The following is a 56,491-nucleotide window of genomic DNA, read 5'->3' on the forward strand; positions in this document are numbered from 1 at the left end:
GTCCACAGGTTCGCGATGATCAGGAACACGGCGACGCCCACCGAGCCCATGAGCATGAGGACGTTGGCGAAGTCGGGTTCGCCGTAGCCGATCGCGCCGACACCGCCGAAGAAGAACATGGCCGCCTGCACGAGCAGGATGGTGCACGCGGTGATGACGAACGCGGGCCTGCCTCCACTGGCGAAGCGGGTCCAGTTGCCGATCTGGGTGCCGCCGCTGATGAAGGTGCCGATCATCAGGGTCAGCGCGACCCCCACGCTCGTGTCGCCGGTGCCGGCGTGGTCGAACAGCCCATCCCAGCCGCCCGCCTCACCGACGGCCGATACGGAGATCCACACGCACAGCGCCGTCATCAGCGGCACGGAGATCCAGGAGAGGAACTCGATACCCCGGAAGCCCTTGTAGGCGGTGACGGCCATCGCGACACCGCCCACCACGGCGATCGGCCAGGTGGTCTGCCAGCCGAACGCGCCGCCGAGGAGGGTCGCGAGCACGCCGATGGTGATGCCGTACCAACCGACCTGGGTGCCGCCCAGCAGGACCGACGCCCATTTGCCGCCCAGCTTGCCGAGCACGAGCCGCGAGAGCAGGACCGTGGTCAGCCCGGTGCGGGCGCTCGCGACGCCCATGGTCGCGATGTAGCAGGCCAGCACGAGCGCCGCGGCCACGGCGAGGCCGAGGAACTGGGCGAAGGCGAAGTCCACGGCGACCTGGCCGCCGGTGACCATCGTGGGCGTGAAGAAACCGAACCCGGCGATGACGACCGCCACGGAGGCGACGCCCTTGCGTTCGGCGATGGGGACGCGGTCGAGCGGGTAGTCCCTGTCGATGGGCGACGGCGGCGCGGACGCGGGACGGGCAGGGGGCACTGCTGTCACGGTGGTTCCTCGGCGGTGATGAGGGGGCTGGGGAGGGCCGGACCCGCGTCGGCGCGGATGGCGATCTTCGGATTAAAGGACCAGACCGGTGCCGGTGGGAAGCCCCGCGCCGGCGATGTGGCGGACCTGTACCGCCGGAAAGCCCTGCGGTGTCCGATCGCACACCACCGCGCAACATCGCCGACCACGGGCTTAACGTGCGAGTCACACGGCGCTCGTAGCCTCCCGGCGCATGACGGCGTCCCCCGACGACACCGAGGCACCGGCGATCCGGGTGCTCGACGTGCTCGGCTGGGCCGACGGGCTGCGGCTGGTCGGCAGCCCCGTGGGGCTGGAGCGCCGGGTGCGCTGGGCGCAGGCCTCCGATCTGCTCGACCCGTCGCCGTACCTGCGCGGCGGGGAGCTCGTGCTGGTCGCCGGGCTCTCCTTGCACGACGCACACGCCTGCACACAGTTCGTGACGGCACTCGCGCCGACCGGGCCCGCCGCGATCGGCTACGCCGTGCACGTTGTGCACGACGCCGCGCCCCCGGCACTGGTGTCGGAGGCCAACCGGCTCGGCATCCCGGTGTTCGAGATCCCGCCCACGGTGCCGTTCATCCTCTTCACCGAGCGGCTCGCCCGTGAACGGCTGCGCTACCGCGGGCGGCGGGAGAACGGGTACCTGGTGGACCTGGTCCGCACGGGCAGGGCACGGCCCGACGCGCTGTTCGCGCGCGCACCGTTCCTGGACGGCCCCGGCATCCAGGTGGCGGGCTTCCAGGCCGGTGATCTGGCCGGTGTGGACCTTCCCGAACGGACACTGGTCGCCGATCTCGGGGACCGGGCGCTCGTCCTGCACCGGGAGACGCTGCGCTACCCGGAGGGGCTGGTCTTCGCCGTGAGCGGGCGGGGCGGACCGCAGGAGGTGCCCGTACTGATCCAGCAGGCGCTCGACGCGCTGGAGCTGGCGCGCCGCAGGCGGCTCCCCGCGACCGCGGCGGACCTCGCGTCGCTCGACTCGCTGGGCGAGTGCCTGCCCGCGAGCTACCTGCGGCCGTTTCGCGAGTTCCTCTACGAGCCGCTGGCGCGCTACGACCGGCTGCACGAGGCGGATCTGGTGCCCACGCTGCAGGAACTGATCGGCTGCGGCGGCTCGGTCACCGCCTGCGCCAGGCGGATGTTCCTGCACGCCAACACCGTCCGGAAGCGCCTGCGCAGAATCCACTCCCTGACCGGCAAGAACCCGGCCGTCCCCCTCGAACTGGCCGCGCTGGCACTGGCGCTGAGCCGTACCCGCCCGGCAGCGGACCGGCCGCCACGGCACAGTCCATAGTGGCCGGTCAACGGCCTCGCCGGAACTTGCGATGACCTGGCTGACGAGTCAGTAGCCCTTGCGCAAATCGCAAGATGACACTACGGTCGTCCCACATGGCCGGGACCGAGGACTTGCGAACGCGGGTCCGGAGTCTCATTCCGGCGAAGCCCGGCGCCCAGCGCGAGTTCGCCAGAGCCATCGGGATCGACGAGACCAAACTGTCGAAGTCGCTCAAGGGCACGCGGCGGTTCTCGCCGCACGAACTCGTGCGGATCGCCGAGTACGCCGGCGTGACGGTGAACTGGCTGCTCAACGGCAGTGACGACGCCGCGACCGTCACCGCGGTCCCAGCACCGGCCGCCCGTTCGGCGAGCGCGCCCGACGGGGAGTCCCAGCCGGGGCGACGGCGGCACATCCTCGAGACCGCGTGGAAGCTGATCGCCACCCACGGCTACCACCACGTGCGCATCGCCGACATCGCCAAGGCCTGCGGCACCAGCACGGCCGCCATCCACTACTACTTCCCCACCAGGGAAGAAGTACTCAACGAAGCGTTGCGCCGCAACGTGAAGCTCGCGTTCGACCGGCAGGTCGCCGAGCTGCACGCGATCGACAACGCCCACGAGCGGCTGGTGCGGCTCGTGGAACTGCAGCTGCCGACGGACGGGCTGCTCAGGGACGAGTGGTCGGTGTGGTTGCAGGTGTGGAACGAAAGCGCGCTGAACCCGGCGATGCGCTCGCTCTACTGGGACTCCTACAACCGCTGGTTCGACACGATCGCCATGACCATCCGCATCGGACAGGAACAGGGGTTGTTCCGCGAGGGCGACGCCCGCGAGGTCGCCACACAGCTGAGCGCGCTCATCGACGGGCTCGGCATCCAGGTGCTCACCGGCAAGCCCGGCAGGACGGTGGATTCCATGCGCGAGCATCTGAGGGACTTCATCGACCGCAACATCGTCCACGGAGGACAGCAAGAACCATGAACAACGAGGTCATCATCACCTGCGCGCTCACCGGCGCCGGCGACACCGTCGGCAAGAGCGAGCACGTGCCGGTCACCCCCGAGCAGATCGCCGCCTCCGCCGTCGAGGCCGCGAACGCCGGGGCCGCCGTGGTGCACATCCACGTGCGGGACATCGAGACCGGTCAGGGCTCCCGCGACGTGGGTCTCTACCGCGAGGTGGTGCGCAGGGTCAGGGACAGCGGCGTGGACGTGGTGATCAACCTCACCGCGGGCATGGGCGGCGACCTGGTGATCGACGACGAGGACCCGCTCAAGCCCGTGGACGGCACCGACCTGGTCAACGCCCAGGACCGGCTGCCGCACGTCGAGGAACTGCTGCCCGACATCTGCACGCTCGACTGCGGCTCGCTCAACTTCGGCGAGGGCCACCAGCTCTATGTGTCCACTCCGGACATGCTGCGTGCGGGCGCGAAACGCGTCCAGGAACTCGGCGTCAAGCCGGAGCTGGAGATCTTCGACACCGGTCAGCTCTGGTTCGCCACCAAGCTGATCGAGGAGGGCCTCATCGACGCACCCCCGCTCTTCCAGCTGTGCATGGGAATCCCCTACGGCGCGCCCGCGAACCCGGAGCTGCTGCAGACGATGGTACACATGCTGCCCGAGGGCGCGCAGTGGGCCTCGTTCGCGATCGGCCGCAACCAGCTGCCGTGGGTCGCGCACTCGGCGCTGCTGGGCGGGCACGTCCGCGTAGGGCTGGAGGACAACCTCTACCTCAGCAAGGGCGTCAAGGCCACCAACGGTCAGCTCGTCGAGCGCGCCGTGAGCATCGTCGAGGACCTCGGCGCGACGGTCGCCTCCCCGGCCGACGCCCGCCGGATCCTCCAGCTCAAGGGGGCCGCCGGTGCCTGAGCCGCAGGACGTCACCACCGTCGCGTGCGTCGGCGCGGGCGTGATCGGCGGCGGCTGGGCCGCCCACTTCCTCGCCCGCGGCTACCGGGTCCGCGCCTGGGATCCCGCACCCGGCGCCGCCGAGCGCCTCGGCAGGCTCGTCGAGGCCGCGTGGCCCGCGCTCACCGAGCTCGGCCTCGCCGACGGCGCCTCGCGAGACAACCTCACCGTGCTGCCCACCCTGGCCGAGGCCGTGGAGGGAGCCGGTTTCGTGCAGGAGAGCGCGCCCGAGGACCTCGCCGTGAAGCGCTCACTGCTCGCCGGCATCGACGAGGTCACGCCCGCCGACGTCGTCATCGCGTCGTCGACGTCGGGCTACGGCATGAGCGAGATGCAGACCGAGGCCACGACCCCGGAACGGCTCGTGGTGGGCCACCCGTTCAACCCGCCGTACCTCATCCCGCTGGTCGAGGTGGCAGGCGGCACGCGCACCGAGCCGTGGGCCGTGGAGTGGGCGAGCGAGTTCTACCGCCGGGTCGGCAAGTCGGTGATCACGATGGACCACGAGCTGCCCGGGTTCATCGCCAACCGGCTGCAGGAGGCGCTGTGGCGCGAGGCGCTGCACATGGTCGCCAACGGCGAGGCCACCGTGGAGCAGATCGACACGGCGATCACCGACGGGCCCGGCCTGCGCTGGCCGGTGCACGGGCCGTGCCTGACGTTCCACCTCGCCGGCGGCGAGGGCGGGATGGCGCACATGCTGGACCACTTCGGACCGTCGCTCAGGGCGCCCTGGACGCGGCTGGACGCGCCCGAGCTCACCCAGCGGCTGCGCGACGACATGGTGGCGGGCTGCGAGAGCGAGGCCGGCGAGCGTTCCATCGCCGACCTCGTCGCCGAGCGGGACCGGGCGATCATCGCCGTGCAGCGCGCCGTCGAAGCCAGCCGAGGGAGGCGCGGTGAGTGAACCACTGGAGTACCACGACACCGTCCGCGACGAGTGGATCGACTACAACGGACACCTGAGCGAGCCGTTCTACGTGATGGTGTTCGGGTTCGCGACCACCAACCTGATGGGGCACACGGGACTCGACGAGCGCTACCGCGCCGAGACCGGCCGCTCGCTCTACACCGTCGAGGCCCACGTCCGCTACCTCCGCGAGGTCGGGCCGAAGGCCGCGTTGCACGTCACCACGTTCGTGCTGTCCGTGGGAGAGAAGAAGGTCCGGCTCTGCCACGAGTTGCGAGTGGACGGTGAGCTGGTGGCGACCGAGGAGCTGCTGGCGATCCACGTCGCGGGGGCCAGAGCGGCGCCCCTGCCCGAGGACATCGCACAGCGACTGCGAAGACACCTGCGTCCCGCCCCCGGCTACGCGGGGCGAGCCATCAGCTCCTGACCCTCAGGTCCCCTATCCGGAAGCCCGACTTCATGTCGTTTGACAAACGCATCTCCAGAAGGAATTTCCTCGTCGGCAGCGCCGTTCTCGCCGGAACGGCCCCGCTGCTGTCGGCCTGCGGCGGACGGTCCAGCGCCGTCGCCGCCCCCACCGGGGCGCCCCGCCGGGGCGGCACGCTGCGCGTCGGCGTCACCGGCGGCGGCGCGTCCGACACCCTCGACCCGCACATCCCCGCGACCAGCCCGGACATCGCCCGGGTGCGCAACCTCTACGAGCCGCTGCTCTACCGCGACCACGACTACCGGCTCGAGATGCTCGTCGCGGAGTCGCTCACGTCCTCACCCGACGCGAAGACGTGGACCGCGACCCTGCGCGAGGGCATCCGCTTCCACGACGGCAGGCCCGTGACGCCCGCCGACGTGATCGCGACGTTCCGCCGGATCATGGACCCGGACGACCCGAAGAGCGGCGCGGCGAGCCTGACGATGCTCGGCGAGGTGGTGGCCGCGGGCGAGCGGCGGGTCGAGTTCCGGCTCACCGAGCCGTCCACGGTGTTCGACGACTACCTCGCGCAGTACTCGCTGGGCATCGTGCCCGCGGACTTCTCCGTGGACCGTCCCATCGGCACCGGGCCGTTCCGCGCGAAGGACTTCACGGCCGGCCTGCAGAGCACGTTCGTGCGCAACGAGCACTACTGGCGGCCCGGCCAGCCCTATGTGGACGAACTGGTGCTGATCAACTTCGCCGAGGACGACGCCCGCATCAACGCGCTGCTGTCGTCGCAGGTGGACGTGATCGACCAGGTTCCGGTGGCGCTGGTGGAGGTACTGCGCAGCGACGAGCGGCTGCGGGTGCTGAGCTCGCAGACGGGCACGTGGCTGCCGTTCACCATGCGGGTGGACCGCCCGCCGTTCGACGACGTGCGCGTGCGGCAGGCGCTGCGGCTGGTCGTCGACCGCGAGCAGATGATCAACCAGGTGCTCAGCGGGCAGGGCCGCGTCGGCAACGACCTGTACGCGCCGTTCGACCCCGCCTACGCGAGCGAGCTCCCGCAGCGCGGGCAGAACCTCGCCGAGGCACGGCGCCTGCTCGCGGAGGCCGGGCATCCCAACCTCGACATCGAGCTGGTGACCGCGCCGATCCAGGCGGGCGCGGTCGAGGCCGCGCAGGTGTTCCAGCAGCAGGCGAAGGCCGCGGGCGTCACCGTGCGCCTGCGCAGGCTCGACACCACCACGTTCTTCGGCGAGAACTACCTGAGCTGGGACTTCGCGCAGTCGTTCTGGTACACCCGCAACTACCTGCCGCAGGTGGCGAACGGGTCGCTGCCGGACTCGCCGTACAACGAGACACACTGGAGTGACCCCGAGTTCCTCGACCTCGTGCGGCGCGCCGACCGGACGGTGGACCGCGCCGAGCGCGAGGACCTGCTCAAACGAGCGCAGCGCATCGAGTACGAGCGTGGCGGCAACATCATCTGGGGTTTCGTGAACCAGGTGGACGCCTACCAGGTGTACGTGGCGGGGCTCGTGCCCGACCGCACCGGCCTGCCCCTGTCCGGCTACTCGTTCCGCGAAGCGTGGCTCGGCTGAGGAGGTGGGTTCGTTGTCCCGTTTGATCGTCCGCAGGCTGCTCGTGAGCCTCGCGGTGCTGTGGCTGGTGACGCTGCTGGTCTTCGTCGCGACGCTCCTGCTGCCCGGCGACCCCGTTCGCGCGATCCTCGGCCAGCAGGCCACGCCTGAACGGATCGCCGCGCTGCGCGCCCAGCTCGACCTCGACGCGCCGGTGTGGGAGCGCTACCTGAACTGGCTCGGCGGCGTCGTCACCGGCGACCTCGGCACCTCGACGGCCACGCAGGGCCCGGTGAACGACCTGCTCGGCGACCGCATCGGCGCGTCGCTCGTGCTGCTCGTGGCCGCGGCGGTGCTCAGCACGCTGGTGGGTCTCGCGCTGGGCACGTGGTCGGCCCTGCGCAGGGGACGCGCGGCCGACCACACCGTGTCCGGTATCAGTCTCGTGATCGCGGCGCTGCCCGAGTTCGTGATCGGTGTCGCGCTGATCGTGCTGCTGTCCACGACGGTGTTCCCGCTGCTGCCGTCGGTGACGCTCGCGCCGCCGGGTGAGCCCGTGTGGTCGCAGCCGAGCCAGCTCGTGCTGCCGGTGCTGACGCTCGCGCTCGTCGTCACCCCCTACATCACCAGGATGATGCGGGCCACGATGAGCGAGGTGCTCGACAGCGGCTACGTCGAGATGGCACGGCTCAAGGGGATTCCGGAGAAGACGGTGCTGCTGCGGCACGCGCTGCCGCACGCGATCGGCCCGGTCGCACAGGTGATCGCGCTGCAGCTCGCGTGGCTCGCGGGCGGCGTCGTGGTGGTGGAGTTCCTGTTCCGCTACCCCGGTGTCGGCCAGGCACTGATCGACGCGGTGAACAACCGCGACGTCGAGGTGGTGCAGGCGATCACGCTGCTCATCGCCGCCGTCTACATCGTGGTGAACCTGCTCGCCGACATCGTCGGCATCCTCACCAACCCGAAGCTGCGGACCGAGGTGACGCGATGACTACCCAGTCCACTGTGTTCCGTCGCGCGCTGTCCCTGCCGCAGGCGAAGATCGGGCTCGCGCTCACCGCCGTGGTGGTGCTGCTCGCGGTGCTCGGCCCGTGGCTGGGCCCGTGGCTCACGGGCTACGACACCACCGGCTTCGCGGGCAAGCCGTTCCAGTCCGACGGCGTGGCCGGCACCGACGGGCTCGGCCGCGACGTGTTCACCCGCTTCCTCGCCGGCGGCGCGACGCTGCTGCTCTACGCCGTCCTGGCCACGGCGATCGGGGTCGTGCTGGGCACGGCGCTCGGCATGCTCGCCGGGTACACCGGAGGGCGGCTGGACAGCCTCATCATGCGCGGCAACGACGTGCTGCTGTCGTTCCCGCAGCTGGTGTTCGCCCTGCTGGCGATCGCGATGCTCGGGCCGCAGGGCTGGCTGCTGGTGCTCGTCATCGGCATCACGCACGCGCCCCGCGTGGCCCGCGTGGCGCGGCAGGCCACGGTCGCCGTGAAGGACAGCGACTACATCAAGGCCGCGCAGCTGTACGCGATGCCCAGACGGCGCATCCTGCTGCGGGAGGTGCTGCCGAACATCACGGGCCCGCTCATGGTGGAGCTGGGGCTGCGCCTGACGTACTCGATCGGCTACGTCGCCTCGCTGTCGTTCCTGGGGCTCGGCATCCAGCCGCCCTCGGCCGACTGGGGCCTGATGATCAACGAGAACCGCATCGCGCTCGTGGTGGAGCCGTGGGGCGTGCTGCTTCCGGTGCTGGCGATCGCGGTGCTGACGGTGGGCACGAACCTCATCACCGACTCGCTCGCGTCCGCGGCGGCAGGCCGTGAGAAGGAGGTCGCCGCATGACCACGCAGGTCGCCGTCACCAACGCGCTCGAGGTCAGCGAGCTGCGCGTGCACACGCTCGCCGGCTCCCCCGTGCTGAAAGGTGTCTCGTACGCGATCGCACCCGGTGAGGTGCTCGCGCTGGTCGGCGAGTCGGGCTCGGGCAAGACCACGGCGGGGCTGGCCGCGCTCGGTCACTTCCGGCGCGGGCTCGCCCCGGCGGGTGGCGCCGTCACCGCGAGCCCCCGCGACGGGGAGCCGGTGGACGTGCTGGGGCTCGGCGAGCGCGAGCGCAGGGCGCTGCGCGGCCACACGCTCGCCTACGTGCCGCAGGACCCCGCGCTCTCGCTCAACCCGGCGCTGCGCATCGGCCGCCAGATCGCCGAGGTGCTGGAGGCTCACGGCTACGGCGCGTCCGGCGAGGAGCGCGCGGCGCGCGTGGCCGAGGTGCTCGGCGAGGTGGGGCTCCCCGCCGACGAGAACTACCAGCGGCGCTACCCGCACCAGCTCTCCGGCGGCCAACAGCAGCGGGTTGGCATCGCGATGGCGTTCGCGTGCAGGCCCAGCGTGGTGGTGCTCGACGAGCCGACCACGGGGCTCGACGTGACCACGCAGACGCTCGTGCTGCGCACCGTCGCCGCGCTGACCGCCGAGCACGGTGTCGCGGCGCTCTACATCACGCACGACCTCGCGGTGGTCTCCGCGATCGCCGACCGGGTGGCCGTGATGCGCGGCGGCGAGATCGTGGAGTGCGGTGCGGCCGAGGAGGTGCTGCGCCGCCCGGCGCACGCCTACACCCGCGAGCTCGTCGACGCGGTGCCCGACCTCGACGGCGGAGGCGGCCTGCCCGAGCCCGACGGGGACACCGAAACGCTGCGGGTCACCGGGCTGTCGGTGTCCTACGGCGAGCACCGGGTGCTGCGCGACGTCTCGCTGACCGTCCACTCGGGAGAGTGCCTGCTTCTGCTCGGCGAGTCCGGCTCGGGCAAGACCACGCTCTCGCGGTGCGTGGCGGGGCTGAACGAGCACCACACCGGCACGGTGGAGCTGGCCGGAACCGCGCTGGCCCCGTCGACGCGGCGGCGCACGGCCGAGGAGTTGCGGGCCGTGCAGTACGTGTTCCAGAGCCCGTACTCGTCGCTGAACCCGCGGCGCACCATCGCGCAGTCGGTGGAGGTACCGCTGGAGATGCTCACCGAGCTGCCGAAGGCCGCGCGGCGCGAGCGCGTCGCCGAGACGCTGGACCGCGTGCGGTTGAGCCGCACGCTCGCCGGGCGGCTCCCCGACCAGCTCAGCGGCGGCGAGCGGCAGCGCGCCGCGATCGCGCGGGCGCTGGTCACCACACCGAAGGTCCTGCTGTGTGACGAGGTCACCTCCGCGCTCGACGTCTCGGTGCAGGCGACGATCATCGACCTGCTGTGCGAGCTGCGGGCCGAGCTGGGCACGGCGATGGTGTTCGTGACCCACAACATCGCGCTCGCCCGGCACGTCGCCGACCGCATCGCCGTGCTGCGGGGCGGCGAGATCGTCGAGACCGGCCCCGTCGGGGACGTGCTGAGCGCCCCCCGGCACGAGTACACGCGCGAGCTGCTGGCCAACACCCCGAGGATGTGAGCATGGAGATCACCGGCACCGTCCGGCCCGGGTTCGAGGGCGTTCGCGACGTCTTCGCCGACGTCCTCGCTGGCGGCCGGGCGGGCGCGGCGTTCACCGTGGTCCGCCACGGCGAGGTGCTGGTGGACCTGTGGGGTGGGCTCGCCGACCCGGAGCGGGGCGAGCCGTGGCGGGAGAACACGCTGTGCGTGCTGTTCTCCGGCACGAAGGGCGTGGTGGCCGCCGTGGTCGCCGCGCTCGGCGTGCTCGACGCGGACGCCGAGGTGCGCGCGTACTGGCCCGGGTTCACCGAGGGCGTGCGGGTGCACCACGTGCTCGCCCACACCGCCGGACTGCCGTATGTGGACGCCGACCACGACCTGCTGGACAGCCACGCGTGCGCGGTACTGCTGGCGACGCAGGCTCCACTGTGGACGCCGGGAACACGTGTGGCCTACCACGCACTCACCTACGGCTACCTCGTGGGCGAGCTGCTGCGCAGGACCACCGGCCGGACGCCGGGCGAGCTCGTCGCCGAGGTCCTCGCCCGGCCGCACGCTCTGGACGTGTACCTGGGCACCCCCGCCGGCCTCGACGAGCGCGTCGCGCGGCTGGTGCGGGCGCCCGGGTACCGGATCAGCACGTTCCTGGACGACCCTGAGCGGCGGCGGATCGTCGAGCGGATGTACGCGGGCCTGCTCGACTCGGACGAGCTGATGAACTCGGCCCGCTACCGCAGGGCCGGGCTCGCGGCGGGTGGCGCGACCGGCACGGCCAGGTCGATGGCGACGCTCTACGACCTACTCGCCGCGGGGCGGATCGCCTCGCCCCGCGCGCTCGCCCGGGCCACGCGCACCTGGTCGGAGGGCCTCGACGCGATCAACGACCGTCCCGTCCACTTCGGACTGGGCTTCGAGCTGCCCGACCCTCTCGGCACGTACGGGCCCGCCGCGGCGGCCTTCGGCCACTCGGGAGCGGGCGGCGGCAGGCACGGCGCGTGGCCCGGCGCCGGGCTCGGCTTCTCGTTCGTCACCAACGAGCTGCGCGCCGAGAACGCCGACGGCAGGGCCGATCGCCTGCTCGCCGCACTGCACGACGCGCTCTGACCCGCGCCGCCGGACCTCACCAGGGGGTGTTGTCCTCTTCCTCGGGGTCGCCCCCGCCCGCACGGCGGTCCGGTGTCGTTCCCCCTGCCGGTGGCTCGCCGGCGCCTCCCGACGGGGCCGGCGGCGGCGTGGGCTCCGGGGGCTCGGGCGGGCCGTCCTGCGGGTCCTCGGGGTCAGGGAACCGGTTGCGCAGCGAGTCCAGCAGCGTCGTGCGGGTCTGCGGGTCCTCGTCGCCCAGCTGCTCCCGCATCACGTCGGCGACCCGCTCGGATATGCCCGACTGGGCCTGCCGCATCGTGGCGAGCACCATGCGAGCCAGCTCCTCCGGCGGGATCGTGCGCGTCCTCGAGCCGAACTCGAGGTCCGACACCACGCCGTCGGCGCCGACGGTCACGCGCACCGTGCCGTCCGGGCTCGACGCCGTCAGCCGCAGCTGCTCCGTGCGCTCCTGCGCCGCCTTGTACCGCTCGGCCTTGCGCGCGAACCCGGCGGCCCAGTCGTCGATCCGCCGCTTCGCCTCTTCGGGGTCGCGCATCGTCTCGCCGAACGCACCGGCACCGGTCATCGCTTACCGCCCTTGCCGTCCTTGAACAGATCCGGATGTGAGTTCGCGTCCGCCCAGTCCGGGCGGTCCTTGCCGGCCTCGACACCGCCGATGCGGCTGCCCGGCCGGTTCTCCCAGTCGGACAGTGACCCGTGGCTGCCGCCCGGAGCGTCCATGTTGTTGAACCGGTCGATCATCGCGTCGACATCGGCGGACGTGTACGCGTCCGGGTTCCGGCCGAGGTCCACCCACTGCCTGCGGGCGTCCTTCCAGTCCTCGAGCTGCGCGGGTGTGCCTCCCGGCCAGTCGAAGTCCGCGTTGAACCGTACGTCGTCGAGGAACTCCTGCCGCCGCGCGGGGTCGGAGATCTTGTCCGCCGCCGCCATGATGTCGCCGGCGAACTCGTTGCGGATCCCGTGCAGGTAGCCGGAGGACTCGTAGAACGCCGTCCTCGGATCCTTCGGAGGCTCCGGAACGCCGTCCTTCCCGAGGTGCGTGCCGTCGATCTTGCTCTGGATGATGTCGAACTTGTCCACGGTGGCGCCGATGGAGGTGTTCGGTTTGCCGGGACCGAGCGGAAGGTTGTTGACGTTGCTGTTCGCGTCCTTCAGCTTCTCGACGTACTTCTCGGTCGCCGCCTTGTGCTCGGGCGTTCCCGGCGGGTACGTCTGGTCCACCCACGACCTGAGGTTGTCGCGCATCGTCTGGAACGACACGATGTGCCGCTTGTCGAACTGGCCGCCGCTCTGGTAGGCCGGGTTGTTCGGGTCGTTCTTCTGGTGCTTGATGTTCGTCTGCGTCGAGCTCTTGAACTCCGGCCGGTCCCACGGATCGTCGCTCTTGGTCTTGGACTTCTTGGCGGACGGCTGCGTGCCGCCGCCGTCGTTCTTGCGTTTCCGGCCCCCGCCGCCCGGGTTCGGGCTCGGCGCGCTGCCGCCGGAGTTCCGGGCGTTCTGCCTGATCGGCAGGTTGACCGGAGGCGTCTTGCCACCCGCCGACGGGGTCGTGCAGCTGTTCATCAGCCCGAGCGCGTCGAACTCGGCGAACGGGTCGGCGACGTAGGCCACCGGGTTCGGGCCGGGTTCGAGGCCCAGCGGGTCCTGGCTGACGTACCGCGCGGTCGCCGGGTCGTAGTAGCGGAACACGTTGTAGTGCAGGCCGGTCTCCGCGTCCGCGTACTGGCCGGGGAAGCGCAGCGGCGTGCCGGCGCGGGCCCCGGGCGAGGGCAGCTCGCGGCCCCACAGCGTGCGGCGCGAGCTCCACGCGAGGTCGCCGTGCTCGTCCACCAGATCCGTGGGCGTGCCGAGCGCGTCGGTGACCACCGAGTGGAACCGCTGCCCGGCGGGCCCGCGTTCGAGCTGGGTCACCGGCGTGTGCTCGCCCGGCACGCGTTCCCAGGTCGTCGCCCGGCGCGCGCCGTGGGCGTCGGCGTGCACCTGCTCGATCAGCTCGGTGCCGTCCCAGACGAACCGCACCGACTCGGCCACGGAGCCGTCCGGCAGCAGGCACTCCTTGGCGACGCGCCTGCCCAGCGGGTCGTAGTGGTAACGCCAGCTCAGCCCTTCCGGCGTGCGCACGCCGGTCAGCCGCTCGCCGCTCCAGGAGTACTCCCACACGCGCTCGCCGTCGGGGTGCGCCTCGCGGTGCCGGACCCGGCGGCCGAGTGCGTCGTGCTCCACGGCCACGCGCACGGCCGACGAGCTCACGAGGTTGCCGGCCGGGTCGTACCGCAGCTCCTCCCGCCCATCCACTGTGGACATCGCCACGACGCGGCCGGTGAGGTCCCTGCTGAGTGTCAGCTGCGGGCCCTCGTCGTCCCGGACGGCGGCGAGCCTGCCGTCGGGCTGGTACTCGAAGCCGCGGCCGCGCATGGGGCCCGACGCGGCCAGCAGCCGCTGTGCGGTGAGGCGGCCGCCCGGACCGAAGGCCTGCCGCAGCACGCTGGCCTCGTCGGCCTTGCGCGCGATGGCACGGCCGTGGTCGTCGCGCAGGAAGCGGACCGTGTGCCCGGCGGTGGCCAGCGCGATCGGCCGGCCCTGTTCGTCGAAGGACCATTCGCTCTCGGCTCCCGACGGGGTCCGCCGCCGGATCGTGTTGCGCCCGTCGTCGTAGGCGAAGGTCACCGCAAGGCCGTCGACCGTCTCGCGGACCACGCGGCCGTACTCGTCGCGGTCGAACTCCACCACCGAGGTCGCCGAGGCCACGCGCACGACCTCGCCGACCGGGTCGTAGGCGTAGGTCGTGACGCCCTCAGGTGCGTGGACCTCCACGAGGTTGCCGAGCAGGTCGTAGCGGTACCCGGTGACCCCGCCGTCCGGGCCCTGCGCGCGCACGAGCTGCCCGGCCGCGTCGTAGCCGTAGCTCCAGCTCCGGCCGTCGAAGTCGGTCTGCCCGGCCGGCCTGCCCGCGGCGTCGTAGCGGAACGTCCACGTGCGGCCGAGCGGGTCGGTCACCGACACCAGCCGCAGCTCGGTGTCGTAGGCGTAGACCGTGCGCGCCCCCGCGGGATCGGTCACGGCCGTCAGCAGGTCGAACGGACCGTACTCGCGCCGGGTGACCCGGCCGAGCTCGTCGACGTGCTCGATCTCGTTGCCCTCGCCGTCGTAACGCCACAGCGCGCGTTCCCGCCGGGGACCGGTGCGCGAGGCGCGCCGCCCGTCGACCGTCCAGCCCAGCAGGGTCAGCTCGCCGCCTGCCTCCCGCACCGCGCGGGGCCTGCCGAACTGGTCGCGCTCCACTGGGTCCGGCTCGGCCGCGGGCTGCGGCTCGGGCAGCCCCGCCGTGGCGACACCCACCGGCTCACGCACGGGGTCGGGTGCGGCGCCGTCGGCGTAGAACCGGCGCCAGACCCGGCCGTCCCCGTGCACGGCGACCGCGACGGGGTTCCCGTCCTCGACCGTGAGGACACTGCCGTCAGGGCGGGTGATCCGCAGCGGCCTGCCCTCGTCGTCGTAGGCGTAGCGGGTGACGCGGCCCAGCGGATCGGTGCGCGACAGCAGCCGGTCGTAGCGGTCCCACGCGAAGCTCGTGACGTTGCCGAGCGGGTCGGTCTCCCGGACGGTCTGGCCTGCGTCGTTCTGCTCGGACACGCTGGTGTGGCCGAGCGAGTCGGTGTGCCGGGTGAGCCCGCGCTGCCGGTCGTACTCGAACGTCGCGTCGAGGAAGCCCCCGGCTCCGACGGTGCGCACGCAGCGGCCCGCCGAGTCGTAGACGTAGCGGTACCAGACCCCGTTGCGGTCCTGCCAGCCCGTCAGCCTGCCCTCGGCGTCGTAGTCGTACCGCAGCGGAAGGCCGGAGGAGTTCACGACCTCGGTGAGCCTGCCCGCCGCGTCGTAACGGTAGGTCAGCACCCTCACGTCGGGCGCGCCGTCGGCTCCGAGCACGCTCAGCTCCACCACGCGGCCGCAGTCCGTCCGCAGTCCCACCCGGATACCGCTGGAGTGCGTGAGCAGGGCGGGCGCGCCCGTGTCGTCGTAGGCGAACTCGGTGCGCGCGCCGTCGGCGTCCTCGACGGCGCGCAGCGGCAGCACCCGCCCCGCTCCGGCGAAGTGCAGAGTCCTGCCGGGAACCGGCTGGACGAGTGTGAAGCCGCCGTCGGCGTGCCGGGACAGCGGCCAGCGCGGGCCCTCGGCCGGCAGCACCGTGTCCCCGGCGGCGGGCAGCGGGTACACCAGAACCACGCCGTCGGGGCCGACGAAGCAGACGTCCGTGCCGTCGAGCTCCAGTCGCTGGTCCACTGTGGACGCCCAGGAGGGGCCGAACCGGCGGCCCGCGCGGTAGGACGAGACGTGCACGCGCTCGAGCAGCAGCTCCGGCAGCTCGAGGTCGGTCTGCGGCAGGATCACCTCGCCCGTGGCGACGTCCACCGGGTCGCCCTTGCAGTTGCGGTTCTCCGGCTGCACCGAGCGCTGGCGCGCCGGGTCGGGCTTGACCGAGCTGGCCGTCGTGGTGTCGCCGCCCGTCTTCGGCTGCAGCGCCGGGGGCGGCGGAGGCGGCGGCGCGACGTCGTTCCGGGGCGGTGGCTCGTTCCTCGGCGGGTCCGTCCTCGGCGGCGGAGGCGGGTCGGTCCTGCCGGGGTCGCCGCTGGCGACCGTGCCGCCGCCTCCCCTGTCGCCGCTCGGGTTCGTCTGGCCGCCGGTGGAGCCGGGGCCCTCGTACTTGTCGCCCTTGAAGTCGGTGTCGCGGGGCTCGGGCTCCGGGCCGCTCCTGACCGGCGGCGGGGTGTCGATCCTGCCGTCCTTGATGCGCTTCAGCGCGGCGGCGGCGTCGCCGAAGGAGTCGCCGAGCGAGCGCAGCAGCGGCGAGAGCTTCGACAGGGCGTCCACGAGTTTCTTGGTGATGTCGGCGATCTGCGTGGCCGTCTTCGCCACGGCGGCCACGACCTGCGGCACGACCCACGCCATGCCGATGCCGAGCGTGAGCAGCACCTGCAGCGCCCAGCTGATCATGTGCCCGACGAGGTCGGCGATGATGTCGCGCACGAGTGTCCGCACGGCGCCCACGACCTCGCCCGCGGTGCCGATGCCGCTGGAGGCGCCGTCGGCGGCGGTCTGCGCGGCGGTGATCAGCGTGGCCGTGTCCGCGCCGCGTTCCCGGTAGGCGTCCGCGGCGGGCCCGGTCCAGCTCGCCGTGTCCTCCTCGATGAGCTTCCGCAGATCCCCGCTGATCGCCGTCAGCTCCGTACTGACGTTCTTCCAGGTCTCCGAGTGCGCCTTGATGGTGTCCGGATCGCCGGTGAGCCCGTCGAGCGCGTCGGAGAGGGGGCCCACGTGTTCCATCAGCCAGCCGACCCCGGCGGACAGTATGGCGCCGAACGGGTCCATCGCCATGCCCAGCGCGTCCAGTCCCGCGCCGACCGCGCCGAGCACGGCACCGGCCCACTCGCCGCTCTCGATCGCCTGCGTGGTGTCGTTCACCGACTCCAGCAGCGGTATCCCGGAGAACGCCTCGGTCGAGTCCTGAACCTCGGCCACCAGCGGGTTGCCCACAGCGCGTCCCTTTCGTCGTCCGTCAGACGTCGCTGACCTTCACCGCCGTCAGGTCCCGTTCGAAGCCGGTCATCGGCTCCGTGTGCGACCTGTCGGACTCGCGGTAGGTGTCGGAGGCCTTGCGGACGTTGTCCGCCGTCACCGTCACGCCCTCGACGGCAGCGTCGAGAGCCTCCAACCCCTTGTCCTCCATCGGGTTCACGACCGGCGGGAGGAAGGAGCAGAGCAACCCGTAGGCGCTGTCGTCCATGCTGACGGTCCGCGCGGCGGACACGGCCACCCGCAACCGGTCGGTGATGCCGTCCAGGTGGCTGGCGTGCGCGACGAGGTCCTCTGGCACGACTTCGAACGCCATCGGTGGTGCCTCCCCAGTGTCACAAGCGCACCGACCAGCGCCGTCGCCAGCCGCCGGCTATCCGGTCTCGACGGAGGGCACGAAGATCATTCCCGCGCCCGCACCGACCCTAACAGCCCGCGCCCGGACACTCGTGGACCAGACCACACGGTGCTCAACTGAGCACTCACCGGCGCTGCCCGTCAGTCCAGCACGCGATACGTCACATGCGTCACCGAGCTCGCCGCTCGCGACTCCACCTGTTCGAGTTTCAGTGCGGGGACGCCGTCGAACAACCGCGTGCCCGCGCCGAGCGTGAGCGGCACGATGTGCAGCCGCAGCTCGTCCACGAGGCCCGCGGCCAGGTACTGGTTGATGGTGGTGGCGCCGCCGTGGATCGAGACGTCGCCGTCCCCGGCCGCGTCGCGCGCGCGTTTCAACGCGGACTCGATGCCGTCGGTGACGAAGTGGTACGTCGTGCCGCCGTCCATCGGCTGGGGATCGCGCGGGTGGTGGGTGAGCACGAACACCGGGCCGTGGAACGGCGGATTGTCGCCCCACCAGCCGTTCCACGGGCGATCCCACTCGCCGCGCACCGGGCCGAACATGTTGCGCCCCATGATGAACGCTGCGGCCGCGTTGATCCGGTCGAGCTCGGCGCGGTTCTCCTCGGGAGTGTCGAACATCCACGCGTGCAGTGTGCCGCCCCAGCCGTCCCCGCCGTCGTCGCCGAACGGGCGGTCCTCGGTCTGCCGGGGCCCGGCCGAGTAGCCGTCGGCCGAGATCGAGAGGTCGCACGTCACCTTGCCCGTACGTGTGGTCATGTGTCTGCCCTCCTGGTGGCACGGTCGCGAGTACAGACCCTGGACACGGCCGGAACTCATCGGTCCTCTCGGCTGTCGCGGATGTGGTGGCCGACCGAGGACGATGCCTCACCTCACCGTCCTCGGCGCCGCTGCGGCGCCGCGAGGGCCGGACGTGCCGCCGCGGTGGGTCGCGACCCCGCGCTCGCGTCCGGCTGGGACCGCCATTCGGCGGCCGACGACCCCTACGACGCCTGACCGGCCCCGTTCCCGGACAGCCCGTCGACCGCGTCACGCGCCCTGCGCCACTGCGCGTACAGCGCGGCGTAGCGGTCCGCGCGGGCCGGGTCGGGCGTCACCTCGCGCAGCGCACCGACGAGCCGCGCGCGCAGCACATCCGGATCGGTGACCTCGCCGGAGCCGAGGAACGCGAGTGAGGCGGCGCCGAGCAACGTCACGTCCGGCTCCTTCGACACCAGCAGGCGCCGGCCGAGCACGTCCGCGCGCAGCCGGGCGACGTGCTCGCTGCGGGCGGAGCCGCCCGCGAAGGCCACGGGCAGCAGGCCCGAGGGATCGAGCAGGTCCAGTCCTTCTCGCACCGTGTACGTCGCGGCCTCCTGGGCGGCACGCAGCAGGTGGGCCGCGTCGTGCTCGGGCCGCTGGCCGAGCAGCGCGCCCCGGGAGCCGGGCCGCCAGCGCGGAAAGCGCGCCCCGGTCATGGCCGGGAGGACGACGAGCCCGTCCGCACCCGGCGGAACGGCGGCGAGGTGCTCGTCCTCGACCGAGCCCGCCAGCGCCCGCCAGCGGGCGACCGCGCCACCGGTGAGCCCCGTGGCGCCGCCGGCCACGAACCGGCCCGGCAGCACCGAGGGGTTGAGCACCGCGCCGTGGGGCGCGGCGGTACCCGAGGGCAGCAGCCGGCCCACGACGTCGGTGGTGCCCGCGACGTCGGCGATCAGCTCCTCCGAGGTGCCCAGCAGCAACCCGATCCCGACCGAGCCGTCGGGTCCGCCCGCCACCACGGGCAGCCCCGCGGGCAGTCCCGTGTCCCCGGCAGCCTCCCGCGTCAGCTCGCCGACCACCGACGCCGGTTCGGCCTGCGGCGGGAACAGCGCCGGGTCGAGCCCGAGCCGGGTCAGCGCCGCGGTGTTCCACGCGCGGCCGGCCACGTCGGAGGCCAGCGTGTAGGCGGCGTCCACGGTGTCGGTGACCACGCGCCCCGTCAGGCGGGCCACCAGGTAGTCCTTGGGCGAGAGCACCGCCGCGACGCGCTCGGCGAGCCGGGGGTCGAGCCCGAGCAGGTAGGCCAGCGCGCCGCCGGTCGGCGACGGGCGGCCCGACGCCCGCAGCAGGTCGCGCGTGGTGTCCTCGTCGAGCGCGGCGAGCCGGTCGGTCCCGCGCGGGTCGGCCCACCCTCCGCCGGGCTCGACGGGCCGGAGCGCCGAGTCCACCGCGACGGTGCCGATGTGCGCGGCGATCGCCAGTGCCGAGGGCAGGGGGCCGCCGGCGAGCCCGGCGAGCGCGGCGACCACGTCCTTGCGCAGTGCCTCCGGGTCGAACGTCTCACCGCCGAGGCCCGAGACCCTGCGGATCTGGCTGGCGCCGACGACGTGCCCGTCCGCGTGCACGAGTGCCGCGCGCACCGCCGAGGTGCCCACGTCCACCGCGGCGACGTGGGCGCTCATTCGGCGTCGATCCGCAGCAGCACGGGAAAGGCGGGCAGCGTCCAGCTCGTGGTGAACTCGACGACCTCGGCGGCGGCGCCGTAGGTGGTGCGCCTGGCCTCGAGCACGGCCCCGCCCGGCTCGGCGTCGAGCAGCCGGGCCTGCTCGGCGGTCAGCAGCGCCCCGGTCATGGACTGGTCGGCGTAGCGCAGCTGGACGCCGAACCGCTCGGTCAGCGTTCGGTAGAGCGAGCCGCCGAGCAGCGGCTCGCGGCACAGCGACGGGGCCACCGAGTAGGGCACCCAGGCGTCCTGCAGCGCGGCGGGCGCGCCCCCGATCAGGCGCACGCGGGTCACGCGGTTGACCACGTCGCCCTCGGCGATCCCGAAGACGGCCGCCACCTCCGCCGTGGCGGGGCCGGTCTCGGCGCGCACGACCCGGCTCGACACCTCACCCGCGGTGCCCGCGATCTCGTCGGCGAACGAGCGGAGCCGGTTGAGCCTGCGCCCGCGTTTCGCGGTCTCGCTCACGAACGTGCCGCTGCCCTGCCTGCGCACGACGAAGTTGTCCGAGTCGAGCAGGTCGAGCGCCTGGCGGACGGTCATGCGGCTGACGCCGTACTGCCTGGCGAGGTCGTTCTCGCCGGGCAGCTGCGCCGCGGGCGCCAGCAGCCCTTCCTGGATCTGCGAGACGATGTCGTCGTAGATCACGCGATACCTGGGTGCGTGCGCCATGTTCAGATCGCTCCCGCCTGGTGCAGCCGGTCCACGTCCTCGCCCGACATACCCAGGATCGTCCGGTAGACGTACTCGTTGTCCTCGCCCACCCGAGGGGGCGCCTTGCGGACCGTGGGCGGGGTCTTCTCCAGTTTGACCGGGTTGCCGGGCATCCGGATCGTGCCGAGCTCGGGGTGCTCGGACTCGACGATCATGTCACGCGCGGCGATCTGCGGGGAGCGCGCCACCTCCGCGACCGTGGCGACCTTGGCGTAGGGCACCCCGGCGTCGTCGAGCAGCCGCGCGATCTCGTCGGTCGTCAGGGTCGCCGCCCACGCGCCGATCTCGCCCTCCAGGTACTCCTGGTGCGCCATCCGGCCCTCGACGGTGGCGAAGCGCGGGTCGTCGGCGAGCTCGGGCCGCTTCATCACCTCGCACAGCTTCGGGAACAGCGACGCGGTGCCCGCCTGGACGTAGATCGGCCCGTCCGCGGCCTCGTACACGTTGACCGGGGCGGTGAGCAGGTCCCGCGACCCGCTGCGCGGCATGTCCTGCCCGAGCATCAGCTCCGACATGAGCCGGATGCCCAGCGCGGAGAACATCGTGTCGAACGACGCGATGTCCACCAGCTGGCCCTCGCCCGTGCGTTCCCGGTGCAGGATCGCCATGAGCGCGCCGATCGCGCCCTGGTAGCCGGTGGTGTAGTCGGCGATGTAGGTGCCGCTCAGCGTCGGTTTGCCGTCGGGCTCCCCGGTCATGCTCATCAGTCCCGACGACGCCTGGGAGATGGCGTCGAACAGCGCCCTGCGCGAGTCCGGCCCGGTCTGGCCGAAGCCCGAGATCGACACGAGGATGATGTCGGGGTTGAGCTCCTTCATGCGCTCGTAGCCGATGCCCATCTTCTCGATCGTGCCCGGCCGGTAGTTCTCCACCACCACGTCGGCCCACTCGATGAGCCGCTCCAGGATGCCGAGCGCCTCGGGGTGGCGGGTGTCGAGGCTCGCGTCGTACTTGTTCCGGTGGTACAGGAACATGTAGATGCTCTCGTCGCGGTAGTACGGCCCGTGGTGGCGCGAGTCCTCTCCCCCGGGCCGCTCGATCTTCACCACCTCGGCCCCGAAGTCGGCCAGGATCTGCGCGCACAGCGGGCCTGCGATGAACCGGGAGAGGTCGAGCACCTTCACTCCGGCGAGCGGCCCCGTTGTCGCGTTCGCCATCGTCGTCATCCCTTCTTCGGCGCCACGAAGGACGGGAACGTCCACGCGTTGACGTCGCGGTCGATCGGCACGTCGAACACCGCGGGCTCCCCCGCGGCGAACGCGTCGGCCACGCGCTGCCGCAGCTTCGCCAGGCTGGTCACCACCTCGCCACCGACCCCCATCGCCCGTGCCGCCATGCCGTAGTCGACGGGTCCGAAGTCGACACCGATCGTGCGGCCGTCGAAGTGCAGTTCCTGTTCCTGCCGGATGTTGCCATAGCTGGAGTCGTTGAGGACCACGACGCACACGTTGCCGCCGACGCGGGCGAGCGTCTCCAGCTCGCCGAGGCTCATGCCGAGCGAGCCGTCGCCGATGAGCGCGAGCACGGGCCGCTTCGGGTCGATGAGCGAGGCCGCGATCGCCGAGGGCAGTGCGAAACCCATGTTGCCGAAGCCGACCGGCTTGATGTAGCTGTTCGGCCTCGTGATCTCCCAGAGGAACGACCACACGCCGGGGTTGCCCGCGTCGGGGATCAGCAGCGTGTCGTCGGGCGCCACCTCGCGCAGCGTGCGCACGATGTCGGCGGGCGAGAGCACGCCCTCGGCGTCGGGGTCGCGCACCTCCGAGCCCTGCCACCACACGGTGCGCGCCTTGCTCAGCGACGCGAGCCATTCGGCGCGGCCCTGCCTGGCCGCCTCCGCGCGGTCGCCGACCGCGGTGACCAGGTCCCGGGCGAACGACCCGAGATCGCCCACCACGCCCTGCGTGACCTCGGAGTAGTAGCGGCCGATCATGGCGGGGTCGACGTCGACCTGGACCACCTCGGGCAGGGCACGCTTCCAGCGGCCGGTCGACACCGCGTTGAGGCTGTTCCCGAGCGCCAGCACCAGATCGGCCTCGCCGAGCACCTCACCGGAGAGTGCGGTGCCCATCCGGCTCACGGCACCGAAGACCAGCGGGTGCGTCGTCGGAACCGAGCCGATGCCGTTGAACGTGGTCACCACGGGGATGCCGAGCGCGTCGGCCAGCGCGAGCACGTCCTCGCTCGCCCGCGCGCGGTTGCCGCCGTTGCCGAGCCAGATCACCGGCCGCTTCGCGGCCAGCACGCGTTCGGCGACCCTCGCGAGCGCGACCGGGTTGGCCGACGGCCGCTCGCCGACCCAGTCGCGGCTCGGGTGCACCTCGGGGACCGAGGGCGGGTTCGCGACCTCGCCCTCGATGGTGTCGCGGGCGAAGTCGAGGTGCACCGGGCCGGGGTTGCCGGTCAGCGCGTTGACGTAGGCCTCCTCCATCGCCTGCTTGATCGACGACGCGTGCGCCACGAGGCGGGAGTACTTCACGAGCGGCTTGATCAGCTCGACGTGGTCGGCGTTCTGCGCGTCGTCCTTGTGGATGTTCTCACCGTTGTTGTTGCACGTGAGGACGAAACCGGGGCTGGAGTCGCGGTAGGCACCGCCGATGCCGGTGAGCAGGTTGGTGGCGCCGGGGCCGGTGGTGGAGATGCACGCGGCCGGCTTGCCGGTGAGCCTGCCGTAGGCGTCCATCATCACGGCGGCGGCGTTCTCGTGCCGGGTGTGGACGACCTCGATGCCCGGGGTGTCGATGATCGCGTCGGTGATCGCCAGCGTCTGCCCGCCGACGACGCCGAAGACGTACTCGACGCCGAAGGAGCGCAGCAGGTCGACGACCAGCTGGCCACCGGTCTTGGGAGTGCTCATGAAGGTGTTTTCCGCTTTCTGTTGTCGGTGCGGTCGGTCAGGACGCGGGCACGGTCACGCTCGCCCACCCGGCCGTCATCAGCCGGCCGTCGGAGTCGCGGCGCACCCAGATCTCCAGCTCGGCACGGAGCCCGTCGGCCACCGGGGTGACCGCGGTGACGATGCCGGTCGAGGTGAACGGGTCGAAGACGTCGAGCGGGGCGAGGAACTTGACCCGCAGCCTGCCGGAGGTGAGAAAGGACGGTCCACAGCGGAGGGTCAGCAGCTGGGCGAGCACGCCGAACTGCTGCTGCCCCTGCACGATCGGCACGCGCAGGCCGCCGGCACGGGCCACGTCGATGTCGTTGTGGATGTTGCGCACGTACTCGCCGACGCGGCTGAACACCGCCGCCTGCTCGGCGGTGATCGTCTTGTGCAGCGGGGCGAGCACGTCGCCGGGCCTGGTGGCGGCGTCGACGGTCTCGATCACCCTGGCGCCCTCGGGCACCTCGCCGGTGACGCGCTTCTCGGGCTTGGCGGAGCCGCGCCCGCCGATCGCGCCGGGGTTGGTCTTGAGGATCTCGACGCCGCGGTGCCGCACGATGCTGCGCCCGTCCTCGCCGGTGGCCTGCGCCTCCATCACGACGTAGCCCTCACCGCGGCGCTCGTAGGCCTCGGTGTAGGTGCCGCTCAGCGTCACCACCTCGTCGAGCTTCGCCGGGCTGTCGAACCACATCTGTTCCTCGGTGTGGTAACCCACGACCTTGCTGCCGGCGTAGACGAGGGTGAACAGCTGCACGAGGTCGTTGCCCAGCAGGGCCGCCTGCCCGACACGGCCGCCGAAGGGACTGTCGTGCAGGGCCCACGGCGAGTGGTCGTCGTGGGTGAACGCGTAGCGCTTGATCTTGTGGTCGTCCACCACGACCCGGACGGTGCCGAGGTCCTCGGGGATCTCGAGGTTCTCGAACTCCGGCTCCTTGAGCCCGGCCTCCAGGTCGTCGATCTTCAGCGCCCGGCGGGGGTCGGTCAGGTCCCGCCAGGGCCGGTCGGGCGCGTTCGTCATCGGGCCTCCTCGTGCTCTTCGCCGATGCGGGTCATGTCGGCCTTGTTGGTCTCGGGGGCCAGCAGCGCGCACACCAGCCCGATCACGGCGCAGACGGCGGTGATGAGCGCGATGGGCCACGGGTCTCCGTCGGTGGCGGCGAGCAGCGCCGTGGAGGCGAGCGGCCACAGTCCGATGAGGATGCTCGGCACCTGCGCGGCGAGCGACAGCCCGGTGTAGCGGACCTTCGTGCCGAACAGCTCGGAGAAGAAGGCCGGTTCGACGCCGTAGAGGGCGCCGACGCCGATCGCGTAGCCGACGGCGTAGATCACGTACATCAGCACGACCGCGTCGGCGTCGAGGATCCAGAAGAACGGGAACGACACCACCACGGCCACCACCGAGCCGAGGACGAACACGGCGCGCCTGCCGATCCGGTCGGAGAGCCTGCCGAAGAAGTAGTAGGTGTAGATCGCGAGCGCGGCCGCGACCGTGCCCGCGATGAGCACGTCGGTGCGCGGGATGTCGGTGTAGTTGGTGGCGAACGTCAGGCCGATGGTGAGGATGATGTAGCCGAACACCGCCTCGCCGAGCCGCATGCCCATCGCGAGCAGCAGCGGCCGCTTGAACCGTGTGAACAGCTCGGCGATCGGCATCTTCTCCTTGGCCTTGTCGGTGGCCGCCTGCGCCTCGAGCTTCTCCTGCGCGGCCTGGAACGTGGGCGTCTCGGTGAGCTTGAACCGGATGAACAGTCCGACCGCGATCAGCACGGCGCTGAGCAGGAACGGAACCCGCCAGCCCCAGGACAGCAGCGCGTCGTCGGGCAGGGCGGAGACGATCGCGAAGATGCTCGTGGACATCACGAGGCCCACGGCGTTGCCGATCTGCGGGAAGCTGCCGTAGGCGCCGCGTTTGCCGGGCGGCGCGTACTCGACGGCGACGAGTGAGGCACCGCCCCACTCCCCGCCGACGCCGAAGCCCTGGATCAGCCGCAGCAGCACCAGCAGCACCGGAGCCCAGATGCCGATGTCGTCGGTGGTGGGCAGGAGTCCGATGAGGAACGTCGAGACGCCCATGAGCATGAGCGTGGTGACGAGCGCGGCCTTGCGCCCGAACTTGTCGCCGAAGTGCCCGAAGACGATGCCGCCGACGGGGCGGGCGAAGAAGCCGACGCCGAACACGGCGAACGCCGAGAGCGTGCCGATGATCGGGTCGGCCTCGTTGGGGAAGAACAGCTCACCGAAGACGAGCGCCGAGGCGGTGCCGAAGATGAAGTAGTCGTACCACTCCACGGCGGTGCCGACGAGGCTCGCGACGGCGGCGCGCTTGGCCAGTCTGGTGCGCTCGGCCTCGGTGGCGGGAGGAGCTGTGGCGGGTTCGGCCATGATGACTCCTTTGTCGATCTGGGGGGACGGGGTGGGAGCGGGGGTCAGAGCAGCGGGGTGGGGCGGGCCGGGTCGTCGCCGACCCGCGCCGAGGCCCAGCCGAGTGCGGTGCGCGTGCCGTCGGCCTTGTCGACCCAGACCTCGAGTTCGAGCCTGCCGTCGCCGGTGACGCCGGAGATCGCGCCGCTCGTGGTCAGCTCGTCGCCGACGAACACGGGCGAGACGAACCGCAGGTCCAACTCGCCGGAGGTGAAGAAGCTCGCGCCGAAGAAGTCGACCACGTTGGAGATGATGAAACCGGTCTGCTGCTGGGCCTGCACGATCGTTCGGTCGAGCCCGGACGCGGCGGCCTTCTCCGGGTGGGTGTGCACATTGGAGTAGCCGCGGCCCGCCCACGAGAACACCGACATCTGGTCCTGGGTGAACGCGAGGGAGCGGGACGGGATGCCGGCGTGCTCGGGCGCGTCGAGCCGCGCGCGGGTGACCACGGGCAGGTTCGCGTCGACCGTGCCGCGGACGGTGCGTGGCCGCTCGGCGCCCGCGGCCCTGCCCTTGCCGACCACCTCGCCCGCGACGGTGCGCATGATCTCCTTGCCGACGTGGCGCACCAGGAGCCTGCCGTCGGCCCCGCGCGCCTCGGCCTCGAGCGTCACGTAGCCCTGGCCACGGCGTTCGTACTTCTCGACGTAGCCGCCCTGGATGGTCACCGTCTCCCCGACCGGGATCGGCGCGTGGAACGTGAGGTGCTCGTGAGTGTGCAGCCCCTGGGCCGTGTTGCCGTCGTAGTTCTCGTAGAAGAGGAACAGCAGGTCGTTGGCGAGCACGAGCGGGTGGCCGACCGGGCCGCCGAACGGCGACTCTCCGAAGTACCAGGACCCGTAGTCGTCTTCGCAGTAGGCGTAGTCGAGCACCTTGCGCCGGTCGACGGTCACGGAGACCGGCCCCATCGGCTCGGGTACCTCGACGAGCTCGTAGCGGGCCTCTTTCAGCTGCGACGGCATTGTCACCTCCAGCGGGAACGTTGACTAGATGTATAGACGACTAGGCAGAACGTAGATCCGCGGGGCCCCCACTGTCAACCCGGCACCCTGAGCGCGGGGCGTACCGCTCAGCCCAGCGTGATCTCCCGGTCGGCACGGCCGATCGCGACGGGGTCGTGGCTGGCGATGAGCACGGAGGCGCCCCGGTCGGCGGCCGCACGCAGCACGTCGAGCACGAGCGCGCCCCGGCGGCGGTCCTGGTGCGAGGTCGGCTCGTCGGCCAGCACCAGCGACGCCCCGGCTGCCAGCGCCCGGCCCACGGCGGCACGCTGCTGCTCGCCCCGGGACGTCTCGCCCGGCAGCCTGCCCGCGAGGTGCGTCAGGTCCAGTGCCGCCAGCAGGCCGGCCACGTCGGCGTCCCCGGTGCGGCGGGCCGCGAACGCGAGGTTGTCCTCGATGGTGAGCTCGTCGAGGAGGCTGATCGACTGCGGCACCACGCCGAGGTGCTCCCACGGCTGCTCGGCCATGCGCACGTCCGGCAGCGGCGGGTGCGGCTTCACCTCGCCGTCGTCGGGGGTCTCCCAGCCACCCGCGATCATGAGCAGCGTGCTCTTGCCGGAGCCGGATGGGCCCGTCAGGACGACCAGCTCGCCCGGGTACAGCTCGAGGCTCACCGGGGCGAGCGCCGTCGTGCGCCCGTAGTCCTTGCGCACGCCGGACACCGTCAGGATCGGTCCCCCGTTCATGCCGCGTCCCTCCGCACGCCGTCGACCAGTTCGATCACCTCGTCGGCCACGGCGAGCACCTCCGGGTCGTGGGTGGTGACCAGAACCGCGTGCCCGCGTGCGGCGAGCTCGCGCAGCGCGCCGACGACGAGCCCGGTGGCCGCGCGGTCGAGCTGGGCGCTCGGCTCGTCGGCCAGCAGCACCGGCGGGTCGCCCGCGGCGGCGAAGGCGAGCGCCACCCGCTGCTGCTCGCCGCCCGAGAGCTGCGCGGGCCGGTGTCCCGCCCTGGCCCCGAGCCCGAGCGCCTCCAGCAGCGCCGCGGGGTCTCCCCCGGCCCCGCGCAGGCGGGCGCCGAGCGCGAGGTGCTCGGCGACGGTCAGGTAGCCGAGCAGGTTGTCGGCGGGGTCCTGGAAGACGTAGCCGATGCGGGCGCGGCGCAGGGCCCGCCGCCGCCGCGTGGACAGCGTGGTGGTCTCCACGCCCTCCACCTCGACGCTGCCCTCCTCGGGCCGGTCGAGGCAGCCGAGGATGCGCAGCAGCGTGGACTTGCCGGAGCCCGACGGTCCGGCGAGCACGGTGACCGCGCCACGCGGAACCGTCAGCGAGACTCCGGTGAGCGCCCGCACGGGCGCGCCGTTCACGGGATAGCTGTGGCTCACGCCCCCGCAACGCAGCGCGGGGTCAGCGGGTGTCACGCAGCACCTCCGAGGGCCGGGCGGCCGAGGCCGCGCGCTGTGCCGCCGCCGAGGCCACGACCGCGGTGAGCGCGGTCGCCACGGCGAGCACGGCGAACACCGGCCAGGGCAGTGCGACGAGCGTGCCGGGCGCGCTCGCCGGGTTGAGGTCGTAGTCCGCCGCCGTCGACGCGATCACCGCGGCGGCGAGCAGCGCGCCCGTCGCGAACCCGGCCAGCAGCAGCCCGCCGACCTCCAGCACCAGAGCCCGCCAGTGCGCCCCGGCGCCGATGCCCATCCGCCGCAGCAGCACCGACGCACTGCGCCTCGCGCGCGAGCGCGCGTCGAGGTAGAGCTGCAGCCCCACCACGATCACCACGCCGGTGAGCAGCGAGACGGCCGCGAGGAAGGCGAAGGTGTAGGTGATCCCGGCGTAGACGCCGCTGGCCTGCACGTCCTCGGCGCGCGCGACGGCGCTCACCGGCAGGCCCGCCGTGGCGGCCGCGGCCACGATCTCGTCGGGATCACCGCGCGCCCACAGCTGCGGTTGCGCCGCCGGCGCCAGGTCGTCGAGCAGTGCGCGGTCGACGAGCACCAGCGGGTAGCCGGCCTGCTTTCCGGGCAGCTGCGCCACGTCGAGGAGGTCCAGTTCGCGGTGCTGGTTCCTGATCGTGAGCACGGAACCGATGTCCACTGAGGACGTTCCGGCGACGGCCGCGCCACCGCCGGAGAGGTGGCCGAGCACCTCGACGAGCGAAGGGCCGGGCAGGCCCGGGTCCCAGAAGGCGGCCTCGGCGAAGGTCTCCGGATCGACGCCGAGGACGTGGACGGTGGTGTCGCCGAGCCGCGCGTCGACGTAGCGCGTGGCCACGCTCGCGCGCCCGGCCAGCCGCGGCGGCACGGGCGCCCGCTCCCTCAGTGACAGCACCGCGTCGGCGCCGACGATCAGCTGCCCCTCGGCGTGCATCGTGCGGTCGACGGAACCGGTGACCGTGGCGCCGTACCCGGCGAGCGCGACGGGCACGGCGGTGGCGCCGACGAGCACCGAGGCCACCAGCGGCGCGGCGACCACGCGCCTGGCCGCGAGGTACACCGCGGGACGCGTCATCGACCGGGGGCGGGAACGCAGCCGGCGCAGCATCCACCGGACGAGCCGGGCGCCGAGCATCGCCAGCCCGATCGCCAGCAGGACCGGCGACACGATGAGCCTCGGCGGGATGCGGGCGACCGTGCCCACGGCGTCGGCGGCACGCACCTGCACGTCGGCGTCGAGCACGAACCAGCAGACCACCGCCGCGCCCAGCGGCAGCACCTCCCACGGCACGCGGGCCCGCCGCCGGTGCCGCGCGGGCCGCGTGTCGTGCAGGCGCCCGGCCCGGAACCCGGCGACGGCCGCGATCACCGCCAGCGCGGCCACCAGTGCCGTGGCGGCGGCGACGAGCGAGGCCGTGGTGGCGCCGGGCGTCACGAGCGGGCTCGGGCCCGCGGCCGCGACGAGCCCCCGCGCACCGGCCCAGCCGGCGACGGCGCCGAGCACCACGGCGCCCGCCGTTTCCAGTGCCGCCTTGCCGCCGAGCGCGAGCGGCCCCACCCCGCGCGCGGACAGCACGGCCAGCTCGGCCCGCCGCCGGTCGGCCCAGAACGCGCCGGCCGCGGCGGCGATCACGAGCCCGGCGACCGTGCCCGCCGCCGCGAGGGGCACGACCGTGCCGGTCAGCGCGGCCAGCACCAGCTCGGAGCGGTTGACCTTGTCGGCCAGCGAGGACGTGAACGCACCGCCGTACGGTGCCGAGTCGTCGAACAGGCCGGGTTCCGGCGAGTCGACGGTGTTCGCGCGCAGCCGCTCGATCCCCTCCGCCGCGGGCCGGGCGCCGACCGTGGTGAGCCCTCCGGTGTCGACCGCCCGCTCGATCCACATCGACGCTCCGGTGTCCTCGGCGACGGCGAGCAGGTCGGCGCGCGACACGAACGCCACCGGGTACACCGGTGCGTTGCCGAGCGGGGTGCCGTGAACGGTCTCGCGCAGGCTGCACCAGAACGGCCGTTCAGGCACCGAGCGCAGGTCGCGGAACACCGCGGCCACGGGCATGGTCGCCCTGCCGTCGCGGCTGGAGAGCGTCACCTCGTCACCCACCGACAGGCCCTGGAGCTCGGCGAAACGGTCGGGCACCCACACACCCCGGCCCTCGCCCCCGGCGATCACGTCGACGTGCTCGCCGAACCCGTCGCGCGCGGCGAGCGTCACGAGCGACTGGTCGGGCACGGGCGCGGGGCCCACGCTCGCGGTGGTCAGCAGCGTCACCACCGGCCCGCCCAGGTGGTCCAGCCCACCGGTCTGGGCGCGCACCAGCTCCACCCGCCGGTCGACGAGGTCCCGCCCGACCGGATCTCCCGGAGCCTCGGGCGCGGGCCGCATCGGGACGGCACCGGTGAGCTGCATGCCCGTCTGCCACGTGCACGACGCGTCGACCAGCTGCCTCAGCGTGGCGTTGCCCGCGGAGGACAGGAACAGCGGAGCCGCCGCGGCAGGCAACGCCACGAGCAACGCACCCACCGCGACCGCCAGGGCCACGACGGGCCTGCGCAGCAGCATCAGCGGCGCGCGCGACCACGGCGCCGGCATCCCCCAGCGGCTCATCCGGTGGAGTCTGTCATGTCGTCGGGCACGCTCTCCGGCTGCCGCCGATTCGTGGCCCCGCGCTTTCCGGCAGTGCCGCCGGATCGCGGCCCACCTGGTGCGCCGCCAGGCCTCGGCTCCGGCCTTGATCGCTTCGCGGAGGCGGCAGATGATCCTGCAGGGCCGGCAGTTCCTCCCGCGATGCGGACTTCCTGATTCGCTACGGCCGCGGGGACGCCGTGCGTTGGTCCGGCCGGATCACGCGGTGACGGGCTGGGACGCCGAGCCGCCCGGAATCGTCGCCCTGGCCGGGTCGAAGGCGGCTCGGCACACCCGCCGTCGTCAGGCCGAAATCGTGAATAGGTGCGGCGGACCGGGGTAGCCGAGGCGACATGATGAAACACGCGCTGTGGGAAGGGCCGGCCGCCGGTGCGGCGGGAGTGCTGGCGATGACGTTGGGCGAGAAGGTGGAGCAACGCCTGACCGGTCGCCCGGACTCGCACGTTCCCGCCAGGACCATGCAACGGCTCACCGGGATGCGGGAACGAGCCGGCCGGCAGCCGGCTCCGGTGAACCTGGCGATGCACATCGGCCAGGGCATACTGCTCGGCGTGCTGCGCTCGGTGATGGCGCACGCGGGGCTACGCGGCCCGTGGTCCTCAGCGAAGTTCGCCGTGGTGCGGCTGACCAACGACCAGATCCTGGAGAACGCCACGGGCGTGGGCTCCCCGCCGCCCACCTGGCCCCGGCAGGAACTCGTGGTGGACCTGCTGCACAAGACCGTGTACGCATTCACCACCGGCGTCGTCGCCGACGCGCTGGCCGCCCGCTCCGGCCCTGGCCCGGGGCAGCGCCACGCCGCGCTGCGTCCCGGCCGCCACGCCGACGTCGGGCCGATACCGCGCGAGCACGCCCACACCCGGTAGGCGCTCCGAGCGCCCGGCGCCCCCACAAGCACCGCGGAACCACGGCCGAATCCGCTCGGCCCGCCGAACCGGAGCCCGGCCCGGCACGGGCGGCCGCTGGCCAGCCGCGCGGTAACGGGGCCGGTATGTCCACACCGGACTCACCGGGCGCCGTGACAATCCGGTTGCGCCCGCCGTGCCGAACGATCATCCTGGATCGCCGGTACCGCAAGGGAAGGAAACTTGATGTACGCGTCGGTTGACGGTGGCCGCGTGCCGATCAGGATGTGGGCGGATCCGGTCACGGTCGAGGACGCCGCGATGCGCCAGCTGCGCAACGTCTCGAACCTGCCCTGGGTGCACGGGCTGGCCGTGATGCCGGACGTGCACTACGGCAAGGGCGCCACCGTGGGCAGCGTCATCGCCATGCGGGACGCGGTGTCCCCCGCCGCCGTCGGGGTGGACATCGGCTGCGGGATGAGCGCCGTGCGCACGTCGCTGACCGCCTCGGACCTTCCCGACGACCTCGGCCGGCTGCGCAGGCGGATCGAGTCCGCGGTGCCCGTGGGCTTCGACCTGCACCGCACTCCGGTGAACCCGGCCGTCGTGCACGGCGTCGGCGGCTGGGACGCCTTCTGGCGCGCCTTCGGCGAGCTGCACCCCGGCGTGCACAACCAGCTCGACCGCGCGCGGCGGCAGGTCGGCAGCCTCGGCGGGGGCAACCACTTCATCGAGGTGTGCCTGGAGCAGGGCGGCGCGGACGCGGGACGGGTATGGCTGATGCTGCACTCCGGTTCGCGCGGCATCGGCAACGAGCTCGCCAAGCGGCACATCGACATCGCGCGCCGCCTGCCGCACAACGCCGACCTGCCCGACCCGGACCTGGCGGTGTTCGTGGCGGGGACACCGCAGATGGAGGCCTACCGGCGGGACCTGTTCTGGGCGCAGGACTACGCGGCGCGCAACCGGGCGACGATGGTGGCGCTCGTGCAGCGCGCGGTGGCCGACACCGTGCCGGGCACGCGGTTCGACGAGCCGATCTCGTGCCACCACAACTACGTCGCGGAGGAGACCTACGACGACGTGGACGTGCTGGTGACCCGCAAGGGAGCCATCCGGGCGGGTTCCGGTGACCTGGGCATCATCCCGGGCAGCATGGGCACGGGCTCCTACATCGTGCGCGGGCTCGGCAACGAGCGGTCGTTCCACTCGGCGTCACACGGCGCGGGCAGGCGGATGTCACGCACCAAGGCCAGGAAGACGTTCACCGCGGCCGACCTGGCCGAGCAGACGGCGGGTGTCGAATGCCGCAAGGACGCGGGCGTGGTCGACGAGATTCCCGCCGCCTACAAGGACATCGAGTCGGTGCTCGCCGCGCAGACCGACCTCGTCGAGGTGGTCGCCCACCTCAAGCAGGTCGTGTGCGTCAAGGGCTAGCGACGGTGCGCTGGAGGACGTCGCACGTGTACTGCGCCTCCTCCATGAGGCGGGTGGCCTCCGCGAGCAGGATGCCGTAGGGCCGGGCGGGATCGGCCAGCGGCAGCGAATCCTGCGCGTACCCGGCCAGGCCTCGGCACTGCTCCCCGGCCTCCTCCGCGGCGGAGCACAGCCGCGGGATCTGCTCGTCGAGGCGGTCCTCGTCGAGGTCGCCGAGCAACCGCGTGAAGTGGGTGAGGGCGGCGAGCAGGTCCCCGTAGCGCCGGAAGAACTCACCGTGCTCGGGGCCGTCGCCGTCCCGCGGGCACTGGGTGAGGCTGCGCGTCATGGACCCGACCTGGTAGGTCACGCGCTCGAGCGCGTCGATCACGGCCTGGTAGCCGGAAAACGCGCGGCGGCCCACCTGCCTGCGGAGGACCCGCCGGGGGTTGTAGACGCCGCTCTCCCTGGCCAGGTCCACGGAGGACTGCGCCTGCGACACCAGCGGGCCGAGCCGTGCCGCGCGGTCCCGCCACCGCGCGGCGCTGTCCTCGTCGAGCTGTCCCTGGCGCAGCGCGGGGTACATGTCGCTCATCAGGTCGCACAGCGACCGGGCGAGAACGTGCACCCCGTACTCGGCGCTGCGGTAGCGCAGCGGGGGCAGGACGAGCACGTTGACCAGCACGCCGATGCCGCAGCCGAGTGCGACGAGTTCGATGATCTCGCCGAGCTGGCTCAGCCGTTCCAGCCCGCTGGCGGCGGAGACGAACGTGGAGAAGGCGAAGTAGGCCGCCGTCCCGACCTGCGCTCCCTCGGAGCCGAGCCGCCGCCAGCGGCCGATCGTCGCCGCCGTGGCCGCGACGAGCGCGAAGGTCGCCAGTCCCGTGCCGAACAGGAACCCGAACACGAGCTGCACCGCGACTCCGGCCGCGACCGCGGCGACGTAGCGCAGGGAATGCCACACCGACTGGTAGACGGTCACCTGCAGCATCAGGACCGCCGAAAACGGCGCGAAGGCCGCCGACTCCGCCTGGAGCACGTGGTAGGCCACCGCCCAGGCCGCGGTGGCGGCCAGCGTGCTCTTGCCCACGAACACGACGGCGTGGCGTTCCTGGCCGCTGCCGCTCAGCGCCCTGCCGAGCCACTGCCGGAGGCGGGCCGCACGCCCGCGTCCCGGTGCCCCGGCCGGCCGCGGCCGTGTTCCGGTGTGCTCGGCCACCCGCACCCCCAGTTCCCGCTCGACGTTCAGGCCCGGCGTGCTCCCGGCTACCCGCGACGCCGGGCGGCGCAAACCGTGGCGGTCCCTGCTACCGCCCTTTCCGTCCGGTGAGGACGGCGAGGAGGCCGAGTACGGTCAGCAACCCGGCGAGACCGAGCAGGCCCAGCCCCAGCGTGGTCGCGGCGGCGAGCGCACCGACCAGCAGCGGGCCGCCGGCGTCGCCGAGCTCGCGGCCCACCTCGGCGGCGCCCAGGGTCTGCCCGAGCCGTTCGGGCGGGGTGGTGGCGGCGAGGTGCGCGAACCCGATCGGGGTCGCCAGGCCGGTCCCTGCGCCGATGGCGAGCGCGGCCACCACCAGCCCGGCGACACCGGGCAGCACGGTGGTCGCGGCCATGCCCACCGCCGCCAGCCCGAGCCCGGCGGCCATGCCCGCCCGGTCCCGGACGTGCGCGGCGTCGCGGGCGCGCCCCGCCCACGGCTGGACCAGCGCGGCGGTGGCGGCCAGCAGGGAGACCAGCGCGCCGGTGACCAGCGGGCCGAGGCCGAGCCCGGAACCGGCGACGGGCAGGAACCCGACGCCGACCGCGAGCGCGGCGGTGGCGCCCGCGAGCGCCGCGGTGGGCCGCAGGAAGTTCCCGGCCGCGAGCCTGCGGGCCAGATCGAGCACGGTCTGGCGGGTCCGCGGCAGCGGCGGCACGGCCGGGATGGCGACCGCGGCCCACGCGGCGACCGTGAACGCCAGCACGCCGAGCGTGCCGAACAGCAGCGGGTAGCCGCCGGCCGTGATCAGCACACCGCCGAGCACGGGGCCGAGGGTGTAGCCGAGCCCTTTCCACGCGCCGTAACCGCCGAACGCGCGACCGTGCCGAGTCCGCGGGGTCAGCCGCGCGACCAGCGCACCAGCGGCCGGGGAGAAGGCCGCCGCGGCGGCACCCTGCCCGAACCGGGCCACGCCGACCAGCGCGGGGTTGCCCGCGACGACGAACGCCGCGGACGCGGCGGCGAAGGCCAGCAACCCGCCGAGCAGCACCGGGCGTGGCCCGATCCGGTCGGCCAGCGACCCGAAGACCGGTTTGAGCAGCACCTCGGCGCCGTCGTAGACCGCGAGCAGCACACCGAGGGTCAGCAGGGAGGCGTGCTCGGCCTCGGCATAGCCGCCGAGGCTCGCGGCGATGCTGTGCGCACCGAACGCGGTGACGAACCCCGCCGCGTACAACGGGAACAACCTGCCTGGCGCGGCCGTGGTGGTTGCCGGTGGCTCGCCGCTCATCGCGTCATAGCTGGTGCAGGGCCTGAAAGACCCGCTCGGTGTAGTCGGCGAGCCGGTCGGCGCAGTGCGTGAGCCGCTGTTCGGCCTCGGCCGCGGCGGGGGCGCCGAACACGTCGCGGGCCTTGATGTCCCGGTGCCAGCGGCGCAGCCGCTCCAGGCTCTGCTCTTCCTCCTCCAGCTCGGCCATCGTGAACTTGCGCTTGCGGATCTCCTCGTCGATCTCGGCGTCGAACTTGGCGCACTCGGCGAGGAACTCGGCCCACTCCTCGGCGCGTTCCGCGGTGAACAGCTCCGCCAGCCGCGCCGAGTCGGGCTCCGCCCGCCCGGTGGCGTCCAGCACGAGCACCTCGCCGTCTCCGCGCCGGGCCAGCTCGATCACCCGCGTCACCCCGTCGGCGAACATCGGAGCATCCGGCACGACCCAGGCGCCCTGACCCAGTGACAACGCCCCGGCGCGCCGCAGCTCCCGCCACACGGCCACCCGGTGCCTGCTCGGCTCGGCCGGCACCCTGACCACCAGCAGCAGCCACCGGGATGCCTCACGCCGCTCGGTCACAGCGTTGAGTGTAGCGGCTGTTACACACGCGGCGCGCCCGTCCGCGACCCGGTACGCGAGGATGTGCGGATGACAGCCGAGATCGCGCGGCTGCACGCGGCTTTGGAAGCCCTGCAGAGCGACACGGAGAAAGCCAAGATCACCCGGCGGCTGCCCGCGGACAGCGGCCTCACGGCGATCGGCGTTCGCATGAAGGACGTCTTCGACACCGCGAAGGCGTGGACGGACCTGGACCTCGAGCACATTCCCGAACTGCTGGCCAGTCCCCTGTACGAGGTCCGCATGGTCGGCGTGTCCGTTCTGGATTTCAAGGCACGGCGACCCTCGTTGAGCGATGCCGGCCGTCGGCGACTGTACGAGACCTACCTCCACCACCACGACCTGATCACCGTCTGGGACCTGGTCGACCGCGCGGCGCCCCGCGTCGTCGGCGGGTATCTGCTGGACAAGTCCCGTCAACCGCTGTTCGATCTCGCGCGCTCGCCCAGAGCCATCGAACGGCGCACCGCCATCACGGCCGCCTTCTGGCTGATCCGGCAGGGCGACCTCGACGATCCGCTCGCGCTGGCGGAGCTGCTGCTGGCGGACCCGTCCGGTCTGGTCACCAAACCGGTCGGCACGGCGCTGCGCGAGGTCGGCAAGATCGATCGGCCTCGCCTGGTGACGTTCGTGCGCGAGCATCGCGACCGGATGCAGCGCCCCACGTTCCGGCTGGCCACCTCCCTGCTCGCCGATTGATCTGATCCGGGAGCTGAATCCCCGCGACAACGGGTGTTGGACCCCGGCGGCCCGAATACTCGGGTCGTGCACACCGGAACATCGGCACAAAGGACAGATCGAGCTCGCCGCTGCCGACCCCGGCCACCAGGTCGGGAACCGTGCTCCCGCACGTGGATCCGGACGCCGGGGTGGCGCTGCCGGAACACCCCGAGCTTGGCAGGCAGGTCCACGACGGTCAGCGTCTGGATGGCCCCGATCGACACCCGCCCCCGCGTCAGCCCCGCCACGGCGGCCATCTCACCGTGCGCCGCCACGACGTCGGCGACGATCCGGTGTGCCAGCGGCATCAGCGCCCGGCCCGCCTCGGTCAGCGACACCCGCCGTCCGTCCGCACCAGCGCGAGGAAATGCTGGAGCTGCCTCAGCTCGAACGAGCGATCGTTGTGCTCAATTCCCGGGGCAGGCGCCGTGTGACCGATGAGTCACCGGCGGGTGGCGGCCAGCGCGGTGTCGAGGATCGCCAGTCCGCGGTCGATCTCGGCCTCTGTCGCGGTCAGCGGCGGGGCGATGCGGAAGGTGCCGCCCATGCCGGGCAGCTGCACGATGTTCATGTGCAGCCCCAGCTCGGCGCAGCGCCGGGTCACGGCGGGGCCGAGCGCGTCGGCGTTGCCGCCGTCCTCCTCCACGAGTTCCAGCCCGACCATCAGGCCCCGGCCTCGGACGTCGCCGATCACCGGGTGCCGCGTGGCGAGCTCGGCCAGTCCGCCGCGCAGCCGCTCGCCGAGCTCGCGGGCGCGCTCGTCGAGCCGGTCGCGGGTGAGCACGTCCAGCACGGTGTTGCCGACGGCGGCCGGGAGCGGATCGTTAACATGCGTGGTGAAGAACAGGAACCCGCGTTCGTGGGCCGCCTGCTCGATCTCCGCGCTGGTGATCACCGCCGCCAACGGCAGCCCGGCGCCGAGGGTCTTGGACAGCGTGAGGATGTCGGGGACGACGCCGTCGCGCTGGAACGCATACCAGTGACCGGTGCGGCACAACCCGGTCTGGGCCTCGTCCAGGATCAGCAGCATGCCCCGCTCGTGGCACTTGTCCCGCAGCGCGGTCAGGTAGCCGGGCGGCAGGTCCACCACGCCGCCGGAGCTCAGCACGGGTTCGACCAGGCACGCCGCGAGGCTGCCGACCGACTGGGCGTCGATCAGCTCGAAGCCCAGGTCCAGCTGGCGGCGCCAGTCGAGGTTCCCGTCGGCGTCGACGATGGCGGGCCGGAACCGGTCGGGAACCGGCAGGGCGAAGTTGCCGGGCGCGGCGGGCCCGTATCCGCTCCGTCCGGCGCTGTAGGTGGCACCGGCGGCGGCCTGCGTCATGCCGTGCCAGGAACGGGCGAACGAGACGACCTCGTGCCCGCCGGTGACCAGCTTCGCCATCCGTAGCGCGGCCTCGTTCGACTCGGCGCCGGTGCTGAGGAACATCGCCTTGTCCAGCGGGTCCGGCAGGGTGTCCGTGAGCCGCCGGGCCAGCTCGAGCACCGGGCGGCTGAGCATGCCGCTGTGGAGATGGTCGAGCTTGCCGACCTGCTCGCGGACCGTCGCGACGATCTCGGGGTGCGAGTGGCCGAGGATCGCGCTCATCTGCCCTGAGGTGAAGTCGAGCAGCTCGCGCCCGTCCTCGGTGAACACCGAGGTGCCCTTGGCGCGGTCGATGATCCCGGGGGCGAAGGCGCCGTGCCCGGAGTAGCGGACCAGGAGACGTTCGAGTGCGGTGTCGTCCGGCATGGCTCCGACGCTACGAACGGAGCCGCCCGCGCGTCCAGCACACGAATCCGACGACGCTGTTCGGCGACATCGCACAATGGCGGGGTGCTGAACCCGTGGCGTCTTCGTCTGCTCGGCCTGCTCGACAGCCTCGGCACCGTGCGTGCGGTCGCCGAGACGCTGCACCTGAGCCCGTCGACGGTCTCCCAGCAGCTCGCCGTGCTCGAGTCCGAGACGCGCAGCCGGCTTCTGGAGCGCTCGGGCCGCCGGGTGCGGCTGACCCGGACCGGAATGGTGCTCGCCCGCAGGGGCCGGGAGATCCTCGACCGGATGGCCGAGGCGGAGGCCGAGCTGCGCGCGCTCAACGACGAGCCGATCGGCACCGTCCGGCTCGGGGTGTTCCAGAGCGCGATCCATCCGCTCGCGGTGCCCGCGGCGGCGCGGCTCGCGGACTCGCATCCGCACCTGCACGTGGAGCTGGTGGAGTCCGAGCCGCACGAGAGCGGGCCCGCGCTGCGCACCGGGGAGCTGGACGTGGTGGTCACGACCACCGACTACGTCGAGTTCCCGTGGAGCGGGGACCTCGAGATCGTGCCGCTGGGCACGGACCCGGTGGTGCTCGTCCTGCCGCCCGGCCATCCGCTCGCGCGGCGCCGGGTGGTGGACCTGGCCGCGTGCACGGAGGAGGTGTGGGCCTGTGATCGGCCGGGCTCGTACATGGCCGAGCTGACGCAGCGGTTGTGCCGCGAGTCCGGTTTCGAGCCGAGGGTGGCGTGCCGGTTCAGCAACTACCTGCTGCTGCTCCGGCACGTCGAGGCCGGCCGGTCGGTCGCGCTGCTGCCCGCGCTGACCGTGGAACCGGGCCACCGGGTGGTGACCCGCGAGCTGACCACGCCGGTGCACCGCAACGTCGCGATCGTGGTGCGCCGGGGGACGGCTCCGCGCGCGGCCGTGGACGCGGTGGTCGAGGCGCTGCTCGACCACCCGGACATCCCGGCGCTGTCGGCTCCCTCCGGTGATCCCCGCTCGCCGTGACCGGACCCTGCCAGCCCGGCCCGGACCACGGGCGCCACGCCTACGCTGGGCGGCATGCTCGGCTGGCTCAAGCGCAATCGCAGCGACACTCCCGCAACGAACGTGCCCGATGCGTCGGCCGGGATTCCGAGGTGGCCGCTGGAGACCTGGCGCGGCGGCCTGCCCTCGGACGGCCCCGGCTACCTCGCCCTGTGCCTCACTCCGGCGTTTCCCGAGGAGCCCGAGCCGCGCAACCTCCGCGACGGGGAGGCGCTGGACCGGATCATCGAGGTCGCCAGGACCGACGGCTCGACCTCGCCGGCGATGGCGGCGGTGGTGGAGGACCTGCTCGCCGAGCCGCGGTACGCCGCGCTCGACTCCCTCTACACGTGGCTGGCGCCCGTGTACCGGGGCACCGACCGGCAACTGGAAGTGATCGGGCAGGGCCTGCGCACGTGCCCGCGCAAGTACTGGCTGCTGGACCTCGCCGGCATCGCCATGCTGCAACGCGGGCGAGGGGCGGAGGCCCTGTACTACTGGGCGCATTCGGTGAGCAACGCCGAGTCGGTGGGCGACGGCAGGAAGGCGAGCGCCTACGACTTCCTGATCGTCACCGCGCACGTGCTCGGCGAGCGCGGCGCCACGAAGAAGTTCCGGGCCAGGGCCGACCAGGCCGACCATCCGCAGACCGTCCTCGACGACGAGTACACGGCCCTGGTGCAGCGCGCGTTCCGGAAGGGCACCAAGGCCATGCGGACCGTGGTCCAGTCGCTCGCCCAGCGGATCCCCGCCTAGGCCGTACTAGTCGGCCGGATACCGGGCGCGGATGTGGAAGCGCTCCCCCTGCGGGCCGAGGATGCTCAGGAATTCCACGTGATGCGCGTCGGCGTTGCCGAACCAGTGCGGGAGGTGGGTGTCGAACTCGGCGACCTCACCGGCAGCGAGCACCAGGTCCTGGTCGCCGAGCACCACACGCAGGCGTCCATTGAGGACGTACAGCCAGTGGTACCCCTCGTGGGAACGGGGGTCGGGCTCCTGGCCGGTCCCGCCCGCCGGGAGGATCTGCTTGAACGCCTGCAGCCCGCCGGGCCTGCGCGTCAGCGGGACCACGGTCATGCCGTTGCGCTTGAACGGCCGGGGATAAACCCGGGGGTCACCGCTGGCCGGGGCGCCGACGATCTCGTCGAGCGGGACCCGGTGGGCCTTGGCCAGCGGCAGCAGCAGTTCCAGGCCTGGTTTGCGCTGCCCGGACTCCAGCCGCGACAGTGTGCTGATCGGAATGCCGGTGGTCTCCGACAGCGCGGTGAGGGTGACTCCGCCGCGGCGGCGCAGCTCGCGCAGCCGGGGCCCGACCGCGGCCAGCACGGCGTCGAACTCGTCGCTCATATCCCAAGCTGAGCACACCTTTCCACGTCGGGCAAAAGTCTTTTGCCAATCCGCCAAAGTGCCGGCTCAGCCGTACAGCTCGGGACGGCGATCGGCCAGCACGTCGTTGCGTTCCGAGATCGCCTTGTCCCGCGCGCGGGACAGGTCGAGATCGGCCACGACCAGAGTGTCCTCCGTGGACTCCGCGACCACCCAGCCGGACTCGTCGATGATCGAGGTACCGGCCGTCCATCGTTGCCCGCGCTCGGTTCCCGTGCGGTCGCAGATCGCCACGAACACCCGGTTGGTCCGCGCGGCCGCCATCGCCTGCACCACCTCGGGCGGCCGCTCCCCCTGCGGCCTCGGTACCACCGGCCAGTTGACCGGCGCCACGATCAGTTCGGCACCGCGCAGGGCCAGCGACCGCGTCAGCTCGGGGAACTCCAGGTCGTAGCAGATCAGCACGCCCACCGGACCGACCTTGGTTCGCACCACGGGAGGCGGGAGATCGCCAGGCGTGAACACCAGCCGTTCGCGGTCCCACAGGTGGGTCTTGCGGTAAACGGCCCGCACACCGTGGCCGTCGAGCACGGCGGCGCTGTTGTACAGCGCGCCGTCGTCGCCGAGCTCGCAGAACCCGGCGACGACGGTCAGCTTCCCCGCGGCCCGCGCCCAGTCGGCGAGCAGCGGACCCCCGGCCGGGACGGCCACGGAGCGGGCCTCGGCCTCGTCGGCGAACACGTACCCCGACGAGGCCAGCTCCGGCAGCACGAGCACGTCGGCGTCCCGTAGCCGGGCCGCCCGGATGGCCGCGAGCGTCCGCGCCCGGTTCTCGGCCAGCTCACCGATCCGCGGCGCGAGCTGCGCGCACGCGACTCTCGTCACCCGCGCTCCGGCTCGTCCCGCAGCAGCTGCGCGAGCACGTCGAACTCGTTGAACAGCGACCATTCCTCGACGATCCGGCCCTGCGCGAAGTACAGCTGCGAGATGCCCCAGAGGTGCACCCGCCTGCCCGTGGGCTCGCCGTAGAGACCGTAGCCGCGGTGGGTGCCCGCGCCGGTCCAGCGCACCGACACGCTGAAGCCGTCGGACTCGTTGCCCATCCAGTACACCTCGTCCACCCGCACGCCGAGATCGGGGAACGTGGCGAGCAGGTTGCGGGCCATGCCACGGACGTCCGAACGCCCGTACCCGGTGCGGTTGGTGGTGCCGTGCCAGCGCACGGTCGGCGCGTAAATCCGGTCGACGGCGCTCAGGTCGCGCCGGTTGTAGACATCGTGGAAGAGCCTGCACACCTCGTACTCGACGTCGAAACCCGGCCGCTCGGGCGCCGGGTACGGCAGCGGCTTCCGCCCGCCCTCGATGCGGTCGACCTCGGCGAACGGGCGCTCGGACAGCGTGGGGAAGCCGATCCCGTTGCCGAACTCGCGGGCGGCGGCGAGCACGTCGATGCCGAGCTGCTGGAGCTTCGCCGCGGTGTTGTAGAGCACCCACTCCTCGTAGATCTCGTTGTCCCGCACCACGCAGTTGGCGATGACCCACGTCTCGAGCTTGCGGCCGGTGGGCTGGCCCCAGCGCCACGGGCCCGTGTTGTGCCCGATGTTGATGGCGCGGTGGGAGGTGACGAACCCCTCCTCGTCGGTGCCCGCCCAGATCACGTCGTCCGCGTAGTGCCTGCAGTCGGGGAAGGCGTTGATGCTCTGCATGGTGCCGTGGACGAGCTGCTCCACTCCGAAGTGGACACCGCTGTCGTCGTAGAGCCTGCAGCCGGGGCTGTAGGTGTCGTAGATGTAGCCGACGTCCTGGTCCTCCCAGATGCGGTGGGTGATCCGCACGATGTAGTCGACGATGTCCGTGTAGGTGTCCTCGAAGCCGCGCAGCGACTGCCTGCGCTCGCCCGGCTTGACGTTCGGTGCGTCGGCGCCGTAGCCGGGCCGCAGCGAGATGCCGTAGTCGGCTGGCATGGTGCGCCTGCCGGGCGCCATCGTGCCCGGTGGTGTCGACGGGCGGGTGTCGGCCTTCGCCGTCGCGGGCGCGGCCACCTCGTGGTTCTGTTCGGCCTTGGTCATCGGTTGCCCTCCTGCTCAGGACGGTAGCCCGCGAGCCGCAGTGTCGCTGTCGCGCGGTGTGCCGCCATGCCCTCGTACTCCGAGATCACGTCGACGGCCTCGGCCAGCGCCGGGGTGGCCTCCCTGGTCACGCGCTGGTAGGTGAGCGGCTTGAGGAACCGCGACACCGACAGGCCCGCGCTGTGCCTGGCGCCGCCCGCCGTGGGCAGGACGTGGTTGGTGCCCGCCATGCCCTTGTCGGAGTAGGCGACGGTGCTCCACCTGCCGAGGAAAAGGGAGCCGTAGTTGCGCAGCGCGTCGTGGTAGTAGGCGTCGTCGGCGGTGTGCACCTCCAGGTGCTCCGGGGCCAGCTCGTCCATCAGCTCCACGGCGGTCGCGGCATCCTTGGCCCACGTGACCGAGCCGTAGTCGCGCCAGGCTGGGCCGGCGATGTGCCGCGTGGCGAGTGTCTCCAGCTGGCGGTCGATCTCGGCGATCACCTCCTCGCCGAGCCGCTGCGAGGTGGTGACGAGCGCGGCCGGCGACTCGGTGCCGTGCTCGGCCTGGCCGAGCAGGTCGGCGGCCACGAGCACGGGGTCGGCCGTGTCGTCGGCGAGCACCGCGACCTCCGAGGGCCCGGCGAGCAGGTCGATCGCGACGCGGCCGAAGAGCTGCCGCTTCGCCTCGGCGACGTAGGCGTTGCCCGCGCCGACGAGCATGTCGACGGGCCGTTCGCCGAGCAGGCCGAACGCCATCGCGGCCAGTGCCTGCACTCCGCCGAGCGCGTAGGCGCGGTCGGCACCGGACAGGTACGCGGAGTACAGCACGGCCGGGTGCGCGCGCCCGTCCCGTCCCGGCGGTGTGCAGGCCAGCACGCTCGGGACACCGGCGGCCTTGGCCACGCCCACCGTCATGAACGCGCTCGCCAGCAGCGGAAACCGGCCCGCGGGCAGGTAGGCGCCGACGCGGCCGACCGGCACGTACCGGTGCCCGGTGACGAGGCCGGGAGCCAGCTCGGTCTCGAAGTCCACGAGGTGGGCGCGCTGCGCGAGCGCGAAGGCGCATGTGCGCTCGGCACCGAGCTCCAGCGCCACGCGCACGTCCTTGGGCAGCTCGTCGCCGGAGCGCTCCAGCTCGGCCGCGCTGATCTCGACATCGCCGCCCTGCCAGCCGTCGAGGTCGCGGGCGTAGCGCAGCACGGCGTCCAGGCCGTCGCGCTCGATCTCGCTCAGCATCGCCGAGACGCGCTCGGCGACCGCGGGGTCTCGCTGGGCGGGCGGCCGGTCGGCCGGGGTCTTGAGCAGCCGGTAGGAGCCGTCGAGCTCCGCGAGCCGGGAAGGACTGAATCTCATGGCGACGACGCTAAATCCGGTTCTGCCAAAGGACAAGACCAGTAAATCTTGAGGATCGAATAGGGTTTTCCTATGACGTTGAAGCAGCTGCGTGCCTTCCTCGAAGCGGTGCGCACGGGTTCCTTCACCGCGGCCGCCGCGCGCATGGGCATCACGCAGGCGTCGGTGTCGGAGCTGATCCGCAAACTGGAGGACGAGCACGGCACGCCGGTGTTCTCGCGGGGTGGCCGCAGGCTCGTGCTGACCGCGGCGGGCTCGGCGCTGCTGCCGTTCGCCGAGCGCGCGGTCGCCGCCGCCGACGGCGCACAGCAGGCGCTGCGCTCGGTGCGGTCGCTGCGCGGTGGGGTCGCCACGTTCGGCCTGCTGCGCAACGCGGCCTACTACCTGCTGTCCGACCTCGCGGAGCACTTCCACGACAACTACCCCGAGGTGCGGATCCGGCTGATCGGCCTCAACTCCGTCGAGGTCGCGGCCGCGGTCGCCGCGGGAACCGTCGAGGCCGGGCTCGTGGTGCTGCCCATCGACGACGCCGGGCTCACCGTGACGCCGCTGCTGCGCGACGAGGTGCTCTACGCCAGCACCGCGCCCGAGCGCGTGGCCGAGCCGGTGACCATCGGCGGGCTCGCGAACTCCCGGCTCATCCTCTACGACGCCCACTACGGCTGGAAGGACCCGACGCGCCGCCAGCTCGCCGAACGCGCGCAGCTGGCCGGCGTCAAGCTCGAGCCGTGGATCGAGGTGGAGCACGTCGAGTCCGCGCTGGGCCTCGTGGAACGCGGCATCGGCGACACCATCGTGTCGAGGGCCGTGGCCGAGAGCGGCTCCTGCCCGCCGTCGGTGCGCACGGTGGGCTTCGCGGAGCCGCTCTACGACACGATCGCGCTCGTGCAGCGTGAGGCCGAGGTGCTATCCCCCGCCAGCAGGGAGCTCGCCCGGCTCGCCCAGCGGATGCTGCTCGCCCGAGGGTGACGGCTCGTCGCCGCGCGCCCTGGCGACCTGGGCCATGATGGACAGTTCGTCGTAGACGCGCCACTCGCGCACGATCCGCCCGTCGCGGAACAGGAACTGCGACGAGCCGAGCAGCGTCACCGGCGAGTCCGTGACCGGGCCGTAGGCGGGGGTCCCGCTGTAGGTGCCCTCCAGCCACCACACCACGCCCACGCGGACGCCGCCGTGCGCCGGGGAGTCGTGTGCGACGACGTCCCGCACCTCGAACCGCGCGTCCGGCAGCGGGGAGAGCAGGTCGAGCAGGCCCAGCTGGTAGCCGTCCGGCCGGGTGAGTGTGCGCTCGCGCGAGCTGTGGCAGGTGACGTCGCGTGCCACGAACTCGGTCACCTCGTGCAGCATCCGCCGGTTCCACACCGCGTCGACGAGCCCGAGCACGTGCTCGCACTCCGCGCGGTGGTGGCCGGGCCGGGCGCCCGAGTCACCCTCGGCGAGCACGTCCGCGAGCGGTGCGCGCACGCCGTCCCAGCCGGGGAACGCGAGCGTCCTGGCCACCGCGAACGGGTCGAGGCCGAGCTGCCGCACCACCGCGTACTCGTCGCGCACCACCCACTCCTCCTCCATCACGCCGCGCCGGTAGAGGCAGTTCGCGATGGTGCGCGAGGAAAAGGACCGGTGGGTCGGCGGCCCGTAGGCCGACCAGCCGGTGTGCGTGCCCGAGCTGAACACCCGGTGCGAGCTGAGGAACGCGTCGTTGCCGCGTGCCTCCCACACCACGTCCTCGGCCTGGCCGACCCGGCCGGGGAACGCCGCGATCTTCATGAGCGTCGAGCGCACCACCGGCTCGACGCCCTTGCTCGTGCCGTAGGCGCCGTGCACGATCGCCTCGGGCGCGTAGTTCTCGCGGATCAGCCCGATGCCCCTGCGCACCCAGATCCGGTCGGTCCATTCGACGATGAACTCCTCCGGATCGCGGTACGGCTCGTAGGCGATCTTGTCCACTGTGGTCACCTGGTACTCCTCCCCGCTCAGCGCCGGGTCAGTGTGCGGATCTGGTCGGCGGCCTCGGTGAGCTCGGTGCGGATGTCGGCGCCGTGGGCCATCTCGTTGATCGCGACCTCCAGCACGTCCTGGATCTGCGGCCAGTCGATCGTCATCGGCACCGTGCGGGCGGTGCGCAGCGCCGACTCCTGCAGCTTCGGCAGCTCGTGGTTGGCGGCGTTCACCTCGGCGTCGAGCATGTTCGCCGTGTGCACCACCACGCTCGTGGCCGTCTCCGGATCGGACTTGTCGAGCGCGATGTCGCGTTCGGTGTCGGCGTTGGTGACCCATTTCAGGTACTCCCACGCCGCGCCCTGGTGCTCGGAGGTGTTGAGGATGCCCATCAGCCACGTGTAGCCGTAGGTGACCGTGGGCTTGCCCTCCCAGCCGGGCAGCGGGGCGACGCCGATGTCGTCGGCGACCTCGGGCTGCACCTTGGCCGGGTCGCTGAAGTCGTCCATCTGCCACGCCCACGTGAAGACGGAGTTGGTGCGGTTCTGCTCGAAGGACTGCGTCGAGTCCGTCTCCGTCCAGTTCGTCGACGCCTGCGGGCTGTACCCGTCGCGCAGCAGCGCCAGGTACTGCTCCGTGGCCGCGATGCCCTCCGGTGTGGTGAACGCGGGCTCGCCGTCGGGGCCGAGGACGTCGGCGCCGTTGCTCCACAGCATCGACATCCACGTGAACAGGTTCTGCCCGCCGCCCCGGCCGTACTGCCCGGCGAAGGCGGCCCTGCCGTCGGCGCCGTCGAGCCGCCGCAGCTGCGCGGTGAACTCGTCCCATGTCGCCGCGGGCGTCATGCCGAGCCGTTCGTACTCGCTCTTGCGGTAGAAGAGGTTGTAGGAGAAGCCGCGGAACGGGATGCCGTACACGGTGTCGGGGTCACCGGCCCGCGCGGCCTGCTGGAACGGCGGGGAGAACTCGTCGATCGAGCGGTCCGCGCGCCGCATCACCTCGTCGAGCGGCTGCAGCCCGATCTTCGCCGAAGCGCCGTAGGCGTCGGGCCAGACCACGAGGTCGTACGTCCCGCCGCCGACCGCGGTCTCCGCGACGATCTTCTGCAGGTACGACTCGTACGGGATGTTGGCCCACTCGACGGTGATCCCGGTCTTCGCGGTGAACTCCCGTTCGGTCTTCTCCTGCAGTGCGGCGAACTGCGCGGTGGTCTTGCAGCAGCTGAGCAGGCGGATGTGCGTGCCGTCGTAGGGCTTGCCGGTGAGCAGGCCCAGCTCGTCGGTCGGGCCGGTGGCCACCGCGTCCAGCAGGTCCTGCTCGCTCGGGCCCGCGGCGCAGCCGCTCACCAGCAGCGCCAGCGCGGCGCCGAGCGCGGCCACGGCCCTCGGGGTGCGCCTCATTTCACGGCTCCCATCGTCATTCCCTCGGCGAAGTGCTTGCGCACGAGCAACGCCATGATCAGCATCGGTGCCATCACCAGCAGCCCGGCCGCCGCCATCTGTCCCCAGGCGACACCCTCCGGCAGCACCAGCGTCATCAGCGCGACCGGCAGCGTCGAGGCGTCCGTGCGTGCGAGGAACGTCGGGAACAGGAACTCGTTCCACGACAACAGGAACGAGAACACGGCCGCCACGAAGATGCCGGGCGCGGCCAGTGGCGTGATCACCCGCCACAGCAGGGTCACCTGGCCGCAGCCGTCGAGCCGGGCGGCCTCCTCGATCTCGATCGGCAGCCCGTCGACGAAACCCTTGAGCAGCCACGTGATGTACGGGACGACGAGCGAGAGGTTGACCACCACCAGCGCGAGGTGGGTGTCGATGAGCCCGAGGCTGCGGAACAGCGTCAGGAACGGCAGCGCGATCGCGACGCCGGGGATGAATTGCGTGGCGACGATGGCGAGGAGCATCCCGCGGTGGCCGGGGAACCGGTACCGCGAGAACGCGTAGGCCGCGAGCAGCGCCAGCGGGATCGAGACGATGGTGGTGGCGACCGCGATCAGCACGCTGTTGACGAGTGCACCGGTGAGATCGCTGGCGCCGCCGAGTACCGCGGCGAAGTTGTCCACAGTGGGCGCGAACACCACCGCCGTGGAGAACGCGTCCCGCGCCGGTTTGAACGCGGTGAGCGCCATCCAGAAGATGGGGAACAGCACGAAGAACAGGATCGCGAGCGTCGCGAGCACGCGCAGGGCGGCGCGCACGATCGCCCAGCCGCCGGGCCGCCGTCGCGGGCGCGGCACCGGGGCGGACCGCGAGGGGGCGGGCGCGGGTTTCACGGCCATGTCGGTCATTTCGCCTCCTGCTTGGCCATCGCGATGAGGTACAGGGTCGCCAGCACGCCGAGCACGAGCACGATCACCCACGACACGGCCGACGCGTAGCCGATGTCGAGGAACGTGAAGCCCTGCGAGTAGGCGAAGAAGTTGAGGCTTTCGGTGGCCCTGCCCGGTCCACCGCCGGTGGTGGTGACCACCTGGTCGAAGATCTTCACCGAGAAGACCGCCTTCAGGAAGATCACGATCAGCAGCAGCGGCCGCAGCAGCGGGAAGGTGACACGCCAGAACCGCTGCCACGCGTTGGCCCCGTCGATCGTGGCGGCCTCCCGCACCTCGGGCGAGATCGAGTTCAGCCCGCCGAGCAGCATGAGCGCGATCAGCGGCGCCCAGCCCCACACCTCGGTCAGCGCGATCACCATCAGCGCCCAGAACGGGTCGCCGAGCCAGTTGATGTCGTCGGCGAAGGGCAGCACGGTGTCGAGCAGCTGGTCGTAGACACCGGTGTCGGGGTTGAGCATGAACCGCCAGGAGAAGCCTTTGAGCGCCGGTGCCACGGCGAAGGGCAGGATCAGCAGCGCCTTGGTGAGCGCGCTGAGCCGCGTGCGGTTGTTGAGGATCAGCGCGATGGCCAGGCCGAGGCCGACCGACAGCACCACCGAGATCACGGTGAACTGCAGGGTCACGAGCGCGCTGTTGAAGAACGTGTCGTCGGTGAACACGCGCTGGTACTGCTCGAGGCCGACGAACTCGCCCGCCTCCCGTGTCTCGTTGAGCCGCCAGTGGCGGAAGCTGGTGATGAGCGCGGAGACGAGCGGGTACACGGTCGTGAGCACGACCGCGAGCAGCGCTGGCGCGAGATGCAGGTAGGGGACGGCGTGCTTGCGCAGCCGGGACCGCTGGCGCGGCGGCGGGACGGTGGTTGCCACCATCGAGGGTCGACCTCCTCTGCCGGGGGAACGGCGGGGCTGGGATTCCGGGGAGTGTATGCGTATTCACGAGCTGAGGGCAACGGTGGATCCGAGCCGAGTTCCGACCGCGACCTCACACCGCGCACACTCGGTTTACGTGCGGTGATGATGCGAGCGCACCCTCAGCACCGGGCTCCGGGCATGGAACACCGGCGTGAATTGCGTATGTAGGGATGCCTCGGTTCAGTTCGCCGAGGGCGCTCTGTGGGTGCGCCTGCCGACGAATTCGGGGGTCAGCACGACCCGCCTCGGTTCGCCCTCGTACTCCCCCGAGACGCGCTCGACCAGTAGCCCGGCCGCCGTCCGCGCCATCCCGCGCAGGTCGTGCCGCACGGTGCTCAGCTCGAAGCTCGCCCACGAGGCCATCGGGATGTCGTCGAAGCCGACCACCGTCAGCCGGCCCGGCACGTCGACGCCGAGCCTGCGCGCGGCGTCGAGCACGCCGATCGCCACGACGTCGTTGCCGCAGAACACCGCGGTCGGCGCGGGGTCGGCGGCCAGCAGCTCGGGCAGCGCGCCGAGGCCCGTCTCGAACTCGAACGGCCCGTGCCGCACGTGCGCGGGGCGCAGCGCGATGCCCGCGTCGGCCAGCGCCTGCCGGAAGCCCAGTTCCCGGTCGCGGCCGGTGCTCGTGTTGTCGGGACCGAAGATGCCGCCGATGTGCCGGTGGCCATCCGCCACCAGCTGCCGGGCGACCTGCTCACCGCCGAGCCGGTTGTCCACGGCCACGGCGTCGGCCGGCGTGGTGCCCTCGCGGTTGAGGTACACGAACGGCAGCCCGCGCCGGCTCAGCTCGGCGGGCAGCGCCGAGTCCAGCGTCGACGTGGCGAGCACGAGGCCGTCGATCGAGCGATCCACGAGCCGCTCCGCCGACGCGGCCGCCTCGGACCGTTCGGTGAACAGCATCATCCGGTAGCCGCGCTGCTCGAGCTCGTCGTGCAGCGGGCCGACCAGATGCGGGTAGAACGGGTTCGCCACATCGGTCACCAGCACGCCGATCCGGTGGCTGATGCGGGTGGAGAGGCTGCGCCCGGCCTCGCTGGGCACGTAGTTGAGCGCGTCGGCCGCCATCCGCACCTTGCGCACGGTCTCCTCGGAGACCCGGGGGTCGCCGCGCAGCGCCCGCGAGACTGTCGGCTGCGAGACGCCGGCCAGTCGGGCCACGTCGCGGCTGGTGATCCCCACGGTTCCTCCCGGTAGCGGTGCTGCCGGAAGCATACGTCCTCGCCTGATCCGCACGCTTCGACGCCCTGGCGGGGGTTGACAACGAACGGGCTGGACGGGCTACCGTGCATACGTATGAATGAGAAGGGATCCCGCTGTGATGAGTGATCGCGTGACGGTGACCGAGGCCGAGGCGGCCAGGCGCACCATCCGCCGCACCGACTTCGTCTCCTGCAACCAGGCGTTCATCGACTGCCGGACACCGGGGTCGGATCGCAAGGAGAACTACGCGATGATCGGCCCCGGCGTCACCCAGAACGCCGACCAGGTGGTGAACCTGCGCGAACCGCACGGCTACAACATCGGCGCCGCGGCCATGCCCAGCGGCATCACCAACAACCTGCACCTGCACTTCACCGCCGAGGTCTTCTACTGCTTCCGCGGCGAGTTCCTGCTGCGCTGGGGCGCGGACGGCAAGGACGGCGAGCTGGTCCTGCGCGAGGGCGACATCGCGTCGATGCCGACCTGGATCTTCCGCGGCTTCACCAACATCGGTCCCGACGACGGCTGGCTGTTCACCACGCTCGGCCACGACGACACCGGCGGCATCATCTGGGGACCCTCGGTGCTGCGGGAGGCCGAGGGCCACGGGCTGTTCCTGACCTCGGAGAACCAGCTCATCGACACGGTCGCGGGTGACGAGCCGCCCGAGGACGCCGAGCTGGTGCGGCCCATGACCGACGAGCAGATCGCCCGCCTGCGCACCTACACCGCCGAGCAGATGCGCAGGCGGGTCGCGACCGCGGACGACCTTGAGTACTCCCCCGCGCCGTTCCTGGACAGCACGCTGCCGGGCGGCGGGGCGCAGCTGGCGCTCGTGATCGGGTACGGGATGACCGAGGACATGCACCAGGAGCCCCGCGTGTTCAACCCGCACGGCCACAACGTCGCGTGGCTGCGCGCGGAACCGGGCCAGGGCATGCTCCCTCACCGCCACGCCGAGACACAGGTGCTGCTGGTCAAGGACGGCGAGTGGGAGGTCACGCTCAACCTGCACGACGAGGTGACGGTCCGGCTCGGCCCGTGGGACATGCTGTCCGTGCCGCGCGGCGCCTGGCGGGCCCTGCGCAACGCCGGGGACGACACCGCGACGGTGCTCGTGATCAACGGCGGCGACGGCCGGGTGCGGCTGGAGTGGGACGACGAGGTCGTCAAGGCCGCCGCGGACGCGGGTGTCGCCACCGACCACAACGGCTACGTCGCACCGTACGCGCTCGTGCCGAGGACGATCGGCCGATGACGACTGCACCGCTCGTGCTGCTGCCCGGCATGCTCTGCGACGCCGGGCTGTGGGACGACGTGCGTGGCGAGCTCGGCATGTCCACAGTGGACGTCGAGCTGAGTGCGCCGAGCATCGAGGGCATGGCGAGGCAGGTGCTCGGCGCCGTCGAAGGGCCGTTCGCGCTCGCCGGGCTCAGCCTCGGCGCGATCGTCGGCTTCGAGGTGCTGCGCCTGGCCCCGGAGCGGGTCACCGGGTTCTGTGCGATGTCCACCAACGCCGGTGCTCCCCGCCCGCACCAGCTCGACCAGTGGGCCGCACTCGCCCGGCTCACCGCCGGGGGCGGCTTCGCCGACGCCGTCGAGGCGATCCTGCCGACGATGTTCGCGACCCCGGAGCCGCCCGCCGAGCACGCGCGTCGCTTCCTCGCGATGGCCTGGCGGGTGGGCCCGGCCGCCTTCCGCGCGCAGCTCGCCGCGCAGGCCACGCGCACCGACGCGCACGAGGCGCTGCGGGCCGTGCGGGTGCCGTCGCTCGTGCTGAGCGGCGGCGCCGACGCGCTGTGCCCGGAGAGCTTCCACACCGCGATCGCTTCCGCGATCCCCGGCGCGCGGCTGCGCACGCTGCCCGGCGCCGGTCATCTCCTGCCCATCGAACGGCCCGGTGAGGTGGCCGTGCTGCTCGCCGACTGGCTGCGCACCGTGCCGCGGCGGAAGGAGTCCCATGCCTGATTGCCTCAAGCGACGGCTGCTCGCCGGCGAGCGGCTGCGGGGCGGATTGCTGCGCATGCCCGCGGATTTCCTGGTGGAGCTGGCGGGCGTCGCCGGCCTGGATTTCGTGCTCGTGGACTGCGAGCACGGTCCCGCCGACCTCGTGGCGCTGCAGCAGCACATCCAGGCCGCCCAGGCGCGGGGCATCGGCGTGCTGGTGCGGGTGGGCCACGAGGAGCCCGCCCTCGTGCTCCGGGCACTGGACCTCGGAGCCGAGGGCATCGTGGTGCCGCACGTCGACACGGTGGAGCAGGCGCGGCGGGCCGTGCGCTCGGCGCACTACCCGCCGCTCGGCGACCGCGGGTTCGCCACCTACTCGCGGGCCGGGTCGTTCGGCGCCGCGTCCATCGCAGGCCACCTCGCGGCCTCGGCCGGGACCACACTGGTGATCCCGATGCTGGAAACGGAGGCGGCGTGCGCGGCCGCGCACGAGATCGCGGCCGTGGACGGTGTGGACGCACTGGTCGTCGGCCCCGCGGACCTCTCGGTGTCGATGGGCCTCACCGGCGGCGCGGCGGAACCGGCCGTCCAGGAGGCGATGGCCCGTGCGGCCGCCGCGGCGCGGGACGCGGGCAAGCCGATGCTCAGCATCGTCGGCACCCGGGAGCAGGCCGCGAGCGCGCCGCAGAGTGCCGTGGTGTTCAACCTCGCGCACGTCCTGCTGGGCACGTTCCGTGACCTGGCCGCCTGGTGAGCCGTCGATGGCCACCCGCGCGGCCCGGCCTACTTCGCGAGCCGGTCCCGCAGCCACTGGCCGATGTCGCTGATCGTCGCGTCGGCCTCGGGGGCACGACCTGCCAGCAGGGTGAACGAGTGCTGCATCTCGGGCACGACGTGGAGGGTCACCTCGGCACCCGCTTCCCTGGCGCGTTCGGTGAACGTCGTGGCGTCGGACACCAGCGTCTCCTGGTCGCCGACGTAGACGAGCGTCGGCGGCAACCCGCCCAGGTCGGCACACAGCGGATTGATCAGCGGATGCTCCGGCGACGTGTCACCGAGCACCGCCGCCCGCATGGCTTCGAGGATGGGCCTCCGCACCACGGCGTCGGTCGCCGCGTTGGTGTCCATCGTGGTCCCGCTCAGGGTCATGTCGTACCAGGGCGAGATGGCCACCACGGCGGCCGGGGCGGGCCTGCCCTCGGCACGGAGCCGGATCGCCAGGCTGGTGCAGAGGTTCCCGCCCGCCGAGTGACCGATACTCACGACCTGCCCGATTCCCTGGCCGAGCAGCCACTCGTAGGCCACGACGGCGTCGTCGAGCGCGGCGGGAAACGGGTGTTCCGGCGCGTGCCGGTAGTCGAGCACCAGTGCACGCGCCCCGGCCGCCTTCGCGAGGTGTCCCGCCATCTTCCGGTCGGTGTGCATCGAGCAGACCATGAACCCGCCGCCGTGGAAGTGCAGCAACGCGCGGTCCGGGTCGTGGTCGTCCGGGATGCACCACAACGCGGGCACCCCGCCGGCGTCGACCTCGGCGTAGCTCACGCCCACCGGCTCGCGGGTGACCAGGTGGATCTCCTCGAACAGGTCACGCATGGTCGCCAGGTCCATGTCCGGCCGCGCGTCCGACCGTTCGGCGAGCGAGCGGTAGATGCCGGTCAGGTAGTGCGATTCCTTGCTGGCCACTTCGTTGTGTCCCTTTCCGTGATCAGGCGCCACTCGGCGCCCTCGTTGACGAACCAGCGCGGGAAGCCCCGCAGGGTCTGCCCGCCGTCCGCGAGGAGTGCGGCGCCGGTGACGTACGCGGCCTCGTCGCCGGCGAGGAACGCCACCACGTTCGCGATCTCCTCAGGACGTCCCGTCCTGGCCAAGGGCGTCTCCGCCGACACGAGCTCGCGCATCCCGTCGGCACCGAGCAGTCCGTCGGTCATGCTCGTCTCGATCACGCCGGGACAGACCGTGTTGACCCGGATCCCGTACGGGCCCAGCTCGTCGGCAAGGCAGCGTGCGAGCATCTCCGCGCCCGCCTTGGAGGCCGCGTACCCCGAGAAGAGCGTGCACGAGCGCAGGGCCGCCGTGGATGCGTTGATCACGAGCGCGCCACCGGCACCGCCCTCGACCATCTTCCTCGCGGCGGACTGGCACACCAGGAACGTGCCGTTCAGGTTGACCTCGACGTGTCGCCGCCACACCTCGAAGTCCTGCTCCAGCACCGAACCGAAGCGGCCGTAGCCGGCGTTGGCGACACAGATGTCGAGCCGGCCGAGGCCGGCGAACAGTCGCTCGACCGACGGGCGCGCGGTCTGGTCGTACTCGGCCGCGACCGCGTCTCCGCCGGCCGCGCGGACCACTGCCGCGGTCTTCTCCGCACCCTCGCCGTCACGATCAGCGGCGACGACGCGCACGCCGTCCCGCGCGAGCCGCACCGAGATCGCCGCGCCGATGTCGCCGGCGGCTCCGGTCACCAGCGCTACCTTCACCATCGGACCCACCCCCCGTCCACGAACAACGCCTGCCCCGTGATGTATCCCGCCGCAGGCGAGAGCAGGAACGCGACCGCGTCCGCGACCTCCTCCGGTTTTCCGGTGCGGCGCAACGGAAGCCCGCGGGCGATCTTGGCGCCGAGCTCGGTGAGACCGGACTCCCGCACCATGTCGGTGTCGATGAACCCAGGGCACACGGCGTTGACCCGCACCGGTCCGAGCTCGACCGCCAACGACCGGGTCAGTGTCAGCAGCGCGCCTTTCGACGTGTCGTAGGCGAGCTGCCCGCTGAACCCGATCACGGCGGTCGACGCGATGTTGACGATCGCACCGCGGCCGGATGCCGCGAGGTGTCCGGCGACCGCCCGGGTGACCAGGAACGGACCGGTCGTGTTCACGTCCAGCACCCGTTGCCAGTCCTCGCGCCGATGTTCGGCGAGCGTGCCACGCAGCTCGATGCCCGCGTTGTTGACGAGGTTGTCCAGCCCGCCGAGACGGTCCAGCGACCGGGTGAGTGCCTGCCCGACCGCGGCCTCGTCGGTGACATCGACGGCGACGTCGGCGCCGCCGCGGATGTCCCAGGCCACGACGTCGTGTCCCTGTTCGCGGAGGCAGCGGGTGATGGCGGCGCCGATCCCCCGTGCCCCGCCGGTGACGATGGTGCGTGGTGCGTTCATTCGTAGGTCCCGGTGAGTCGTTCGTGGCCGGCGTAGCGTCGTTCGTAGCGCACGGCGGTCGGGTAGTCGACGCTGATCGCCCGGTCGAGCTCCCGGTCCGTCCCGGAGCCGATGGCGTTCCCGGTGGCGCGCATCAGGACGGCGTCGCTGCTCGCGCCCGCGCCATACGACAGCAGGACCACCGTGTCCCCGCTCCCGGCCCGATCGAGGACACGCGCGAGAGACAGCAGCGCGGAGGCCGATCCCGCGTCACCGATGCGATCGGCGACCAGACCTGCGCCGGTGCTCTCCCCCGGCACGCCGAGGACTTTCGCGATCCTGGCGGGCGTGGCCGCGTCGGGCTGGCTGACGGCGAGATGACCGACCTCCTCCGCCGCGACGCCGAGCCTGCCGAACGCCAGCTTCACATGCTGCTCCAGGCCCACCCCGGTCGCGGTCATCGCCGAACCGGTGCCGCGGATGTGGCGCTCGCCGTCGAGGCGGTACCTGTCCGGCGTGTCCGTGGCGGC

The 56,491-nt window shown here is 72.2% G+C and carries 51 protein-coding genes (2 of these 51 cut by a window edge); 19 read left to right on the forward strand and 32 right to left on the reverse strand.

Annotated features, from left to right (window positions below; all coding sequences use genetic code 11):
• On the reverse strand, positions 1-878 hold the 5' portion of the coding sequence (locus BA062_RS13885) for a cytosine permease (protein ID WP_210406837.1). 421 nt of this gene lie to the left of the window's left edge; only the first 878 of its 1,299 coding nucleotides appear in the window; it begins with the start codon at positions 876-878; its stop codon lies beyond the left edge, outside the window.
• 232 nt (positions 879-1,110) lie between these two features.
• Here BA062_RS13885 and BA062_RS13890 point away from each other — a divergent pair, with 232 nt between their 5' ends.
• The 10 genes from BA062_RS13890 (at position 1,111) to BA062_RS13935 (ending at position 11,508) form a co-directional block, all read left to right on the forward strand.
• Positions 1,111-2,193 carry a PucR family transcriptional regulator gene (locus tag BA062_RS13890; protein ID WP_110336457.1) on the forward strand — a complete coding sequence of 361 codons (1,083 nt, stop codon included), beginning with the start codon at positions 1,111-1,113 and terminating at the stop codon, positions 2,191-2,193.
• A 95-nt stretch (positions 2,194-2,288) separates the two neighbouring features.
• Positions 2,289-3,161, forward strand: a complete 873-nt coding sequence (locus BA062_RS13895) for a TetR/AcrR family transcriptional regulator (RefSeq protein WP_110336458.1) — start codon at positions 2,289-2,291, stop codon at positions 3,159-3,161.
• Positions 3,158-4,051, forward strand: a complete 894-nt coding sequence (locus tag BA062_RS13900; RefSeq protein ID WP_110336459.1) for a beta-keto acid cleavage family enzyme — start codon at positions 3,158-3,160, stop codon at positions 4,049-4,051. The genes BA062_RS13895 and BA062_RS13900 overlap by 4 nt, the downstream gene beginning before the upstream one ends.
• Positions 4,044-4,997, forward strand: coding sequence for a 3-hydroxyacyl-CoA dehydrogenase NAD-binding domain-containing protein (locus tag BA062_RS13905; RefSeq protein WP_110336460.1), 954 nt, complete (start codon positions 4,044-4,046; stop codon positions 4,995-4,997). Before BA062_RS13900 ends, BA062_RS13905 begins: the two co-directional genes overlap by 8 nt.
• Positions 4,990-5,427 (forward strand): thioesterase family protein, encoded by a 438-nt coding sequence (locus BA062_RS13910; protein ID WP_110336461.1) that lies wholly within the window; start codon positions 4,990-4,992, stop codon positions 5,425-5,427. Before BA062_RS13905 ends, BA062_RS13910 begins: the two co-directional genes overlap by 8 nt.
• Positions 5,428-5,459: 32 nt before the next feature.
• Positions 5,460-7,016, forward strand: a complete 1,557-nt coding sequence (locus tag BA062_RS13915; protein WP_110336462.1) for an ABC transporter substrate-binding protein — start codon at positions 5,460-5,462, stop codon at positions 7,014-7,016.
• Between the two features lie 13 nt (positions 7,017-7,029).
• Positions 7,030-7,986, forward strand: a complete 957-nt coding sequence (locus BA062_RS13920; protein WP_110337335.1) for an ABC transporter permease — start codon at positions 7,030-7,032, stop codon at positions 7,984-7,986.
• Positions 7,983-8,831, forward strand: a complete 849-nt coding sequence (locus tag BA062_RS13925; RefSeq protein ID WP_110336463.1) for an ABC transporter permease — start codon at positions 7,983-7,985, stop codon at positions 8,829-8,831. Before BA062_RS13920 ends, BA062_RS13925 begins: the two co-directional genes overlap by 4 nt.
• A complete protein-coding gene (locus tag BA062_RS13930) occupies positions 8,828-10,423 on the forward strand; it encodes an ABC transporter ATP-binding protein (RefSeq protein ID WP_110336464.1) in 1,596 nt (531 codons plus the stop codon). Before BA062_RS13925 ends, BA062_RS13930 begins: the two co-directional genes overlap by 4 nt.
• Before the next feature lie 2 nt (positions 10,424-10,425).
• On the forward strand, positions 10,426-11,508 hold the full coding sequence (locus BA062_RS13935) for a serine hydrolase domain-containing protein (RefSeq protein WP_110336465.1): 1,083 nt from the start codon (positions 10,426-10,428) through the stop codon (positions 11,506-11,508).
• Positions 11,509-11,524: 16 nt separating this feature from the next.
• On the opposite strand, the gene BA062_RS13940 is transcribed toward BA062_RS13935, so the two are convergent.
• The 14 genes from BA062_RS13940 to BA062_RS14005 all read right to left on the reverse strand — a co-directional run bounded on the left by BA062_RS13940 (position 11,525) and on the right by BA062_RS14005 (position 30,897).
• Positions 11,525-12,073, reverse strand: a complete 549-nt coding sequence (locus BA062_RS13940; RefSeq protein ID WP_110336466.1) for a YbaB/EbfC family nucleoid-associated protein — start codon at positions 12,071-12,073, stop codon at positions 11,525-11,527.
• Positions 12,070-17,040 carry an RHS repeat-associated core domain-containing protein gene (locus BA062_RS13945; protein ID WP_110336467.1) on the reverse strand — a complete coding sequence of 1,657 codons (4,971 nt, stop codon included), beginning with the start codon at positions 17,038-17,040 and terminating at the stop codon, positions 12,070-12,072. The genes BA062_RS13940 and BA062_RS13945 overlap by 4 nt, the downstream gene beginning before the upstream one ends.
• Positions 17,041-17,062: 22 nt before the next feature.
• A complete protein-coding gene (locus BA062_RS13950) occupies positions 17,063-17,395 on the reverse strand; it encodes a type VII secretion target (RefSeq protein ID WP_110336468.1) in 333 nt (110 codons plus the stop codon).
• A gap of 182 nt (positions 17,396-17,577) precedes the next feature.
• The gene (locus tag BA062_RS13955) at positions 17,578-18,198 is read right to left on the reverse strand and encodes a dihydrofolate reductase family protein (RefSeq protein ID WP_110336469.1); all 621 of its coding nucleotides are present in this window, start codon (positions 18,196-18,198) and stop codon (positions 17,578-17,580) included.
• Between the two features lie 224 nt (positions 18,199-18,422).
• Positions 18,423-19,862, reverse strand: a complete 1,440-nt coding sequence (locus BA062_RS13960) for a xylulokinase (protein WP_110336470.1) — start codon at positions 19,860-19,862, stop codon at positions 18,423-18,425.
• Positions 19,859-20,575 (reverse strand): GntR family transcriptional regulator, encoded by a 717-nt coding sequence (locus tag BA062_RS13965; protein ID WP_210406838.1) that lies wholly within the window; start codon positions 20,573-20,575, stop codon positions 19,859-19,861. The genes BA062_RS13960 and BA062_RS13965 overlap by 4 nt, the downstream gene beginning before the upstream one ends.
• A 2-nt stretch (positions 20,576-20,577) precedes the next feature.
• Positions 20,578-21,774 carry a CaiB/BaiF CoA transferase family protein gene (locus BA062_RS13970; RefSeq protein WP_110337339.1) on the reverse strand — a complete coding sequence of 399 codons (1,197 nt, stop codon included), beginning with the start codon at positions 21,772-21,774 and terminating at the stop codon, positions 20,578-20,580.
• Positions 21,775-21,779: 5 nt separating this feature from the next.
• Positions 21,780-23,474 (reverse strand): thiamine pyrophosphate-binding protein, encoded by a 1,695-nt coding sequence (locus BA062_RS13975; RefSeq protein WP_110336471.1) that lies wholly within the window; start codon positions 23,472-23,474, stop codon positions 21,780-21,782.
• Positions 23,475-23,511: 37 nt separating this feature from the next.
• Entirely contained in the window at positions 23,512-24,516 is a 1,005-nt protein-coding gene (locus BA062_RS13980; protein ID WP_110336472.1) for a hotdog family protein, read from the reverse strand.
• A complete protein-coding gene (locus BA062_RS13985) occupies positions 24,513-25,880 on the reverse strand; it encodes an MFS transporter (RefSeq protein ID WP_110336473.1) in 1,368 nt (455 codons plus the stop codon). Before BA062_RS13985 ends, BA062_RS13980 begins: the two co-directional genes overlap by 4 nt.
• Before the next feature lie 44 nt (positions 25,881-25,924).
• Positions 25,925-26,881: a MaoC family dehydratase gene (locus BA062_RS13990; RefSeq protein ID WP_110336474.1), complete on the reverse strand. Its 957-nt coding sequence runs from the start codon at positions 26,879-26,881 to the stop codon at positions 25,925-25,927.
• A 107-nt stretch (positions 26,882-26,988) separates the two neighbouring features.
• Positions 26,989-27,606, reverse strand: a complete 618-nt coding sequence (locus BA062_RS13995; RefSeq protein WP_110336475.1) for an ABC transporter ATP-binding protein — start codon at positions 27,604-27,606, stop codon at positions 26,989-26,991.
• Positions 27,603-28,280, reverse strand: a complete 678-nt coding sequence (locus BA062_RS14000; RefSeq protein WP_110336476.1) for an ABC transporter ATP-binding protein — start codon at positions 28,278-28,280, stop codon at positions 27,603-27,605. Before BA062_RS14000 ends, BA062_RS13995 begins: the two co-directional genes overlap by 4 nt.
• Entirely contained in the window at positions 28,267-30,897 is a 2,631-nt protein-coding gene (locus BA062_RS14005; RefSeq protein ID WP_245959814.1) for an ABC transporter permease, read from the reverse strand. Before BA062_RS14005 ends, BA062_RS14000 begins: the two co-directional genes overlap by 14 nt.
• A gap of 371 nt (positions 30,898-31,268) precedes the next feature.
• On the opposite strand from BA062_RS14005, the gene BA062_RS14010 reads away from it, so the two are divergent.
• Positions 31,269-31,802 carry a hypothetical protein gene (locus BA062_RS14010; RefSeq protein WP_110336477.1) on the forward strand — a complete coding sequence of 178 codons (534 nt, stop codon included), beginning with the start codon at positions 31,269-31,271 and terminating at the stop codon, positions 31,800-31,802.
• A 225-nt stretch (positions 31,803-32,027) separates the two neighbouring features.
• Positions 32,028-33,218 carry an RtcB family protein gene (locus BA062_RS14015; protein WP_110336478.1) on the forward strand — a complete coding sequence of 397 codons (1,191 nt, stop codon included), beginning with the start codon at positions 32,028-32,030 and terminating at the stop codon, positions 33,216-33,218.
• Here the strand turns inward: BA062_RS14015 and BA062_RS14020 are convergent.
• The 3 genes from BA062_RS14020 to BA062_RS14030 are packed head-to-tail and all read right to left on the reverse strand — an operon-like array spanning position 33,208 to position 36,242.
• Positions 33,208-34,488 (reverse strand): aromatic acid exporter family protein, encoded by a 1,281-nt coding sequence (locus tag BA062_RS14020; protein ID WP_210406839.1) that lies wholly within the window; start codon positions 34,486-34,488, stop codon positions 33,208-33,210. The two genes, BA062_RS14015 and BA062_RS14020, sit on opposite strands and share 11 nt — an antisense overlap.
• Before the next feature lie 16 nt (positions 34,489-34,504).
• The gene (locus BA062_RS14025) at positions 34,505-35,686 is read right to left on the reverse strand and encodes an MFS transporter (RefSeq protein ID WP_110336479.1); all 1,182 of its coding nucleotides are present in this window, start codon (positions 35,684-35,686) and stop codon (positions 34,505-34,507) included.
• A gap of 4 nt (positions 35,687-35,690) precedes the next feature.
• Positions 35,691-36,242 (reverse strand): Chromate resistance protein ChrB, encoded by a 552-nt coding sequence (locus BA062_RS14030; RefSeq protein ID WP_110336480.1) that lies wholly within the window; start codon positions 36,240-36,242, stop codon positions 35,691-35,693.
• A 69-nt stretch (positions 36,243-36,311) separates the two neighbouring features.
• Between BA062_RS14030 and BA062_RS14035 the strand changes: the two genes are divergently transcribed.
• Positions 36,312-36,980: a DNA alkylation repair protein gene (locus BA062_RS14035; RefSeq protein WP_110336481.1), complete on the forward strand. Its 669-nt coding sequence runs from the start codon at positions 36,312-36,314 to the stop codon at positions 36,978-36,980.
• A gap of 463 nt (positions 36,981-37,443) precedes the next feature.
• On the opposite strand, the gene BA062_RS14045 is transcribed toward BA062_RS14035, so the two are convergent.
• Entirely contained in the window at positions 37,444-38,733 is a 1,290-nt protein-coding gene (locus BA062_RS14045; RefSeq protein ID WP_110336482.1) for an aspartate aminotransferase family protein, read from the reverse strand.
• An 84-nt stretch (positions 38,734-38,817) separates the two neighbouring features.
• Between BA062_RS14045 and BA062_RS14050 the strand changes: the two genes are divergently transcribed.
• On the forward strand, positions 38,818-39,747 hold the full coding sequence (locus BA062_RS14050) for a LysR family transcriptional regulator (RefSeq protein WP_110336483.1): 930 nt from the start codon (positions 38,818-38,820) through the stop codon (positions 39,745-39,747).
• A gap of 54 nt (positions 39,748-39,801) precedes the next feature.
• Positions 39,802-40,521 (forward strand): hypothetical protein, encoded by a 720-nt coding sequence (locus tag BA062_RS14055; RefSeq protein WP_110336484.1) that lies wholly within the window; start codon positions 39,802-39,804, stop codon positions 40,519-40,521.
• Between the two features lie 6 nt (positions 40,522-40,527).
• Here the strand turns inward: BA062_RS14055 and BA062_RS14060 are convergent, their stop codons facing one another.
• From BA062_RS14060 to hisD, 4 genes are all read right to left on the reverse strand, one after another.
• A complete protein-coding gene (locus BA062_RS14060) occupies positions 40,528-41,112 on the reverse strand; it encodes a helix-turn-helix domain-containing protein (RefSeq protein WP_110336485.1) in 585 nt (194 codons plus the stop codon).
• 66 nt (positions 41,113-41,178) lie between these two features.
• Positions 41,179-41,976 (reverse strand): nitrilase-related carbon-nitrogen hydrolase, encoded by a 798-nt coding sequence (locus BA062_RS14065; RefSeq protein ID WP_210406840.1) that lies wholly within the window; start codon positions 41,974-41,976, stop codon positions 41,179-41,181.
• On the reverse strand, positions 41,973-43,160 hold the full coding sequence (locus tag BA062_RS14070) for an ester cyclase (RefSeq protein WP_110336487.1): 1,188 nt from the start codon (positions 43,158-43,160) through the stop codon (positions 41,973-41,975). Before BA062_RS14070 ends, BA062_RS14065 begins: the two co-directional genes overlap by 4 nt.
• Positions 43,157-44,491: a histidinol dehydrogenase gene (gene hisD, locus BA062_RS14075; RefSeq protein ID WP_110336488.1), complete on the reverse strand. Its 1,335-nt coding sequence runs from the start codon at positions 44,489-44,491 to the stop codon at positions 43,157-43,159. Before hisD ends, BA062_RS14070 begins: the two co-directional genes overlap by 4 nt.
• Before the next feature lie 72 nt (positions 44,492-44,563).
• Between hisD and BA062_RS14080 the strand changes: the two genes are divergently transcribed.
• The gene (locus BA062_RS14080; RefSeq protein WP_110336489.1) at positions 44,564-45,460 is read left to right on the forward strand and encodes a LysR family transcriptional regulator; all 897 of its coding nucleotides are present in this window, start codon (positions 44,564-44,566) and stop codon (positions 45,458-45,460) included.
• On the opposite strand, the gene BA062_RS14085 is transcribed toward BA062_RS14080, so the two are convergent.
• The 5 genes from BA062_RS14085 to BA062_RS14105 form a co-directional block, all read right to left on the reverse strand.
• Positions 45,398-46,447, reverse strand: a complete 1,050-nt coding sequence (locus BA062_RS14085) for a nuclear transport factor 2 family protein (protein WP_245959815.1) — start codon at positions 46,445-46,447, stop codon at positions 45,398-45,400. The two genes, BA062_RS14080 and BA062_RS14085, sit on opposite strands and share 63 nt — an antisense overlap.
• A gap of 17 nt (positions 46,448-46,464) precedes the next feature.
• Complete coding sequence (locus tag BA062_RS40515; RefSeq protein ID WP_110336491.1) at positions 46,465-47,829, reverse strand: ABC transporter substrate-binding protein; 1,365 nt, start codon at positions 47,827-47,829, stop codon at positions 46,465-46,467.
• Positions 47,826-48,719 carry a carbohydrate ABC transporter permease gene (locus BA062_RS14095; protein ID WP_210406841.1) on the reverse strand — a complete coding sequence of 298 codons (894 nt, stop codon included), beginning with the start codon at positions 48,717-48,719 and terminating at the stop codon, positions 47,826-47,828. Before BA062_RS14095 ends, BA062_RS40515 begins: the two co-directional genes overlap by 4 nt.
• Positions 48,716-49,633, reverse strand: a complete 918-nt coding sequence (locus BA062_RS14100; protein WP_110336492.1) for a carbohydrate ABC transporter permease — start codon at positions 49,631-49,633, stop codon at positions 48,716-48,718. The genes BA062_RS14095 and BA062_RS14100 overlap by 4 nt, the downstream gene beginning before the upstream one ends.
• A gap of 222 nt (positions 49,634-49,855) precedes the next feature.
• A complete protein-coding gene (locus BA062_RS14105) occupies positions 49,856-50,857 on the reverse strand; it encodes a LacI family DNA-binding transcriptional regulator (protein ID WP_110336493.1) in 1,002 nt (333 codons plus the stop codon).
• Positions 50,858-50,996: 139 nt separating this feature from the next.
• Between BA062_RS14105 and BA062_RS14110 the strand changes: the two genes are divergently transcribed.
• Genes BA062_RS14110 through BA062_RS14120 form a run of 3 tightly spaced genes read left to right on the forward strand, consistent with a single transcriptional unit; the run spans position 50,997 to position 53,579 of the window.
• On the forward strand, positions 50,997-52,136 hold the full coding sequence (locus BA062_RS14110; RefSeq protein WP_110336494.1) for a cupin domain-containing protein: 1,140 nt from the start codon (positions 50,997-50,999) through the stop codon (positions 52,134-52,136).
• Entirely contained in the window at positions 52,133-52,846 is a 714-nt protein-coding gene (locus BA062_RS14115; RefSeq protein WP_110336495.1) for an alpha/beta fold hydrolase, read from the forward strand. The genes BA062_RS14110 and BA062_RS14115 overlap by 4 nt, the downstream gene beginning before the upstream one ends.
• Positions 52,839-53,579, forward strand: coding sequence for an HpcH/HpaI aldolase family protein (locus BA062_RS14120; protein WP_110336496.1), 741 nt, complete (start codon positions 52,839-52,841; stop codon positions 53,577-53,579). The genes BA062_RS14115 and BA062_RS14120 overlap by 8 nt, the downstream gene beginning before the upstream one ends.
• A 29-nt stretch (positions 53,580-53,608) precedes the next feature.
• On the opposite strand, the gene BA062_RS14125 is transcribed toward BA062_RS14120, so the two are convergent.
• The 4 genes in view from BA062_RS14125 to BA062_RS14140 are tightly spaced (each overlapping or abutting the next) and all read right to left on the reverse strand, a layout consistent with a single transcriptional unit that may run on beyond the window.
• Positions 53,609-54,508 (reverse strand): alpha/beta hydrolase, encoded by a 900-nt coding sequence (locus tag BA062_RS14125; protein WP_210406842.1) that lies wholly within the window; start codon positions 54,506-54,508, stop codon positions 53,609-53,611.
• Complete coding sequence (locus BA062_RS14130) at positions 54,481-55,305, reverse strand: SDR family NAD(P)-dependent oxidoreductase (protein WP_110337349.1); 825 nt, start codon at positions 55,303-55,305, stop codon at positions 54,481-54,483. Before BA062_RS14130 ends, BA062_RS14125 begins: the two co-directional genes overlap by 28 nt.
• Positions 55,299-55,982, reverse strand: a complete 684-nt coding sequence (locus BA062_RS14135; RefSeq protein WP_110336497.1) for an SDR family NAD(P)-dependent oxidoreductase — start codon at positions 55,980-55,982, stop codon at positions 55,299-55,301. The genes BA062_RS14130 and BA062_RS14135 overlap by 7 nt, the downstream gene beginning before the upstream one ends.
• Positions 55,979-56,491 carry the final stretch of a hydroxymethylglutaryl-CoA synthase gene (locus BA062_RS14140; RefSeq protein WP_168213947.1) on the reverse strand. 519 nt of this gene lie beyond the right edge of the window, so 513 of the gene's 1,032 nt are visible here — the last part of the coding sequence; its start codon lies off the right edge, out of view; its stop codon occupies positions 55,979-55,981. The genes BA062_RS14135 and BA062_RS14140 overlap by 4 nt, the downstream gene beginning before the upstream one ends.

Origin of the sequence: Prauserella flavalba (genome assembly GCF_003202235.1) — a bacterium.
Classification (GTDB): domain Bacteria; phylum Actinomycetota; class Actinomycetes; order Mycobacteriales; family Pseudonocardiaceae; genus Prauserella_A; species Prauserella_A flavalba.

Excerpts from the sequence above, each read along its gene's own strand:
- BA062_RS14055 (WP_110336484.1), top strand. The coding sequence starts at position 39,802 with ATGCTCGGCTGGCTCAAGCGCAATCGCAGCGACACTCCCGCAACGAAC.
- BA062_RS13950 (WP_110336468.1), bottom strand. The coding sequence starts at position 17,395 with ATGGCGTTCGAAGTCGTGCCAGAGGACCTCGTCGCGCACGCCAGCCAC.
- BA062_RS14070 (WP_110336487.1), bottom strand. The coding sequence starts at position 43,160 with ATGACCAAGGCCGAACAGAACCACGAGGTGGCCGCGCCCGCGACGGCG.
- BA062_RS13980 (WP_110336472.1), bottom strand. The coding sequence starts at position 24,516 with ATGACGAACGCGCCCGACCGGCCCTGGCGGGACCTGACCGACCCCCGC.
- BA062_RS14080 (WP_110336489.1), top strand. The coding sequence starts at position 44,564 with ATGACGTTGAAGCAGCTGCGTGCCTTCCTCGAAGCGGTGCGCACGGGT.
- BA062_RS13985 (WP_110336473.1), bottom strand. The coding sequence starts at position 25,880 with ATGGCCGAACCCGCCACAGCTCCTCCCGCCACCGAGGCCGAGCGCACC.
- BA062_RS13965 (WP_210406838.1), bottom strand. The coding sequence starts at position 20,575 with ATGGCGCACGCACCCAGGTATCGCGTGATCTACGACGACATCGTCTCG.
- BA062_RS13915 (WP_110336462.1), top strand. The coding sequence starts at position 5,460 with ATGTCGTTTGACAAACGCATCTCCAGAAGGAATTTCCTCGTCGGCAGC.
- BA062_RS13895 (WP_110336458.1), top strand. The coding sequence starts at position 2,289 with ATGGCCGGGACCGAGGACTTGCGAACGCGGGTCCGGAGTCTCATTCCG.
- BA062_RS40515 (WP_110336491.1), bottom strand. The coding sequence starts at position 47,829 with ATGAGGCGCACCCCGAGGGCCGTGGCCGCGCTCGGCGCCGCGCTGGCG.
- BA062_RS13975 (WP_110336471.1), bottom strand. The coding sequence starts at position 23,474 with ATGAGCACTCCCAAGACCGGTGGCCAGCTGGTCGTCGACCTGCTGCGC.
- BA062_RS13890 (WP_110336457.1), top strand. The coding sequence starts at position 1,111 with ATGACGGCGTCCCCCGACGACACCGAGGCACCGGCGATCCGGGTGCTC.
- BA062_RS13930 (WP_110336464.1), top strand. The coding sequence starts at position 8,828 with ATGACCACGCAGGTCGCCGTCACCAACGCGCTCGAGGTCAGCGAGCTG.
- BA062_RS14095 (WP_210406841.1), bottom strand. The coding sequence starts at position 48,719 with ATGACCGACATGGCCGTGAAACCCGCGCCCGCCCCCTCGCGGTCCGCC.
- BA062_RS14015 (WP_110336478.1), top strand. The coding sequence starts at position 32,028 with ATGTACGCGTCGGTTGACGGTGGCCGCGTGCCGATCAGGATGTGGGCG.
- BA062_RS14135 (WP_110336497.1), bottom strand. The coding sequence starts at position 55,982 with ATGAACGCACCACGCACCATCGTCACCGGCGGGGCACGGGGGATCGGC.
- BA062_RS13935 (WP_110336465.1), top strand. The coding sequence starts at position 10,426 with ATGGAGATCACCGGCACCGTCCGGCCCGGGTTCGAGGGCGTTCGCGAC.
- BA062_RS14115 (WP_110336495.1), top strand. The coding sequence starts at position 52,133 with ATGACGACTGCACCGCTCGTGCTGCTGCCCGGCATGCTCTGCGACGCC.
- BA062_RS13990 (WP_110336474.1), bottom strand. The coding sequence starts at position 26,881 with ATGCCGTCGCAGCTGAAAGAGGCCCGCTACGAGCTCGTCGAGGTACCC.
- BA062_RS13995 (WP_110336475.1), bottom strand. The coding sequence starts at position 27,606 with ATGAACGGGGGACCGATCCTGACGGTGTCCGGCGTGCGCAAGGACTAC.
- BA062_RS13925 (WP_110336463.1), top strand. The coding sequence starts at position 7,983 with ATGACTACCCAGTCCACTGTGTTCCGTCGCGCGCTGTCCCTGCCGCAG.
- BA062_RS13900 (WP_110336459.1), top strand. The coding sequence starts at position 3,158 with ATGAACAACGAGGTCATCATCACCTGCGCGCTCACCGGCGCCGGCGAC.
- BA062_RS13940 (WP_110336466.1), bottom strand. The coding sequence starts at position 12,073 with ATGACCGGTGCCGGTGCGTTCGGCGAGACGATGCGCGACCCCGAAGAG.
- BA062_RS14035 (WP_110336481.1), top strand. The coding sequence starts at position 36,312 with ATGACAGCCGAGATCGCGCGGCTGCACGCGGCTTTGGAAGCCCTGCAG.
- BA062_RS13970 (WP_110337339.1), bottom strand. The coding sequence starts at position 21,774 with ATGGCGAACGCGACAACGGGGCCGCTCGCCGGAGTGAAGGTGCTCGAC.
- BA062_RS14025 (WP_110336479.1), bottom strand. The coding sequence starts at position 35,686 with ATGAGCGGCGAGCCACCGGCAACCACCACGGCCGCGCCAGGCAGGTTG.
- BA062_RS14110 (WP_110336494.1), top strand. The coding sequence starts at position 50,997 with ATGAGTGATCGCGTGACGGTGACCGAGGCCGAGGCGGCCAGGCGCACC.
- BA062_RS14005 (WP_245959814.1), bottom strand. The coding sequence starts at position 30,897 with ATGAGCCGCTGGGGGATGCCGGCGCCGTGGTCGCGCGCGCCGCTGATG.
- BA062_RS14060 (WP_110336485.1), bottom strand. The coding sequence starts at position 41,112 with ATGAGCGACGAGTTCGACGCCGTGCTGGCCGCGGTCGGGCCCCGGCTG.
- hisD (WP_110336488.1), bottom strand. The coding sequence starts at position 44,491 with ATGAGATTCAGTCCTTCCCGGCTCGCGGAGCTCGACGGCTCCTACCGG.
- BA062_RS13955 (WP_110336469.1), bottom strand. The coding sequence starts at position 18,198 with ATGACCACACGTACGGGCAAGGTGACGTGCGACCTCTCGATCTCGGCC.
- BA062_RS14120 (WP_110336496.1), top strand. The coding sequence starts at position 52,839 with ATGCCTGATTGCCTCAAGCGACGGCTGCTCGCCGGCGAGCGGCTGCGG.
- BA062_RS14130 (WP_110337349.1), bottom strand. The coding sequence starts at position 55,305 with ATGGTGAAGGTAGCGCTGGTGACCGGAGCCGCCGGCGACATCGGCGCG.
- BA062_RS14100 (WP_110336492.1), bottom strand. The coding sequence starts at position 49,633 with ATGGTGGCAACCACCGTCCCGCCGCCGCGCCAGCGGTCCCGGCTGCGC.
- BA062_RS14010 (WP_110336477.1), top strand. The coding sequence starts at position 31,269 with ATGATGAAACACGCGCTGTGGGAAGGGCCGGCCGCCGGTGCGGCGGGA.
- BA062_RS13960 (WP_110336470.1), bottom strand. The coding sequence starts at position 19,862 with ATGAGCGCCCACGTCGCCGCGGTGGACGTGGGCACCTCGGCGGTGCGC.
- BA062_RS14045 (WP_110336482.1), bottom strand. The coding sequence starts at position 38,733 with ATGCCGGACGACACCGCACTCGAACGTCTCCTGGTCCGCTACTCCGGG.